Source organism: Sphingomonas montana (assembly GCF_001956315.1).
In the GTDB taxonomy this organism is placed as follows: Bacteria; Pseudomonadota; Alphaproteobacteria; order Sphingomonadales; family Sphingomonadaceae; genus Sphingomonas_R; species Sphingomonas_R montana.
In genome coordinates this window covers 110,091-157,522 of the sequence record NZ_MOLY01000036.1, presented here as the reverse complement: position 1 = coordinate 157,522, position 47,432 = coordinate 110,091, and the positions used below count along the sequence as shown (strand labels likewise).

Sequence of the window (47,432 nt, the reverse complement as noted above, 5' to 3'; positions counted from 1 at the left end):
CCACCGCCGCCGCCGCTATTGCCGCCGCCGAAACGATCGCCGCCGCCACCGTAGGAGTTGCCGCCGCCGCCGAAGCGATCACCGCCGCCACCGCCACCGTAGCCGCCACCACCGCCGCCGCCGCCGTAACCGCCGCCGCCGCCGTAGGAACTGCCGCCGCCGTAGCTGCTGCTATCGTCGCCGCCGAAGTTACCCTTGCCTTTGTCGCCGCGCTGCCCGCGCCGTCCTCGATCGAAACTCATGCCTAGTAAATCTTTCCCGGTCGCCCCTGCAGTGAATAGCATGCACGCCGGGCGAGGCGTACGCACTGTCCAGCACCAGCCAAGGCCGTGCCAAAGAAACGCCATAAAGTAATTCGGTGCCGACGGCGAGTCGTTTCGCCGGACTGGTCCCGCCTTGCGGCGGATCGACTTTCGCCTGTGGCCCGGTTGCCATGCGGGATGCCGTCGCGCGGGGATCGCAACGGGGCCGGCGCTTTGCGATTGAGCCCGCGTCCGCCACCGCCTATGCCCGCGGCATGACAGTTTATTTCCACGAGGAGGACCTGCCGGCCGGCGTCCTCGCCCCCGGCCCCGTAGCGGTCGATACCGAGACGATGGGGTTGCTGACCCCGCGCGACCGGCTTTGCCTGTTGCAGATTTCGGACGGCGGCGGCGACGAACATCTGGTCCGGTTCGCGCCCGACAGCGATTATGCCGCGCCCAATCTTCGCGCGGTACTGGCCGATCCGGACCGGCTGAAGCTGTATCACTTCGCGCGGTTCGACGTGGCCGCGATCCGCTATTATCTCGAGGTGACGGCGGCACCGGTGTATTGCACCAAGATCGCATCAAAGCTGATCCGCACCTACACCGACCGGCACGGATTGAAGGAGCTGGTGCGCGAACTGCTGGGGCAGGACATCAGCAAGCAGCAGCAGTCGTCCGACTGGGGCGCGCCGGAACTGAGCGACGCGCAGAAGGACTATGCCGCATCAGACGTGCGGTTCCTGCATGCGATGAAGGCTAAGCTGGACGTGCGGCTGGAACGCGAAGGGCGGATGGGCTTGGCCCAGGCGTGCTTCGACTTCCTGCCGACGCGGGCGGCGCTGGACATTGCCGGCTGGGCGGAGGTCGATATCTTCGCGCATGTCTGAGGCAGGGGTCCGCGCCCGCAGCCGGCGTCAGCAATGGGCCGCGCGCGGCGGCAGCCACGACCGGCTGATCGGGTTCCTGCGCGTCGCGTTGCCGATGGCGATCGGCGTGCTGTTCGTGCTGCTGGCGACCGCGCCGTTGCTGGGCGGACGCGACGTGAGTTTCGTGCTGGCCAAGGACCGGGTCGAGGTGGCGCGCGAACGGATGCGCGTGACGGAAGCGAACTATCGCGGTCAGGACGCCAAGGGCCAGCCGTTCCAATTGCGCGCGGCATCCGCGGTGCAGCAGACGTCGCGCGACCCGGTGGTGCGGATGGACGACCTGTCGGCGCGCATCGCCCTGGACGACGGACCCGCGACGATCGTGGCGCGCAAGGGGCGGTACGACATGGACAGCGAGAAGGTCGCGATCGACGGGCAGGTGCTGTTCAGCGGTGCGAACGGATACCGCATGCAGACGCGCGACGTGACCGTGGACCTGAAGACCCGCAAGATCGCATCGGGCGGCCCGGTGGACGGCAAGGCGGACCTGGGCACGTTCCAGGGCGGGCACCTGACCGGTGACCTGAACACGCGCGTCGTCAACCTGACGAACGGCGTGCGGTTGCAAATCCCGCGGCGCGGGACCAAGTGACCGCCATGAAAATCGCCCTCGCCGCCGTCCTTCTCGCGCTCGGTACGTCAGTCGGGACTGGTGCCGGGGCGCAGACTTCGTCGGGGCTGGCCGGGCTGGACACCAGCGGGCCGATCGACGTCGCATCCGATTCGGGGACCCTGGCCAGCCGTGACGGGCGCGCGGTGCTGAACGGCAATGTCCGCGTGGTGCAGGGCAATCTGAAACTGACGTCGGACCGCGCGACGATCACCTATCTGACGGTCAACGGCAATCCGCAGATCCAGCGGCTGGACGCGAGCGGCGGCGTGACCGTGACCGCCCCGACCGAGACGGCGCGCAGCCAGTTCGCGATCTACGACCTGAACAAGCGGATCATCACGATGCTGGGCGGCGTCGTGCTGACCCGCGCGGGCGGCAACCAGGTGCGCAGCCAGCGGCTGGTGTACGACCTGACCTCCGGCCGCGCCAATGTCGACGGCGGCGCGCAGGGTGGCCGCGTAAGCGGGCGGTTCACGGTGCCTGACCGGAAGTAGGCGCTGCCGATTGCCGCGGCTTCAGCCGATGCAGAATTGCCGGATCTGCATCACGGACTCGTTCACTGGGTTCGTGGCGGAGAGGTCTGCGCGCGCCGGGGCCAGCGCCATCCCCTCTTCCGTCGTACCCGGCGGACGAGCGCGAGCACGACCGTGCCGGCCATGATCCAGGGCAAGCCAGCGACCGTAGCGGTGATCAGCGCGGCGAGGCTCGCCGCCAGCGTGTCGCCGGCCGTGGCGAAACTGGCACGAACCGGGGAGTGCCGACCCGGCGAGTCGTCGAAGGCATAGCTGATTGTGACGCGCGACATCGCCACCCGCTGCGCGAGATGGGCTTGTTCGCCGCGGGCGGCATCAAGCTCTTCCTGAGTGGTGGCATAGGCACGCTCGGCCTGCACGAGCTCACCCACATTGCCCTTGCCGGATCGGACGATGGCAAGCAGCCGCGTCGCAAGCGCTTGCTTGGCGCGCACCCGCGCGTCGGTGTCGATGACCTGTCGCGTAACGTCCGCCGCCTCGACCTGGCGGTTGGCCGTCGTCGCACCCCCAGCGACCGCGAGCGCGTCGAGCCGCCGGTTGACCTCGCCGGCCAGCCGGGCGTCGACTAGTAGCACTGCCTCGTCGGTGACGATGTGATCGTCCGGACCCGGTGCGTTGAGGGTCGACTTGACGATCAAACAACGGATGGAACCCAGCCGGCGACAGAGCGCGAGCTGCTGCCCCTGTACCTCTGCCACGGTAGGCCGATCAAATGCGTAGGTCACGGTATAGCTGTAGGCGATGCGTGGTCCCGACATAACGGTCGGACTGTCGGGCGCACCCGGCGCAGGCTGCGCGACATCGAACACCTGCTGTGTATCCGCCCGCATGTTCTGGGGTGCTCGCCCACATGCGGCCAGCAAGGCCGCTGCCAGCAGAACTGCATTTCTATAGGCCATCTGCTTTTCCCCCGCCGGAGCGAGGATCGTCCACACTGTACCGGGTCGTCAAGATATGCGCGTGGAGCGTCGAGAGCCGGGGCGACTTCCGTCGAGGCAGGTTCATATGGGGCGGAGACATGCCCCGCGTCTTCATGAGGAGATCGTCTCCGGCAGGTTCGGCGGTTCAGGTCCCGACTGACCCGGCGCCGTCAATGCACATGGATTGTCGCCGCCGCGTCGCTCCGCTAGGCATCATGCCATGAGCGACACCGACACCCTGATCCTGGCGGATGCCAGCCGCGACGGCCGGGCGGTCGATCGGGGGCTGTCGATCGTGTCGATCGCCAAATCCTATGATCGGCGGCAGGTGTTGTCCGACGTGTCGCTGGACGTGGCGCGCGGCGAGGTGGTCGGGCTCCTCGGGCCGAACGGGGCGGGCAAGACGACCTGTTTCTATTCGGTCATGGGGCTGGTGAAGCCGGACGCGGGGCGGATCCTGCTGGACGGGGAGGATATCACCGGGTTGCCGATGTACCGCCGCGCGATCCTTGGGCTGGGCTATCTGCCGCAGGAGACGTCGATCTTCCGCGGACTGACGGTCGCGCAGAACATCATGGCGGTGCTGGAACTGGCTGAGCCGGACAAGGTGGCGCGCGCCGCCAAGCTGGAGACCCTGCTGGAGGAATTCCACATCGGGCGCCTCCGCGATTCGCCGGCGATGGCGCTGTCGGGCGGCGAGCGGCGGCGGTGCGAGATCGCGCGCGCGCTGGCGGCGGACCCGTCGATCATGCTGCTGGACGAACCGTTCGCCGGCATCGACCCGATTTCGATCGCCGACATCCGCGATCTGGTGAAGGACCTGAAGCGGCGCGACATCGGCGTGCTGATCACCGACCATAATGTCCGCGAGACGCTCGATATCGTCGATCGCGCCTGCATCATCTACGACGGCAAGGTGCTGTTCCAGGGAAGCCCGCAGGCGCTGGTGGCGGACGAGAATGTGCGCCGCCTGTATCTGGGCGAAAGCTTCGCGCTCTAACGGGATGGCGGGGGCCGTCTCGACACCGGTGTTTCGCGGGCAACGCCGGGCATGAGCCTGGCGCCGCGCCTGGACCTGCGCCAGTCGCAGTCGCTGGTGATGACGCCGCAGTTGCAGCAGGCGATCAAGCTGCTCGCGCTGTCGAACCTGGAGATCGAAGGCTTCATCGCCGAGGAGCTGGAGAAGAACCCGCTGCTGGAGGCCGGACGCGACGAGGGCGACGCGCCCGAGCCGGCGGCGGCGCCGGGGGCGGACGCGGACGACAGCGGGAGTGCGGAGCCGGCGACCGCGGACCAGCTGATCGCGGCGGGCGACGGCGCGGTCGATCAGCCGCTGGACGTCGATTACGATGCCGAAACCTTCATCCATGACGGGCCGACCGACGGCGGACGCGGACTGGACGGCGGGCTGGGGATGGACGGCCCGGGCGGCGGCAGTGGCGGGCTGGCGGCGGACGGCGCGGGTTTCGAAACGACGCTGGTCGCCGATGCCTCGTTGCAGGATCATCTGCTGGCCCAGGCGGGCATGACGCTGGCGGGGACGGACCTGCTTGTGGCGGGGCACCTGATCGACCTGATCGACGAGGCGGGATATCTGTCCGGGTCGGTCGCCGAGGTGGCCGAGCGGTTGGGGTTGCCGGCGGCGGCGGTGGAGCGCGTGCTGACGGTCGTGCAGGGGCTGGACCCGACCGGGGTGGGCGCGCGCGGGCTGGCGGAATGCCTGGCGTTGCAGGCGCGCGAGGCGGACCGGTACGACCCGTGCATGGCGGCGCTGATCGCCAATCTGGACCTGGTCGCGCGCGGGGCCATGCCGCAGTTGCGGCGGCTGTGCGCCGTCGACGACGAGGATCTGGTCGACATGATCCGCGAACTGCGAAGCTACGATCCGAAGCCGGGGCTGCGGTTCGGCGGCGGGCGGATCGAGGCGGTGTCGCCCGACATCTTCGTCGCGCGGCGGGGTGCTGGCTGGGCGATCGAGCTGAACGGCGCGACGTTGCCGCGCGTGCTGCTGAACCGCAGTTACTATGTCGAGCTGTCGGGGGGCGCGCAGGACAAGGCGTCGAAGGCCTGGCTGGCGGACTGCGTGGCGAGCGCCAACTGGCTGGTGAAGGCGCTCGACCAGCGCGCGCGGACCATCGTGAAGGTCGCGACCGAACTGGTGACGCAGCAGGAGGCGTTCTTCCGCCACGGCGTGACGCAGCTGCGTCCGCTGACGCTGAAGACGGTGGCGGATGCGATCGGGATGCACGAATCGACGGTCAGCCGGGTGACGTCGAACAAATATCTGAGCTGCGAACGCGGGCTGTTCGAACTGAAATATTTCTTCACCAGCGGCATCCAGTCGGCGGACGGTGGCGAGGCGGCGTCGGCGGAGGCGGTGAAGGACGCGATCGGCCGGCTGATCGCGGGCGAGGGCAAGGCGGTGCTGTCCGACGATGCGCTGGTGGACCTGCTGAAGGCCAAGGGCTTCGACATCGCGCGGCGGACGGTCGCGAAATATCGCGAGGCGATCGGGCTGGGGTCGAGCGTGCAGCGGCGGCGGCAGAAGGCGCTGGGCGGGTAAGCGTCGTCGTTTGCCGATGGTGGCGCAAGTCCGGCGGCGGCTCGACCTGTCTCGGCAGGCGCTACGCCGGAGCGGCGGACCACGGCGCACGCGGCTGGGCAGTGCCGCATACCATAGCGGCAACGCCGGTTCCGACCGCCAGTCGCGCGCGCTGGCTTCGCCAGGCGACCATGGATGATGCAGCTTGAACGGATCGGTAGCGCAGACCGCCCGTGCGGTCCGCCGTTCCAGGGCTGGGCGGCCAGCCGGCGGGTGACGCCGCACGCCGCCCGGATGCCGGTCGTGCCCCGTGGTTCGGGACTGCGGTCGGCTGCGTCCTGAGATCGACAAAATATGACGGCGCGATCGAATTGCCGGCTTATGGTGCCGTGGTGCAATAGGAACGCAAGCACGTCGCGCGATGGAAGTCGTGGCCGGCGGCGTCGATGGGTTGGTCATATTTCCATAATGTCCGGGGTTTCGTGATGAAGTATCGTCTGCTGCTCGCCTGCGCCGTCGCGCTCCCGTCTATTCCGTCCGGCACGGGGGCCATCGCCCAGACGACCAACAATGCGCCGAAGGCGGCGGCCGAAAAGCGGACCGGCCCGGCCAACCGGCCATGGCTTGATCGATCGCTGACGGCGGACGCGCGGACCGAGCTGATCCTGAAGGAGATGTCGCTGGCGGAGAAGCTGAAGCTGACCTTCGGCTATTTCCCGACCAAGGCGGACTGGCAGCGGACGGACACCAAGAACTGGGTGTTTCCGAAGGGCGGGCTGCCCGATTCGGCCGGATTCGTGCCGGGGAACGAGCGGCTCGGCATTCCCGGCCAGTGGCTGACCGATGCGGGCGTCGGCGTGGCGAGCCAGCGCACCGCGACGCCGCGGCTGCGCACGTCGCTCCCGTCCGGCATCGCGACCGCTGCGTCCTGGGATCCCGCGCTTGCCCAGGCCGGCGGTGCGATGATCGGGAACGAGGCGTTCCTGTCCGGTTTCAACGTGCTGCTGGCCGGCGGCATGAACCTGATGCGCGAACCGCGGAACGGCCGCAATTTCGAATATGGCGGCGAGGATCCGCTGCTTGCCGGCATCATCACGGGGCATGCGATCCGCGGTATCCAATCGCAGCACGTCATATCGACGATGAAGCATTTCGCGTTCAACGGGCAGGAAACGAACCGTTTCACGATGGATCACCGCATCGGCGAACAGGCCGCGCGCCAGTCCGACCTGCTGGCGTTCGAGATCGCGCACGAGGTGGGCCGGCCCGGTTCGGTCATGTGCGCCTATAACCGTGTCAACGGTTTCTACGCATGCGAGAATGACTGGCTGCTCAACCGCGTGCTGAAGCAGTCGTTCGGGTTCAAGGGCTATGTGATGACCGACTGGGGGGCGGGCCATTCGACGACCCAGGCCGCCAATGCCGGGCTCGACCAGGAATCGGGCTGGGCGTTCGACCGGTCGCCCTATTTCGCGGACGCCCTGCGCGAGGCGGTGAACAACGGCTATGTCAGCACGGCGCGGGCGACCGACATGGCGCGCCGTATTCTGCATCCGATGTTCGCGGTCGGCGCGTTCGATACGCGGGTGCAGGGGGATCGGTCGACCACCATCGACTATGCGGCCCATGCGCTGGTGACGCGGACGGCCGCGGAGCAGGGCATGGTGCTGTTGAAGAACCGGCCGGGCCTGCTGCCGCTGGCGGCGACGGCGCGGACGATCCTGATGATCGGCAGCCATGCCGACCAGGGCGTGCTGTCTGGCGGCGGATCGAGCCAGGTCTATCCGCACGGCGGGCCGGTCAACGGCATCACGGTTCCCGACGAATATCCGAACGCCTTTCCCGGACCGAAACTCTATCATCCCTCCGCTCCGCTGAAGGCGTTGCAGGCGCGCACGTCGGCGACCGTGCGGTATCTGGACGGCAAGGACGTGAAGGCCGCGGTGGCCGCCGCGCGCACGGCGGACGTCGTCATCCTGTTCGGCGAGCAGTGGACCGCCGAATCGATCGATGCCCCCGACCTCAGCCTGCCGGACCGGCAGGACGCGCTGATCGATGCGGTGGCGCAGGCCAACCGCAACACGGTGGTCGTGCTGGAGACGGGCGGGCCCGTCCTGATGCCCTGGCTGTCGAAGGTGGGAGCCGTGCTGGAGGCCTGGTATCCGGGCACGTCGGGCGGGGAGGCGATCGCGCGCGTCCTGACCGGCGAGGTCAATCCGTCCGGCCGCCTGCCGGTCACTTTTCCCGCGTCGGTCGCGCAACTGCCGCGGCCGGTGATCGAAGGGGACGTCAAACTGGACGCCGACGCGCATCCGATGGGGAATTACGACATCGAAGGGGCGGCGGTCGGCTATAAATGGTTCGAGAAGACCGGCGCCAAGCCGCTGTTTCCGTTCGGTTACGGCCTGTCCTACACGACGTTCACGATGCGCGGGCTGCGGGTCGCCAAGAACGGCGGCGCCGTCACCGCGACCTTCACGGTCCGCAATAGCGGGTTGCGCGACGGCAAGGCGACCGCGCAGCTCTATGTCGCGGGCAAGGGGTGGGAGGCGCCGCGCCGGCTCGGCGGCTTCCAAAAGGTGGATCTGAAGGCGGGTGCCGAACAGACGGTCACGGTGCCGATCGATATCCGGACCCTGTCGACGTTCGATACCGCGAGCCAGAAATGGGTGATGGCGTCGAAGGACTTTTCCATCTCGCTTTCCGACTCGGCGGCGACGTCGTTCGAGAAGGTCGACTTCTCGATGTGAACGGGCGGCGTCCATGGACGCTGCCCGGCGGAAGAATCCTCGATCCGTCCCCGGTCGTCCCGCCCACGTCGGACGACAATATCGGCGATCAGTAGCGGTAGCGGAGCTCCGCCTGGCCGCCGGGCGGCAGGGCGGGGGACCAGGTGACGATTCCGTCGATGCGCGCGAGCGTCCGGCCGACGGGATCGATCGTCTGTCCCGCAGCGCCGATCGGCACGTCGAGCGTCACCGCGAACGGGTTGGCGTTGCGCGCGGTCAGTACCGCCTCCCGCGACCCCATGGCCATCGGGGGTTGGGGCACCGGCCCGCGGGGTGCCACGGTCGCCTGGGTGAGCGTGACCTGGCTGCTGATGCCGGCGGCGAGGCGGACCGTCTCGCCAATGGTGCGGTCGGTGATCGTGCCCAAACCCAGGAGGAGCCGTCCGCCCGGCCGATCGGCGTAGAGCGCGGTGCTGCCGGCCGGCAGCGGCACGCCCAGGCCGCTTGGCCTGTCGTTGCTGAGCATCAGCACGATCGCGGTCGGCGCGCCGTCGAGCGTCTGGCCGGGAGAGACGGGCCGCCGGTAGCGGCGCTCGGCCCGCACCGCAGGCTGGACGAGCAGTGCCACCTGTTTCTGCCCCCGTCCGGTGACGGTGGTCGGCGCGGGCACGCGGTAGAGCTTGAGGTCGCCGAGATCCTCGGGCGGTGGCGGGGCTGGTTCCGGTGCCGGTGCTGGCGCTGGCGCGGCGAACCCCATGGAGCGCGCCGCCGTCACCACGATCTCGTCGGCCGGCTCGAAGCTCTCCTCGCGCAGGTTCGACGTGGTGGTGCCGAGCGGGTAGCAGACCAGCCGCAGCGCGCCCGCCGCAGCTGGGATCATGGGCGCCGCCTCGCGGTTGAGCCGGCCCGCGATGGCCTGCACCGCGGCGTTGCGAAACGTCTCCGGGTTGCCGTTGGCGAGCGTCAGCCAGGCGAAGAGATCGATCGCGCGCCCGTCGGCGGCCAGCGTCGCGACATAGCTTGCCCGCCAGTCGAACCCGGAGGCGAGATAGGAAAGCCGCACCGTCACCGTGCGCGCCGCCGGACTGTTCGTCGCCACGCTCAGCACCGGCTTTTCCGACAGGCCCGCCGGCACCGCGCCATAGGCCAGCCGTTCGGCCAGGCCCGAGCAGCGCAACGCCTCGATCCCCGCCGCCGTCCGCAGGATGATGCCCGGTGTGGGGCCGGCGACGATCGTCGCGGGCGTGCCGACCTGTCGTCCGGTCGCCTTGTCGGTGCGGGTCAGCGTCACGTCCCGTCCCAGCGTGCCGTCGACCAGCGATGCGGGTGACAGCAGGCGGGCGTCGCGGTTCTTTTCGATCGTGCCGCCCGGCAGGCCGCCGACGATGGCGCTGACCGGCACGATCCCGGCCGCCACGCCCTCGAACCGCAGCACCGCGGGGCCGCGGGGCAGCCGGACCCGGCGTGTTTCGGTCACCAGCGCGAAGCCGTCCAGATAGCGCAGGTCCATCGCACCCCGGCCGTCCGGCGCGCGGTACAGGGTCAGCGCGACATGGTCGGGCGCGGATGAGGTGACCGTCGCGGCCCGCACCTGCGCCGGCACCCGGAACCCCGGCAGCGTGGCCGCCAGCAGCGCGCCCGCAAGGAGCAGCGGGCGCGCCATCAATAGCGGGTGTCGAAGGTCGCGGTCACCGTCGCGCTGCCGTTGGCCAGCACCGGGACCTGCCATGCCAGCGTGCCGGCATCGCGGCGCTGACCCTTGGCGCTGTCCGCGACGACGCGCACGTCGGCCCAGTCGAGCCCGCCCTGCAACAGTTCCACGGTCACCGCCCGCGCGCGGGCGTTGGTCAGCATGTACCGCACCGCCGTGCGCCAGCGGCCGTCGCCCAGCCGCGTGCGCGAGACTGTCGTGGGTTGCACCTTCACATCGAACGCGTCGCCCGTGGGGAGCGCGATGGTCGACCCCTGCGGGGTATGTTCGATACGGTTTTCGCCGGTGAACTGCGGCTGGCCGCGCGCATCGCGGACATAGACCCGGACCACCCCGGCCGGCAGCGCGTCGCCCAGGCCGGCCGCGCCGGAATTGCTGAACCGCAGCACCGACTGCGCACTGCGCGGTTCGTCCGAACTGCCGAGCCAGGCATTTTCGAACCGGTAGCCGGCGCTGGCCGCGACACCCTTGGCATCGAGGAAGCTGACCTGCTTGGTCTGCTTGTCGGCGATCGTGGTACGTGCGGCGAGGGGGTAGAGGTAGAAGTCGCCAAGTTGTTCGCGCGTGGCGCTTTCGGTGCCGGGCTGCGTCGTCGTCATGCGGCGTGGCGGCCGCCGGATATAATCGCCATTGCCGTCGTCGTCGGTGCTGCCGACCTCGCCCGCGACCAGCAATGTCCGGGCGTTGCCGAACGTCGTGCCGCTGCTGTTCTTCAGCGTCACCCAGCCCTGCACGTCGACGGTCCCGCTCTTGTCGTCGAACAGCGCGACATAGTCCGCGCTCCAGCCCAGCCCGCGGCTGAGATAGGACAGCGTCGCCGGCCGTGATCCCGCCCGCGTGCTGGCGAGCATGACCGACAAGGTCGGGCGGGCCCGCAGCGCGTCCGGCACCCTGTCGAAGATTGCGCGGACCGGCAGCCCGTCGTCACGCAGCACCTCGACATGGCCGTTCACCTCGATCACCACGCCGCCGTTGACCGCCAGGACCTTCGCCCGGTCGCGGGTCTCAGCACCGGTGGCGGGGTTGGTCCGCACCAGGGTGATCGTCTCGCCGACCGCTTTCTCCATCAGGCTGGACGGGCTGAGCAGGTCATAGTCGAAATTCTGTTCGACGATCGCGGCATCGGGCACGGTCAGCGAAACCGTCTCGGGCCGGATCGCGGCGCTGACGTCGGGAAAATCCTGCCGCACCCGGCCGTTAGCCAATGTGAGCGGGCGGACGTCCTGCACCAGCGCGACGTCGTTGTTGTAGATGGTGATCGACACGTCGCCCTGCGCACTGCCGGCGGTGGGGGCGTCGGCCGGGGCGGGCAACGGCCGGGCGGCGGTCGCCGTCGATCCGAGCAACATCGCCAGCCAAAAGGCCCGCCGGATAGTCTTGCGCATGCCAACATCCCCCCGATCACCGCAACAATGACGCGGCCGGACCGGGGAGGCAACGGGGCATTGCGGTGTGTGTCTGGCGAACCTCGCGACGCCGGAACGATCCCGCCAGCGGGTTGATGCGCCGATGCCGTGCGGTCATGAGGTGCGGATGATCCCTGTTCCGCCCGGCCCGATCGTTCCCGACGCGATGTGTCCCCTGCCGGGGTTCGAACGGCATGTCGGCAAGTCGGTGACGCTCGAGCCGCTTTGCGTCCACCATGTCGCCGGGCTGTGGGAGGCGGCGCAGGGGGCGGATGCATCCTGGGCGTATCTGAAATACGGCCGGTTCCGGACGGAAGAGGCGCTCACCGCTCACGTCGAGCGCATCAGTGGGTTGGAACAGCAGCCCTTCTTTGCCGTCGTCCCGGCATCGAGTGGCAAGCCCGAGGGTTGGGCGTCCTTCTGCGACATTGCGCCGGACGATGCGGCGATCGAGATCGGGAGCATCTGGTTTTCACCCCGGTTGCAACGCACCCGTGCCGCGACGGAGGCCGTCTCCCTGATGATGCGGCATGCCTTCGCGATCGGCTATCATCGGGTCGTCTGGCGCTGCGACGCGCTGAACGCCGCGTCCGGGCGCGCCGCGCGCCGGTTCGGTTTCAGCCCTGAAGGGACGTGGCGTGGCGACGGCATCGTCAAGGGCCGTCGCCGCGATACGGCGTGGTTCTCGATCCTGGCACCGGAGTGGCCGGCACAGCGCCTGCGGTTCGAAACATGGCTGGACGACCGCAATTTCGATGCGGAAGGGGTGGCGTTGCAGCGCTTGTGGCCAGACGCCTGAACGGACGCCGCGCGGCCTTTCCCGTGGGATCAGCCGGGGAGATGCGCGGTGCTTGCGGTCGATCGCGCCCATGGGGCATGCGGGGCGGACGATGGCGAAGCGGAAGCGATATCTGACGGCGACCCTGCCGGACGGGACGGTCAAGACGATCGGGCCGACCGCCATGGCGTTTACGCATTACTGGCGGATCGTGGCCGTGCTGGAGGACGACCGGACCGACATATTCTGGGGGCATGCCAAGTCGCTGGCGGAGGCGCGCGGCAAGCGCACGGCCGCGGCCGATGCGGCGAAGGTGCGCGGGTGGCGCAGCTATGCGTTCGAGATCGTGGAGGTGGTCGCGACGCCGGCCTGAGGGTCAGGCGGCGTCGTCGAATTGCAGGCGGGCCAGACGGGCGTAGAGGCCACCACCGCCGAGCAGTTCGGCATGGGTGCCCTGTTCCACGATGCGGCCGCCGTCCATCACGACGATGCGGTCGGCCATGCGGATGGTGGCGAGGCGGTGCGCGATGACGAGCGTGGTGCGGTTGGTCATGAGTCGTTCGAGCGCCTGTTGGACATGGCGTTCCGATTCGGCGTCGAGTGCGGAGGTCGCCTCGTCGAGCAGCAGCAGCGGCGCGTCGCGCAGGACGGCGCGGGCGATGGCGAGCCGCTGGCGCTGGCCGCCGGACAGCCGCGCGCCGCCTTCGCCCAGATAGGTGTCGAGCCCGTCCGGCAGCGCGCGCAGGAATTCGGCGGCGTTGGCGGTTTCGGCGGCCGACCAGAGCGCGGCGTCGTCGGCATCCCAGTGGCCGTAGCGCAGATTGTCGCGCGCTGACGCGGCGAAGATGACGGTTTCCTGCGGGACCATCGCGATGCGGTCGCGGATCATGGCGGGGTCGGTGGCGGGGAGCGGCACGCCGTCGATCGACACGGTGCCCGCCGCGGGATCGTAGAAACGCTGCGCCAGTTGGAAAATGGTGGACTTGCCCGCGCCGGACGGGCCGACGAGCGCCACCATCTCGCCCGGGCGGATCGACAGGGTGAAGTCGTCGAGCGCCTTGACCTCGGGCCGGGTCGGGTAGCGGAACGACACGGCTTCGAACGACAGCCGGCCCTCGCTGGGGACGGGAAGCGGCACGGGGTTCGCCGGCGCGCGGATCTCGGGCACTTCGGACAGCAGTTCGGCGATGCGGCCCGCGGCACCCGCGCCGCGCAGCAGATCGCCATAGACCTCGGTCAGTGCGCCGAACGCGCCGGCGACGAGGCCGCCGGTGAAGACGAAGGCGGCGATCGTGCCGCTGGAGATGCGGCCGGCCGCGACATCGAGGGCGCCCTGCCACATGATCGTGACGATCGACCCGAAGATGACGAGGATGACGATGGCCGTCATGATCGCGCGCAGCCGGATGCGGCGGCGCGACACCTCGAACGCATCCTCCACAGCGGCGGCGAACCGGTCGCCCTCGCGCCGTTCCTGGCCGAAGGCCTGGACGATCTTCATCGCGCCCAGCGTTTCCGACACGATCGTGCCGACGGTGGCGATCCGGTCCTGCGTGGCGCGCGACAGGATGCGGACCCGCCTGCCCATGAACACGATCGGCAGGATGGCAAACGGAATGCCGAACAGCAGCATCGCGGTCAGCTTGGGCGCGAGTGTCAGCAGGTAGATGATGCCGCCGACCCCGACCACGACGTTGCGCAGCGCGATCGAGACGGTGGTGCCGACGACCTGTTCGATGATCGACGTGTCCGCCGTCAGCCGCGAGGCGATCTCCGAAGGACGATTTTCCTCGAAATAGCGCGGGGCGAGCGCCAGCAGGTTGCGCTGCGTCGCGGTGCGGACATCGGCCACGACGCGTTCGCCCAGCCACGACACGAAGTAGAAGCGCAGTGCGGTGGCAGCGGCCAGCACCGCGACGATCACCAGCAGATAGCGGAAATAGCGCCCGATATCGCCATTGCCGCTGGTGAAGCCGCGATCGATGACCAGCTTGAACCCGCTCGGAATCGCCAGCGTCGCGGCGGCAGCCACCGCGAGGGCGAGGATCGCCGCGGCCAGATGCCCCTTGTAGACCGTGGCGAACCGCCAGATCAGCAGCAGCGAACCGATCTTGCGGGCGGGGGCTTCGTCGGGCTTGTCCATGGCGCCGCGTAGCATGAAGCCGGCGGGGCGGTAAGCGGGACGTTGGGGCCGGCGATCGGTGCGGGCGTGCCAAAGGGCCGCATGTGGTGCGGCGCATCAAATCCGTGTATTCCGCGTTGATGCGCACAGTGTCCCCAAGGGACGGCGGCCAGAACGAGGATGCCCCATATGCTTTACAGCGCCTATGAAATGCAGCGGTCGATGCTGGCGGGGGCCAGCGCGCTGGCGACGCTGGGCGCGGAGTGGATGGCCAACCCCGTCAACCCGATGGCGCACACCAGGTTCGGCCCCATGGTGGCGTCCGGTTTCGACGTGTTCGCGCACGCATCGGCGACCTACGGCAAGCCGGCGTTCGGGCTGGACAAGACGGTGGTCGACGGGCGCGAGGTCGCGGTGACCGAGGAAATCGTGCTGCGCCTGCCGTTCGGGCAGCTGAAGCGGTTCCGGCGCGATGGCGTCGAGGGTGCGCCCAAGCTGCTGATCGTGGCGCCGATGTCGGGCCATTATGCGACGTTGCTGCGCGGGACGGTGGAGCGGATGCTGCCGGGGCATGACGTGCACATCACGGATTGGCGCGATGCCAAGCTGGTGCCGCTGAGCGACGGGACGTTCGATCTTGACGATTATGTCGATTATCTGGTGCGGTTCCTGGAGACGATGAGCGCCGACGGGTCGGGTCGCGCGCATGTGCTGGCGGTGTGTCAGCCGTCTGTGCCGGCCTATGCCGCAGCCGCGCTGATGTCCGCCGACCAGCATCCGGCACGGCCGGCGACGCTGACCATGATGGGCGGGCCGGTGGACACGCGCGAGGCGCCGACGAGCGTCAACACGGTCGCCACGCAGCGGCCGCACGCGTGGTTCGAACAGAATGTGATCGCCACGGTGCCTTATTATTACCCGGGCGGCGGGCGGCGCGTGTATCCTGGATTCCTGCAGCTGACCGGGTTCATGGCGATGAACCTGGGCAACCACCTGGTCAGCCATTTCGACATGTTCAAGCATCTGGTCGCGGGCGACGGCGACAGTGCGGATGCGAGCAAGGCGTTCTACGACGAATATCGTTCGGTCTGCGACATGAGCGCGGAATTTTACCTCCAGACGATCGACCTGGTGTTCCAGCAGCATGCCTTGCCGAAGGGCGAGTATTATCACCGCGGGCGGCGTGTGGATCCGGGCGCGATCACCGACATCGGCCTGCTGGCGATCGAGGGGGAGCGCGACGATATTTCCGGCATCGGCCAGACCAAGGCGGCGCTGACGCTGGCGACCGCGTTGCCGGAGGCGCACCGCAAATATCTGATGGCCGAAGGGGTCGGGCACTATGGCATCTTCAACGGGCGGCGGTGGCGCGATGCGATCGCGCCGGTGGTCGAGGACTGGATCGTCGCGCACGATGCGCGCTGATCGCATCGCCTTTGCCGTGCTGCTGGCCTGCAGCACGGCGGCGGGCGCGGTGCCGTCGAAGATTGTGCCGCCGGCCGGCCCGGCAGCCGCGGGCAATGCGCGGGTCGCGATCGCCGAGGCTTTTGCGCTGGGACAGAAGGGCGATTGCCGCGGGCTGCTGGCGCGGCTCGATCCGTTGGTGGTGGGGCTCGCGCCGGGGGCGGACCGGAACGCGGCCCAGTTGCTGCGGCTGAATTGCCTGGCACCGGCGGGGCGGGGCGACGAGCTGGTGGCGGTGCACCGTGAACTGGTGGCGGCGGACCCGGCCAACCCGATCGTGCGCGGGTTCGGCGTGTCGATCGCCGCGGGGACCGGCGACATGAAGGGCGCGGGGCAGCAGCTCGCCGTGCTGGCCGAACAGACGCCGGAGGCGCTGAACGGCATTTCCGGCCGGTTGTGGCGCGCGGTGGCGCAGAGCCTGTCGGAGGCGAAGGAGACGGCGTTGCGCGACCGGATCGCGATCGCGCTGGCCAGGGCGGACTGGCAGCCGGCGGACCTGCCGGGCTTGCGCGGCGATGTCGCGGAGGGCGCGATCGATGCGCTGGTCCGGCGTGGGGAGATCGTCGAGGCCGGCCAGTTGCTGCCGCGCGTGACGGCGCCGGAATCGCTGTTCGAAATGGCGATCATGCGCGACCATGCGCCGATCTGGCCGCAGGTGGAGGCGCAGATGGGGCCGCAGTCCGGCCGCGCGGTCGATGCGTTCGCGGCAGACCGGCTGGCCGCGTTCGCGGCGAGCCCGGACGATGCGACGACGCGGCTGGGCGCGGTCCGCGCGCTGGTGCTGCTCGGCCGGTTCGATCAGGCGTCGGAGACGGCGGCGGACGTGGCGATCGCCGACGGGATGGACGAGGATGCGGTGGCCATGGTGCGGCTGGATGCGCAGGCGCGCGCCGTGACGGGCGAGCGGGCCGCGGCGATCGCCCGGTTGCAGCCGTTCAGCGGCGTCGATTTCGCGCGGACGCCGGTTGCGGTGTCGGGCATCATCGCGCTGGCCGAGACGCTGGACGAGGCGGGGCGCGCGAACGAGGCACTTGCGGCGGCACGGCTCGGGCTGACGCGCGGCGGGGGCGCGTTGAGCCCATACGGGACGGCGTGGCTGAAGCGGACGGAGGCGTGCGCGCTGGCGGCGCTGGGACAGGGCACGGCGGCGCAGGCGGCGACGGCGGCCTTGCGGGCACGGGCGGACGACAATCCGGCGGCGGCGATCGAGGCATCGCTATGCGCCGGCCAGGACGATGCGGCGACAACGCTGGCGGTGGCGACGCTCGGCACGGCGGAGGGAGCCGCACTGATCGCCGATCAGTTCCAGCCGGACGACGCGCTGTGGATACCCGGCGGATCGCGGCTGCGCGCAATGTGGACGACGTTCCTGAAACGTCCGGCCGTGGCAGCAGCGTTCGAGAAGCGGGCGCGGATCCTGCCGGAGGCGTTGCGTCCGTCGCGCAACCCGCGGGCGATGCCGCGGTCGGCGGGGACAGACCGTTCGACGACCTGAGCCTGTGGTTCAGGCAGGGGCTTCAGAGACGGTTTTGATGGCCGATGTCATCCGGGCCTGATTTGGGATGACGAAGGGTCGACCTTGCGGGATTTTTGCTCCGGTGCGTCCGGAGCGGTTGTGCGGCCGGACCCTGAGGCCCGGCCGCATGCGGATCAGAGCGTCACTTCCGCGACATTGTCCTTGTAGCTCTGCTTGGGGTCCTTCCCGAACAGCCGTTCGATCGCGGCGCCGAAGGAGGAACCGCCGAGCCAGAGGCGGGCATGTTCGGTATCGAGGCGGAGCAGGGCGAGAGTGGGATCGTCCTTGCCGCCCTTGTACCAGGCCGCGACCTGGCTGTTCCAGAGGCGATCGACGGTCGCGCGGTCGGTATCGACGGACAGCGTGCCGTGGATGCTGGCGAACAGGTCGTGACCCTTGCCGGTATAGGTCGCGATTGCGCGATTCGATTCGGCGAGTGCCTTGGTCAGGCCGTTGTCCTTCGTGGCGAAGAACCAGATCGGACCGCTGTCGCCTTCGAACTGCGCGGTCATCGGCTGGGTATGGCCGTCGCGGACACCCTCGACGCCCAGCATGACGAACGGGCTGGCCTTCAGGTCTTTCCAGAAACGGGCTTCGATCTCTGCGTCATCGGCCATGGCGGCTCTCCTTGCTGGGTTTGGAGGGAGAACCATATTGGGTGGGGTCGGGTTCCCGTTTGTCTCTCGGGGGGTGGGTTTGGTCCGCGTGGCGAACGCGGTGCGCAGAGGGTGTGGGGTCTGTGCTTTTCCAACAACTGGCGCGTTTGGCGGAGCTGTTGCACGCACCCCCAACCCCCCTCCCTTGAAAGGGAGGGGGCTTTTCGCGCATCACCTAGTTCGCTTACAGCACCTCGAACAGGCCGGCGGCGCCCATGCCGCCGCCGACGCACATCGTGACGACGACGTGCTTGGCGCCGCGGCGCTTGCCTTCGATCAGGGCGTGGCCGACCATGCGTGCGCCGGACATGCCGTAGGGGTGGCCGATCGAGATCGCGCCGCCATCGACGTTGAGCAGTTCGTCGGGGATGCCGAGCACGTCCTGGCAATAGAGCACCTGGACCGCGAAGGCCTCGTTCAGTTCCCACAGGCCGATGTCACCCACGGTGAGGCCGAAGCGTTCGAGGAGCTTCGGCACGGCATAGACCGGGCCGATGCCCATTTCGTCGGGTTTCGTGCCGGCGACGGCCATGCCGACATAGCGGCCGAGCGGGGCCTTGCCGGCTTTCTCCGCCGCGGCGCGTTCCATCACGACGCAGGCCGAGGCACCGTCGGACAGTTGCGACGCGTTGCCGGCGGTGATGTTGGCGTCGGGGCCCATGACCGGGCCGAGCGTGTTCAGGCCCTCGATCGTGGTCTCCGGACGATTGCCCTCGTCCTTGGTGAGCGTCACTTCCTTCTGCGAGACCTGCTTGGTCGCCTTGTCGACGACGTTCATCGTTGCGGTGACGGGGATAATCTCCGCGTCGAAGCGGCCGGCGGCCTGCGCGGCGGCGGTGCGCTGCTGCGACTGAAGCGCGTAGGCGTCCTGCCGGGCGCGGGAGATGCCGTAGCGGCTGGCGACGATCTCCGCGGTCTGGAGCATCGGCATGTACACGTCGGGGTGCATCGCGATCAGCTCATGATCGGGGCCAAGCCGCATTTCGGGAGTCTGCACCATCGAGATCGATTCGACGCCGCCGGCGACGACGATCTCGGCCCGGTCGACGATGACCTGCGACGCGGCGATGGCGATCGCCTGGAGCCCGGAGGCGCATTGCCGGTCGACCGACATGCCGGCGACGGAGACGGGCAGGCCGGCGCGCAGCGCGGCGGTCCGGCCGATCGTGGCCTGGACACCCTGTTGCAGCGCGGCGCCGATCACGACGTCCTGGATCTGGTCGGGGGCAACGCCCGAGCGTTCGACCGCGGCGCGAATGGCGTGCGCGGCGAGCGTGGGGGAGGGGGTGGCGTTGAACGCGCCGCGATAGGCGCGGCCGATGGGGGTGCGGGCGGTGGCGACGATGACGGCTTCACGCATGGTGGGGATCCTCGTTCGGATGAGCGGTGCCCCGGCGTGGGCCGGGGTCGCCTATTGGCTTGATGTCCGGGTTCAGTGACCGCGGCGGCTCAGATGAAGAACTGCGCGATCCATTCGGCGATCAGCGCAGGCTTCTTCTGGTCTTCGATCTCGACGGTGACTTCCTGGGTCTGCTGCCACTGACCGGGGCGCTTTTCTTCCAGGCTGAGCAATTTGAACGTACCGCGGATGCGGACGCCGGCGGGGACTGGGGTCAGGAACCGGACTTTGTCGAAACCATAGTTGATGCCCATCTTTACACCCTCGATCCGGCCGTCGGGCAGCCGTTCGGCCAGCGCGGTGAGCATCGAAAGCGTGAGGAAGCCGTGCGCGATGGTGCCGCCGAACGGCGTCGTCTTCGCGCGTTCGGGGTCGACATGGATGAACTGATGATCGTCGGTCGCATCGGCGAAGGCCTGGATGCGGGGCTGGTCGATGGTGATCCAGTCGGACGTGCCGACGACTTCGCCGACCCTGGCTTGCAGATCCTGCACGGTGGGCATTCGGTCTCACTCCTATACAGTGCCGCCATCTTCCGGGCGACGATCCATGGGGCTATGGCTATGTCTCTAGGCGCAGCTTGACGTTTACGTCAACTGCGTCGATCCGTCGCAAGGTACACCGCGCCCATGTTTTCCGCGTCCCCCGCCGTCCTGTCGTCGCTCGCCGAGCTGCATCGTGCGCCCGAACCGGACGTGCTGAAGGCTTTGTTGCCGGCCGCCGCGCTGGACGGCCCCGGCCGCGAACGGGTGGTGGCGCACAGCATGGGCCTGCTGGGGGACCTGCGCACGGCGCAGCGCGAAGGGTGGGTGAACCAGTTCTTGCAGCAGTATCGGCTGAATTCTTCCGAAGGCATGGCGTTGCTGAGCCTGGCGGAGGCGTTCCTGCGCGTGCCGGACCCGGAAACCGCGGACCGGCTGATCGCCGACAAGCTGGGCGACGCGGACTGGCGCGCGCACACCGGGAAGTCGCATTCGTCGCTGGTCAATTCCGCGACCTGGGGACTGGTGATCGGCCGTGCGCTGGTGAACGACTCGAGCCAGGGCGGTGCGCTGCGCCGCCTGGTGTCGCGCGCGGGCGAGCCGTTCGTGCGGCAGGCGGTGGGTGCCGCGATGAAGATGATGGGCGAGATCTTCGTGATGGGACGCACCATCGACGAGGCGCTGAAGCGGATGCGGACCAAGGATAATCGCGGGTTCACCGCCAGTTTCGACATGCTGGGCGAGGCGGCACGGACCTACCCGGATGCAGAACGCTATTTCCGGTCCTACCAGGACGCGATCGCCGAGGTCGGGCGCGCGGCGAAGGAAGGCCATTCGATCTCGGTCAAGCTGTCCGCGCTGCATCCGCGGTACGAGGTGGGGCAGTGGGGTGCGTGCGTGCCTGCGCTGACCGAGAAGCTCGAGGCGCTGGCGGTGCAGGCCGCCGCCGCGGGCATCGGGCTGACCGTCGATGCCGAGGAGTCGGAGCGGCTGGAGATGAGCTTTGCTATCATCTCAGCCGTGGCAGGGTTGCCGGCGCTGAAGGGCTGGGACGGGTTCGGCATGGCGATCCAGGCCTATAGCAAGCGCGCGCGACCGGCGGTGGCGTGGGCGAACGAGCTGGGTGCGGCGACCGACCGGCGGATCGCGGTGCGGCTGGTGAAGGGCGCGTACTGGGACAGCGAGGTCAAGCGGACGCAGGAGGCCGGACTCAGCGACTATCCGCTGTTCACGCGCAAGGCGGCGACCGACGTGTCGTACATGGCCTGTTCGCGCGACATGCTGGACGCGACGAACATCTATCCGGCGTTCGCCAGCCACAATGCGCTGACGGTGGCGACGATCATGGAATGGGCGGGCAACGCGCGCGATTTCGAATTCCAGCGGCTGCACGGGATGGGCGAGGGGCTGTACGAGACGCTGGTGCGCGAACGCGGATACAAGACGCGGATCTATGCCCCGGTGGGCGGACATCGCGACCTGCTCGCCTATCTGGTTCGGCGGTTGCTGGAGAATGGGGCCAATTCCAGTTTCGTCCACCAGTTGGCGGACGAGGGGTTGAGCGATGCGGAATTGCTGGCCGATCCGGTCGAGAAGATCCGGGCCGTCGGCGCGACGCGGCATCCGTCGATCCCGCTGCCGATCGACCTGTTCGGGGTACGGCGGAACAGCGCGGGGCTGGATCTGCAGGACCGGACGGTGCTGGCGGAGGTGGCGGCGACAGTCGCGAAGGCACCCGCCCCCCGCACCGACGCGGCCCCGGCCGGGCGCGGGGTGACGGAGGTATCCGCGAAGGGGGCGGTCGATCGTGCGTCCAAGGGCTTTGCGGTCTGGTCGCGCACGCCGCTGGAACAGCGGGCAGCAACGCTGGAGCGGCTGGCGGATCTGCTGGAGGCGCATCGCGGCGACCTGATGGCGGTGGCGGTGCAGGAGGCGGGCAAGACGATCGGCGATGCGCTGGGCGAAGTGCGCGAGGCGGTCGATTTCTGCCGCTACTATGCGTTGCAGGCGCGCGGCGTGCTGGCGCCGCAGGAGTTGCCCGGGCCGACCGGCGAGCGCAACGTGCTGCGCCACGAGGGGCGCGGCGTGTGGGCGTGCATCGCGCCGTGGAACTTCCCGCTAGCGATCTTCCTGGGGCAGGTGGCAGCGGCGCTGGTCGCGGGCAATGCGGTGGTGGCCAAGCCCGCGCCGCAGACGCCGGCGATCGCGGGCTGGGCGGTGGCGCTGGCGCACGAAGCGGGTGTGCCGGCAGATGCGCTGGTGCTGTTGCCGGGCGGGCCGGAGGAGGGTGCCGCGCTGATCGCCGATGTGCGGGTGGCGGGCGTGGCGTTCACCGGGTCGACGGGCACGGCGCGGCGGATCGCGCGCGGGCTGCTGGCCGACGATGCACGTCCGCTGGTGCCGCTGATTGCCGAGACGGGCGGGATCAACGCGATGATCGTTGATTCGACGGCGTTGCCCGAACAGGTGGTGGCCGACGTGGTGGCGTCCGCGTTCCGGTCCGCCGGGCAACGCTGTTCCGCGCTGCGGCTGTTGCTGCTGCAGGAGGAGATTGCCGAGCGGACGCTGGAGATGCTGGCGGGCGCGATGGATACGCTGGTGATCGGCGATCCGGCGGACCCGGCGACCGACGTCGGCCCGGTGATCGACCGTGCGTCCTACGACCGGCTGATGGGCCGGCGCGCGGCGATGGCGGGGCGGACGGTCCACACCGTCACCGTCCCGGCGGACGGGCTGTATGTGCCGCCGACCGTCATCCGGATCGATGCGATCGAGGATCTGACCGAGGAGTGGTTCGGCCCGGTCATCCATGTCGCGACGTGGAAGGCGGGGATGCTGGCCGAGACGGTGGAGCGCGTGAACGCCGCGCGGTTCGGGCTGACGATGGGGCTGCACAGCCGGATCGCGCGCGGGGCGGAAACGGTCGAGGCGCTGGCGAAGGTCGGCAATCTGTACGTCAACCGATCGATGATCGGGGCCATCGTGGGGTCGCAGCCGTTCGGCGGCGAAGGGCTGTCGGGGACAGGCCCGAAAGCGGGCGGGCCGCATTACCTGCCGCGGTTCGCTGCGGAACGGGTGACGTCGACGGACACGACGTCGGCCGGGGGAAATGCGACGTTGCTGTCGCTGGACGATGTGGGCATCTGAGGGGCGTAATTCCGCGACCCAATCACTCCTCCTGCTCCCGTCCACGCCGAGCGAAGTCAGGGCACTTTTTCCGAGCGTAGCCCAGCGGCGATGTGGGCTTCTCGGCTACGCTCGAAGGGTCCCCCGACTTCGCTCGGGATGGACGGGTGGGGAAGATATTCGGTGCGGAAGCGTCTGCAGTCGCGTCAGAAAATGGCCTTCCCATCCGGCCCGCCGGTGAAGTTGACCTGCGTCGGGTAGGCGAATTCGATCCCCTCCGCCGCGAAGGTGTCGAGGATCGCCATGCAGACGAGATGGCGGGCGGCGTAGACGATGTCGTACACTTCCGACCGCACGTCGAACTGGAGTTCATAGTCGAGGCTGGACGCGCCGAAGCCGGTCATGCCCGTGCGGACCACGACGCATTTGTCGACGCTTTCCACTGCGGCGCGCAACATGTCGGGAATGGCGCGGCAACGGTCGAGCGGGGTCTGGTAGATGACGCCGATCGACAGCGTCATGCGGCGGCGGTCGAGCCGGGCGAGGTTGCGCAGTTCCTTGTCGAGCAGGTTCTTGTTCGAGACGATGATCTGTTCGCCGGTGATCGACCGGATCCGCGTGGATTTCAGGCCGATCCGTTCGACCGAGCCGGACGTGCTGTCCCAGCCGACAGCATCGCCGCGGCGGAACGGCTTGTCGAAGATGATGGCCAGTGCGGCGAACAGATCCGCGAAGATGCCCTGTGCCGCCAGGCCGATCGCGATGCCGCCGATGCCGAGCCCGGCGATCAGGCCGGTTACGTTGACCCCGAGATTGTCGAGGATCAGTACCGCGGCGATGGCGAACAGCGCGAAGGTGACGAGCAGCCGGATGATGCCAATCGCCGAACCGATCGCGCCCTTCTGCAAATCGCCCGCCGCGCGGTGTTCGACGAAGCCCAGGATGATCTCCCGCGCCCAGAGCGCCGCCTGGAGCGCCGCGGCGATGGTGAAGGCGGCGGTGATGACCGAAGTGATGCCGGCAGGCGTGTTCGCGCCGCCTTCGACCAGCCGGGCGGCGAGCGCCACCATGAACCACATCCGGGTCCGGGCGATGGCGCGGCCGACGATGGTGCGCCACTGGACGGTCCCGTCCTGACCCCGGCACAGCCGCGCACCGAGCGAACGGAGCCCGAGCAGCACCAGCACGATCAGCGCACCGATCGCCAGCGCGATCGCCGCCTGTAACCAGTTGCCGGCCAGCCACGCGGTCACTTCGCGCGTGAGGCGGTGCAGGTCTCCGGTAAAATCCTGCACGGCGGCGGTAGGGCGCGTCGCCGTCGCCGCTAGGGTGTTGCCCGCGCTCATGCGACCGCCGCCTTCGTGCAATGCCGCGCGCCGAGCGTTTCGAGGAAGGCGATCAGCCCCCGTTCGGCCGGCGTCGCATAGCGCGTGGCGCGCGGCAACCGGACCCGGCCGACCGGTTCGCCCGAACGCGCAAGATCGATCAGGGCGGGGTGGACGTAGGATTTGCGCGCAATGGCCGGCGTGTTGCCGAGCGCGTCGGCGACGGGTTGCAGCATCTGTTTCAGCGTGATGGCGGTATCGCCGGCCTGGACGAGGGTGCGGTAGGCGATGACGCTGGCGCCCCAGGTGCGGAAATTCTTGGCAGTGAAATCGCCGCCGGTCGCGTCCTTGATATAGGCGTTGATGTCGGCCGACCCGACCGGGTGTGCGCTGCCGTCCGGGCATTGATACTGGAACAGATGCTGGCCGGGCAAGTCCTGGCAGCGGCGGGCGATGCGCGACAGGCGCTGGTCCTCGATCGTCAGCCGCTGGAGCTTGCCCGACTTGCCGACATATTCCAGCTTCAGCTTCGCGCCGCGGACGGTGGCATGGTCGGCGCGCAGCGTGGTCGCGCCGAAACTGTTGTTCGCCTTCGCATAGGTCTCGTTGCCGACACGGACGCGGCCCAGATCGAGCAGCCGGACGATCGCGGCGACGACGGCATCCTTGTCCAGCGCGCGGTGGGTCAGGTCCGCCTCCACCCGCGCCCGCAACAGCGGGAGCGCCCGGCCGAAATCGCCGCAGGCGTCATATTTGGCGGCCTCTTGTGTTGCGCGGAAATCGCGGTGGTAGCGATATTGCTTGCGGCCCCTGTCGTCCCAGCCGACCGCCTGGATGTGGCCGTCCGGGCTGGGGCAGAACCAGCAGTCGACATAGGCGGGCGGCATGGCGGTGGCGTTCAGCCTGTCGATTTCGGCCCGGTCCTTCACGCGTTCGCCGTGCGGATCGAAATAGGCCCAGTGGCCGCGCAGCTTGCGCCGCGTGATGCCGGGCAGCGCGTCGTCGACATAGCTCAGCATGCGAAGGGAAGGTCCGGTGCGATCATGGCGCAACAACGGCACGCCCCCCGCGATCGTTCCGGCGCAGCGATCGGGTGGGGGGCGGCCGGCCAGGCGCACGGCCGGAACAGGCGGCGGCGGCACCCGTTCACACGGCAACCCGTTCCCCGGAGAGGATACACCATGCCCGCCATCGCCGACGCCAGGATACTGATCATCGCCACCGATGGATTCGAACAGGCCGAACTGTTCGGCCCGCGCGACCGCCTGATCGCGGCCGGGGCCACCGTGGTGCTGGCATCGCCAGCCGCCGACCCGATCCAGGGTATGGAGAAAGACGAGAAGGGCGAGACGATCACGCCCGACATGACGCTGGATGCGGTCGACACGGACGATTATGACGCACTCGTCATTCCGGGCGGCGTCGCCAACCCGGACGTGCTGCGGACGATCGATGCCGCCGTCGCGATCGTGCAGGCGTTCGACGATGTGGGCAAGCCGATCGCCGCGATCTGCCACGGGCCATGGTTGCTGGTAGAGGCGGACATCGTCGAGGACCGGACTGTGACGTGCTGGCCGTCGCTGCGGACCGACCTGGAAAATGCGGGCGCCACGACGGTGGACGAGCCGGTGGTCGTGGACGACAATCTGATCACCAGCCGCAATCCAGATGACGTGCCGGCGTTTACCGACGCGCTGATCGCGATGATCGAGGGTGGGGACGACGCCGACGACAGTTGAGGATCCGGAAATTACTGTTGGGTGTAGGGGCGCAGTTGCGGGGTAGGCACTGCCCCCTTCACCGTCATCCCGGCGGAGGCCGATCCTGACTTTCGTCAGGAGGACGCCGAGAGAGGCAAAACGGGCTTAGGCGGTTGCACTTTCGGATTCGTGGAAGGGCGCGTGAAACCTATCTTCGCCGGCGCGCGGGTACGGCGGAGGAAGGCGTCGAAGCCGATTTCCAGGCCGACGAGCATGTAGATGAACGGCTGGAACGCGATGCCGACGAACAGCGCGCCGACCAGGTAGATCAGGTGGGCATGCTGGAGCGCGGTGGCCAGCGGGGCGATCCATGCGTCGTGGTCGCCGGTGTCCCGCGCCCAGCGGCGGCGGACGACCTCCATCCGGACAATGCCCAGCGCGTGGAGCATCAGCCAGAGGATGAGGCCGGGCCAGCCCTGTTCGCCGAGCATCTCGAAATAGCTGCTGTGATAGGCGCGGCCGGCGTCGAACGCCTGCGTGGTCGATACCGTCTCGCCCCCCGCGCTGTCGGTGGTCTTGACCTCGTCGATGACCAGCCGGTTCTGGCGATACGCCTCGAACCCGCCGCCGAACGGGTGGTGGCCGACATAGTCGAGCGTCCATTTCCAAACCGCGATCCGGGTGGAGGCGCTGCTGTCCGCCTTGTAACCCTGGATCGTGTCCATCCGCTGCGTATAGCTGGCGGGCAGGAGCGGGACGGCGATGGCGACCGCGACCGCGATGCCCGCAATATACAGCATGCGGCGCCGGACGGAGCGCAGCATCAGGACGGCCAGCACGCCGATGCAGATGATGCCGGTGCGGGCCTGCGTGCCGACGGGGACGAGCAGGCAGGCGAAAACGAGCCCCGTGGCGTACAGGCTCACCAGCCGCCCGCGGGGATAGATCGTGCCGTGCCGGGCGAGCCACAGGACGATCGGGATGATCGCGACGGACACGGCGGAGATCGTGCTGCTTTCGTACAGGCCGCTATTATCGGCGATCATGAGGTTCAGCACGCCGTAGCCGCCGCCCGAAATGATCGTCTTGATGCCGCCGACCACGATGATCGAGGACGCCGACAGCACGAGGAACAGCGCCATGGATTCGATGCGCAGCCGGGTGCGCAGGGTGAGCGGCAGGAAGATCGCGAACGCCATCGCCTTCCACACCCAGCCCCATTTGGTGAGCGCCTCGACCGGAAAATCGGCGGTCAGCGTGGTCCAGAAACAGTAGAGCAGCAGGATGAGCATGATCGACTGGCGGACGCCGAACCGGGCGCCGCGCTTGTCGTCCGCCACCACCCAGCCGCCGACGGCCAGCAGGACGCAGATGAGCGAGACCGGCACCGCGTTGAGCAGATAATAGGCCAGCCGTTGCGGCGAGACGATATCGACATAGGCATAGGCCAGCACGAACAGGAACGGCCGGCGGAACCCCAGGACGATCAGCGCGAGAAGGAAGCCGACGAGCGCCAGATCACGCATCGGGGCCGGTCCGGTCGGGCTCGCGGTCCAGTTCCGGACGCCGGACGATCCGCCAGGCGGCGAGGAACAGCAGCCCATGGCTGAGCGCGAGGGAGAACAGGTCGATCATGGCCCGTTCCTCCGGTTGCCGCTTCGGTTGGTCGCCACACTATCGCCCACCGGTTGACGCGTCGTTAAGCGGGGGCATGGCAGAGACCACGGCATGCGCATACTTCACATCCTAGACCATAGCCTGCCGATGCACAGCGGGTACACGTTCCGGACGCGGGCGATCCTGAAGGCCCAGGTGGCGCGCGGGTGGGATGTGATGGCGGTGACCGGATCGCGCCACGTGGCGGACGGGCCGGCCGAGGAGGTGGTCGACGGGCTGCGGTTCCACCGCGCCGGCCCCGGATCGCGCGCGCCGTCGCCGATCGCGGAATGGCGCGACATCGCGGCGCTGGAACGCGCGGTCGATGCGCTGGCGGAGACGTGGCAGCCCGACATCCTGCACGCCCATTCGCCGGTGATGACCGCGATCGCGGCGGGCCGCGTGGCGCGGCGGCGGCGGTTGCCGATGCTGTACGAGATCCGCGCCTTCTGGGAGGATGCGGCGGTGGGCAACGGGACCGGTACCGAAGGATCGCTGCGCTATCGCGCCACCCGCTGGCTGGAGACGCGCGCGGCGGGCCGGGCGGATGCGGTGGCGGTGATCTGCGACGGGTTGCGGCGCGACCTGGTGGCGCGCGGGATCGCGGCGGACAAGATCATGGTGTCGCCCAACGGGGTGGACATGGGCCTGTTCGGATCGCCGCCACCCGCGGACCCGGCGCTGGCCGCCGAGCTGGGCCTGGAAGGCGCGGAGGTCATCGGGTTCGTCGGGTCGTTCTACGATTATGAGGGGCTGGACGACCTGATCGCGGCGATGCCCGCGCTGGTGGCGGCGCGGCCGGCGGCCATGCTGCTGATGGTCGGTGGCGGGCCGATGGAGCACGCGTTGCGTGCCCAGGCGGCCGCGTCGCCCGTGGCGGACCGGATCCGGTTCGTGGGCCGCGTGCCGCACGACCGGGTCGAGGCCTATTACGGGCTGATCGACATCCTGGCCTATCCGCGCAAGCGGATGCGGCTGACCGACCTGGTGACGCCGTTGAAGCCGCTGGAGGCAATGGCGCAGGGCCGCCTGGTCGCCGCGTCCGACGTGGGCGGGCACCGCGAACTGATCGTCGACGGGGTGACGGGGACGCTGTTCCCGCCGGACGATCCGGCGGCGCTGGCGGCGGCACTGGCCGGTCTGCTGGCGGATCGCAGCGGGTGGGATGCGCGCCGGGCAACGGCGCGGGCGTTCGTGGAACGGGATCGTAACTGGTCGGAGAATATTTCACGCTATGAACCCGTTTACCAACTGTTAGCGAGTCGCGGACGGAAATGAGGGCCTGGGAGATGAGCAGCATGACGACTCGGCCTGAGGCGCGCGCCGGGACGCGGACGACCGCCCGACGGATGATCGATGCGATCGAGCGGACGCCGCTGGCGCTGCCGATGGCGCTGGTGACCGCGGCGGCGGCCGCCTTTCTGGCCTACGCCGTGCCCGCCGCGCTGGTGGCGCGCGGCGTGGTGGCGAGCGGCATCGCACCGCTGATCGCGCGGGCGACACCGTTCGGTACGGGGCCGCGCGCGGTGCTGATGCTGGCGGCGGCGATCGTCGCGGGGGGTGCCGTGTGGTGGCTGTTCCACCGGCTGGAACAGCCGCAGCAGCCGGTGGCGGAGGATCCGGATATCGACCTTTTCGCCCCGGAAGAGGTCGTTGCGCCTGCGCCTGCGCCTGCCCCTGACCCCGCCTCCGCCCCGGCACCAGCCCCGCAGTTGCGGCGGGCGGACGCCCATCCGGACGCGCCGGCGCGGCGGCCGTTGTTCGCCGCATCCGATCTAGGCGCGCCGTTGGACGATGTGGACGGTGGTTTTGCGGACCGGCCGTTCGGGCGACCGCCGCTGTTCGCGACCACCCCGGTGGAGGCGGACGGGGCGGACGTCCTGTTGCTGGACGAGCGCTATGTCAGCGTGGAGGCGACCCCGGTGGTCGCGCTGCGCGACGCGGTCGACCCCGACCGGACGGAATCGATCGCAGAGTTGATGGCGCGGTTGGAACGCGGGCTGGAACGGCGGGGCGGCAATGCGGCGGGCGGTGCGCGGGCGGACGTGCCGGACGGTCATTTTCGGCAGGCGCTGGATGAATTGCGGCGGATGACAACGGGGCGCTGAGCCGCTCGTCTCAAGCCTCGATCAGCGTCAGCGCCTCGACCGCCAGCGCCGAACCGTCCGCCGCGGCGGTGATGTCGGCAAGCAGGTGGCCGCGCAGCGTGAAATCGGCGTCCGAAACCGTTGCGGCGAAAGCCGCCGCACCAGGACGGTCCGGACAGTCGAACCGCAGCCGATGGGACGTTCCGACGAAGGTGGCGCTGGCCCACGGTGTACGGCCCTGTTCCAACAGCGTCGTGCCGGCGGGCAACCGCGCCAGCAGCGCGGCGGCGAGCAGGCGACCGGGTTCCGGCCCACGCAGCGGAGCCATCATCACCGGTCGCGATCCTGCGTCGCCAGATAGGCCACGACGCGATCGATGGTACGCTGGCGCGGTTCACGCCCGCGGCGCAGGTCCATCACGAAGCGCGGATCGCCCACCGCTTCCCGCCCGAACCGCGTCGGCGGCAGACCGGTGCGGCGCAGATGCCGTTCGATCGTCGATAACAGATGCATGCCGCGCGCTCCTTGTTCTTCGTTCCTTGTGTTCGCTGTTTGTTCTCAATCTATTCCTACTTGTCTAGGAAAAATCCTAGCCGTATGAGGATGGATGGATGATGAAGACCCGCGGGCCGCGATCGAACGGCTGTGTCGCGAGCGGGGCGAGGATTTTGCGGGCCTGTCGCGCCTGCTGGGGCGCAATCCGGCCTATGTGCAGCAGTTCGTGCGGCGCGGCACTCCGCGGAAGCTGGACGAGGGCGACCGGGCGACGCTGGCGCGCTATTTCGGCGTGTCGGAGCGCTGCTTCGGCGGGCCGGCGCCCGTCGGGCGGACCCCGCCGGTGGCGCTGCGGACCGTGCCGATGCTCGACGTGGGCGCTTCGGCCGGGCCGGGTGCAGAGCCCGGGGGCGAGGCGGCGGCAGGCGGCATCGCGTTCGACGAGCGGACGCTGCGCGGGCTGGCGGGGGGCGACCCGGCCGCGTTGTCGATGATCCGGGTGGCGGGCGATTCGATGCTGCCGACGCTGGCGGACGGCGACCGCATCATGGTCGATCGCGGTGCTGCGGACCGGCCGCTGCGCGACGGGATCCATGTGGTGCGCATCGACGACGCGCTGGTGGTGAAACGGATCACGGTGACCGGCGATGGTGGACGGATCGTCATCACCAGCGACAATCCGGCGGTCCCCGATCCGGGGGAGCGGGCGCGGGGGGACGTCGCGGTGATCGGGCGGGTCGTGTGGGTGGGCCGGCGGATCCTGTGACGGTCCGCGGATGACTTCGGGTTCGTCCATATCCTCGAACCGGATGAATTAGGGCGGAAATCGCCCCGAAGCCGTAACGCTCCAGGTCGCCCGGGGGCGGGATCAGCGGCGCCGTTGCGCCAGCCAGAGAAGCAGGGCGATCAGCAGCCCGGCACCGAAGCCGGTGAGCAGGCCGGCGGTTGGTTCGCCGATCGCAAGCCCGACCAGCGCGCCGCCGGTTGCGCCGAGCGCGAGAAACACGCCGCCGGCGGAGCGGGGCGGACGGTCTGGGGATATCATGCCACCACCCATGCCACCGTGCGGGGCACGATGCCAGACCGTGAAGACATCGGATCGTACCACTCCACCGAACCATGCCGCGGTTTGGTGGCAACGGCCGAAGCGTCGGGGACAGTCAGTAGCGGGCATGCGCCGGGTGGAGCGGCACCGCGTAGATCGCGCTGGCGGGGCGGGGCCGGCGTCGCTAGGCAGAGGGCATCATGGTTCCGGTCCGCCCGCGGCGAAAGCACGCCTGTTTCGCGATGGCTGCGCTGCTGGCGCAACCCGTGACGCTGGCCGCGCAGGGGGTTTCGCCGACGACCATAGTTCCGCCGGCCCCTGCCCCCAATGCGCCCCGGCCGGACGGGATCGACATGCTCGATCCCAATTCACCGCTTGCGCCGATGACGGATCTCGGGGTGGCCTGGCCGGACCTGAGCGTGGCGGATGCGGGCAGCGGCGGCAGCGCCGCGGCGGCCGGGACGGTGGATGCGGCGGCGGAGCAGCGGTACCGGATCGTGCTGGAAGGGCTGAACGGAGTCGGCGACGCGCGGTTGCGGCCGCGGTTCGACGCGGCATCCTCGCTGGCGCAGGGCGCCGGATCGCCCGCCAACGTCGCACAGATCGAGCGGCGCGCGCGCGAGGACGAAGGCGTGCTGACCGAATTGCTGCGGTCCTACGGATATTATGATGCCGGGGTGGAGGCGCGGGTCGAGGCGGACGCCGCCAGCCGGCGCGTGGTCGTGACGCTGGTCGCCGATCCGGGGGCGCTGTACCGGTTCGCCGACGTGACGCTGCCGGGGATCGCCGCGGCGGGCGGCAAGGCCCCGGATCTGGCGGGCGCGTACGGCGTGGCCGAACAGCAGCCGGTCGACGCGGAAAAGGTGATCGAGGCCGGCGACGCGCTGCGGACTGCGCTCGGGCGGCAGGGGTTCGCGTTCGGGACGGTGGCGGAACCGGAGGTCGTGATCGACCATGACACGCGCACCGCGACGCTGGCGATTGCGGTGAACCCCGGCGTGGCGCAGCGGTTCGGCATGATCCGGGTCGAGGGATCGCCGCTGTTCAGCGTGCGCCATCTGGGACGGATCGCGCGGTTCCGGCCGGGCACGCCCTATGATGCCGCGCTGCTGGAGGATTACCGCCGCGCGCTGATCCAGACCGGGCTGGTATCCACGTTGAAGGCCCTGCCCGTTGCGGCAGCGGACGGGGCGACGGTGGACATCGTCACCAGGCTGGAACCCGCGCCGCCGCGGACGATCGCGGGATCGGCGGGATATGGCACGGGCGAGGGGATTTCGACCGAGCTGAGCTGGACGCACCGCAACCTGATCGCGCCGGAGGGCGCGGTGACGGTGCGCGGCGTGCTGGGGACGCGCGAACAGCAGGCGGGCGTGTCGTTGCGGCGCAATAATTTCAAGGCGCGCGACCGGGTGCTGACCGCGCAGGTGACCGCCGCCCACATCAACCGCAACGCCTATGACGCGCGCACCTTCGTCCTGTCTGGCGGGCTGGAACGGCAGAGCAACATCATCTGGCAGAAGGTGTGGACGTGGAGCGGCGGCGCGGAACTGCTGGCGTCCGACGAACGCGACACCATCGTGGCGACGGGGCAGGGGCGGCGGCGGACGTTCCTGATCGCCGCATTGCCGGGGACATTGGGCTATGACGGGTCGGACGACCTGCTGAACCCGACCCGCGGGTTCCGTCTGTCGGGGCGGCTGTCGCCCGAACTGTCGTTGCAGTCGGGTACGTTCGGCTATGCCCGCACGCAGCTGGACGGCAGCGCCTATGTCCCGGTGACGCCGACCGTGACGATCGCGGGGCGGACGCGGCTGGGCACGATCCTGGGCGCGCAGCGCGACCGGATCGCACCGTCGCGGCGCTTCTATGCCGGCGGCGGCGCATCGATCCGCGGCTATGGCTATCAGGCGGTGGGGCCGGTCGATATCGACGGCGATCCGATCGGCGGGCGGAGCCTGACCGAATTTTCGATCGAGGCGCGCGTGCGGGTGGGCGATTTCGGGTTCGTGCCTTTCCTGGATGCGGGCAATCTCTACACCTCGCCGCTGCCGCGCTTGACGGGCCTCCGGTACGGCGCGGGGATCGGCGCGCGCTACTACACCAATTTCGGGCCGATCCGGGTCGATCTCGGCACGCCGCTCAACCGTCGGCGCGGGGACAAGCGGATCGCGGTTTATGTCTCGCTGGGGCAGGCGTTTTGAGCGACGCGGCGATCGTCACCGCACCTCGCCGTCGGATCCGGCCGCTGCGCTGGCTGGGCGGGCTGTTGCTGGCGATCGTCGCGCTGGCGGTGGTGGCGGTGTGGGCGATCGATACGGGGCCGGGGCACAGATTCCTGACCGACCGGATTGCGGCGTTGCCGATCAAGTCCGGCCTGCGCGTCCGGATCGGGCGGATCGACGGATCGATCTGGAACCGCGCGACGATCCGCGACCTGCGGCTGTACGACCTCAAAGGCCAGTTCCTTGAGGCACCGGAGGTGCGGCTGGACTGGAACCCGGCGGCGTGGATGCGCAACGTGCTGGACGTCAACATCCTGTCCGCGCCGCTGGTGACGCTCGACCGGGTGCCGGTGCTGCGGCCGGGTGCGGAGCCGGCCGTGCTGCCGTCGTTCGATCTGCGCGTCGGGCGGCTGCGGATCGACCGGCTGGCGCTGGGGGCGGGCATCACCGGCGGGCGGGTGCAGGCGGCGCGGATGACGGGATCGGCCGATATCCGCGAAAGGCGCGCGGTGGTGGCGCTGGACGGCGCGGTGACGGGTGCAGGGCGGGGCGGCGGCGACCGGATCCGCATACGGCTGGACGCGCGGCCGGATGCGGACCGGTTCGACGTCGATGTCGCGCTGGATGCGCCGGCCGGGTCGGTGACCGGGCGGCTGCTGGGGACGCCGCGCCCCGTGACGCTGCGCATCGACGGCGACGGGCGCTGGACCGACTGGCGTGGGCAGGCGGTGGCGACGCTGTCCGGCCAGCCGATCGGGCGGCTGGCCCTGCGCGCCGCGGCCGGACGCTATGCGCTGAGCGGACGGATGACGCCGGCGCGGTTCCTGGCCGGCAAGCTGCAGCGGCTGTCCGCGCCGTCGGTGGCGGTGACGGGCGAGGCGACGCTGCGGGACCGCCGGCTGGCGGGCGTGCTGCGGCTGCGCAGCCGCGCGCTGATGCTGGATGCGAAGGGCACGGTGGATCTGGCGCGCAGCCGGTTCGCGGGGCTGACGGTGCGTGCCGACCTGTTGCAGCCGCCAGCGCTGTTCCCGAACATGACGGGGCAGAAGATCAGCCTGAAACTGACGCTGGACGGGCCGTTCCGGACCGCCGCCTTCGCCTATCTGGCGACCGCACCGCGCCTGGCGTTCGACGCGACCGGGTTCGAGGATGTGCGCGCGGCGGGGCGGGGCGTGTTGTCGCGTGCGCCGATCGTCGTGCCGATCCGGCTGACCGCGCGGCGGGTGACCGGCGTGGGCGACGTGGCGGGCGGGATATTGGCGAACCTGTCGGTGGCAGGACGGTTGCAGGCGACGGCGCGCGACCTGAGCGGGACCGGGCTGGCGTTCGATTCGGACAAGCTGCGCGGCAAGCTGGCGCTGCATGTCGACCTGACCACCGGGCGCTACGACGTCACGATATCCGGGCAGTTGCAGCGCTATCTGATCCCCGGCCTGGGCATCGTCGATGTGACGAGCGACCTGAGCGTGGTGCCGGACCCGAGCGGGCGCGGCACGCGGGTGGAGGGGCGCGGGCGGGCCTGGGTGCGGCGGCTGGACAATGCGTTCCTGGGCGGCCTGGCCGGCGGACTGCCGCGCATCGACACGCGGCTGGTGCGCGACCGGGACGGCGTGCTGCGGTTCAGCGACCTGGTGCTGACCGCGCCGGCGATCATGATCCGTGGCACGGGGATGCGGCGGCGCGACGGGACGTTCCAGTTTGCGGGGCGCGGGCGGCAGGCGCGGTACGGCGCGTTCGACATCGCGCTGGACGGCAATATCTCGCGTCCGCGGGTCGAACTGCTGCTGGCGGCACCGGCCGACGGGTTGGGGCTGGTGGCGGTGCGGGCGACGCTGCTGCCGGACGCGGGGGGCTATGCATTCCAGGCGGCGGGGGGATCGACGCTGGGGCCGTTTGCAGCAAGCGGGCGGATCGACCTGCCGTCCGGTGCGCCGGCGGTGGTGCGGGTCGCCGCGCTGAACGTGTCGGGCACGACCGCGACCGGCGCGCTGCGGTCCGACCCGGGCGGGTTTACCGGTATGTTGACGACCGCGGGCGGCGGGATCGACGGACGGCTGCTGTTCGCGCCGGCGGGGGACGTGCAGCGGATCGAGACGCATCTGGGCTTTGTCGGCGCGCGGCTGGCCGCGGCTGTGCCGGTGGAAATGCGACGCGGCAAGCTGGACGCGGTGCTGCTGCTCGATCCGGCGGGGACTTCGACGGAAGCGACCCTGACGGCGGCGGGGGTGCGGCGCGGCGACGTGTCGATCGCGCGGATCGCGGGGAATGCCACCCTGCGCGGGGGGCGTGGAACAGTGCGCGTCTCGCTGGCCGGATCGCGCGGCCGGGCGTTCGAATTCCAGACCGTGGCGCAGGTGGCGCCCGACCGGATCGTGCTGGTCGGATCCGGCGCGCTGGACCGCAAGCCGATCCGGTTGAGCGGCCCCGCCGTGCTGACCCGCGAAGGCGATGGCTGGCGGGTCGCGCCGACCGCGCTGACGTTCGACGGCGGCACGGCGACGGTCGGCGGGCGGTTCGGCGCGGGGGACGCCGCGATCGACGCGACGCTGGCGCGGATGCCAATGTCGCTGCTCGACCTCGCCTTTCCGCGGCTGGGCGTGAGCGGGCTGGCGAGCGGGCAGTTGAGCTATCGCCTGCCGGGTGGCGGGCAGGTGCCGACGGGGCGGGCGGACCTGCGTATCCGTGGGCTGACACGGTCGGGACTGGTGCTGTCGTCGCGGCCGATCGACGTGGGGCTGGCCATGGTGCTGGACGGGCGCGGGCTGGCGGCGCGATCGGTGGTGGCGAGCGGTGGCGCGATCATCGGCCGGGCGCAGGGGCGGATCGGGCCGCTGGGCGGCGGCACGGGTGTCGGGTTGGCAGAACGGCTGCGGATCGCGCCGATCTTCGCGCAGCTGCGCTATACCGGTCCGGCCGACACGCTGTGGCGGCTGACGGGCGTGGAGACGATCGACCTGTCCGGCCCGGTGGCGGTGGGGGCCGATATCGGCGGGCGGGTGGCGAGCCCGGTGATCCGCGGGTCGATCCGCACCAGCGGCGCGCGGCTGGAAAGCGCCGTCACGGGTACGGTCATCCAGGGAATCGTCGCGGCCGGGCGGTTCGACGGATCGCGGCTGGTGCTGGACAGTTTTCGCGGGGCCACGCCGCGTGGGGGCAGCGTGACCGGACGGGCGGCGTTCGACCTGGCGGCGGCGCGCGGGTTCGGCATGGATATCGCGCTGGAGGCCGACAAGGCGGTGCTGCTCGCGCGCGACGACATCGGTGCGACGGTGACGGGGCCGCTGCGGATCGAGTCCGACGGGGTGGGCGGCACGATATCGGGCACTGTCCGGCTGGACCAGTCGCGGTATCGGCTGGGTCGGGCGGCGGCGGCGTCGATCCCGCGGCTGAACGTACGGGAGATTAACCGGCCGGACGACGTGGCCGACCTGCCCGCGCCGACGGCACCTTGGCGGCTGGACCTGAACGCCGATGCGCGCAGCCGGATGATGGTGAGCGGGTTGGGGCTGGACAGCGAATGGCGCGCGCAACTGGGTATCAAGGGAACGGTCGACAGCCCGCAGATCACCGGGCGCGCGGACCTGCTGCGCGGCAATTACGAATTTGCCGGGCGGCGGTTCGACATCGATCGCGGGTCGATCCGTTTCCAGGGCGAAAGCCCGGTCGATCCGGTGCTGGATATCGTCGCCAACGCCAACATCCAGGGGCTGAGCGCGACGATCCGCGTATCGGGAACAGGCCTGCGCCCGCAGGTCGACTTTGCGAGCGTACCGGCGTTGCCGGAGGACGAGCTGCTGTCCCGGCTGCTGTTCGGATCGTCGATCACCAACCTGTCCGCCCCGGAGGCTTTGCAGCTGGCGGCGGCGGTGGCGTCGTTGCGCGCGGACGGTGGGGGGGGAATGAATCTCAACCCGATCAACGCGATCCGCCGCGCGGCCGGGCTGGACCGGCTGCGCATCCTGCCGGCGGACGTCGCCACCGGGCAGGGCACGTCGGTGGCGGCGGGGAAATATATCGGGCGGCGGACCTATCTGGAGGTCATCACCGATGGTCAGGGCTACAGCGCGACGCGGCTGGAATATCGCATTACGCGCTGGCTCTCGCTGCTGTCGACGATCTCGACCGTGGGACGGCAGAGCGCCAATGTGCGGGTGTCGAAGGATTATTGAGGGGAGCGAGTGCGTTGCGCTCATGTTCCGTCATCCTGGACTTGATCCGGGATCCAAAGCTACGAAGCGCAGCGCTTGCGTCCCTGGATCCCGGATCAAGTCCGGGATGACGTCGGGTTTTGACGAGCGTAACGAGTGCAGCAGGCGATAGCTTCTCAGCTTCGCTCGATGACCCCTCTACCGCGCTCGGGATGGGCGGAGCGTACTGCCCTCCCCTCCCTACCGTCATTCTGACGGAGGTCAGGATCCATTATCACTAGGGTCGTAGGGACTCTCCAGCGGAGTGATAATGGATCCCAGCCTTCGCTGGGATGACGGTGGAGGGGGCGGTACTCAACTCAACCGCTGGGCCTGACGTGACCTAGACGCCTATCAATCCGATGCGCAAACGACCGCCCTCAGGCCAATGCAGCGATGGCGCGTTCGACTTCGGTCAGGCCTTCGGGGCTGGCGACGGCGAGGTCGATCGGGCGGCCGCCGAGAAGCGGGTCTTCGGTGTTCAGGAAGGCGACGACCTTCGCCGAATCACGCAGCGCCTCGAACGCGAGGCGCGTGGCGCGGCCCTGGCGCTCGGCGGCTTCGGGCGTGAGCCGGGGACCGTCGAAGCGTTTGCGGAACGGGCGGTTCAAAGCGGCGAACCGACGCGGGCGGCCTTTTCGGTCGCCAGCGTGTCGCGCATTTCTTCGCCCTGCGCGATGCGGCCGGCCATGGTCAGCCAGGCAGCTTCCGAACGGCGGCAGCGGTCGCGGACATTGTCGAGCGTCGCGGCTTCGGCATCGCGGGCGCTCTCGGCGGCACGGGCCATATAATATTCGCTGGTTACCGACATGGCGGAAGCTCCTCTGGGTACGGCAGGGACGGTATCAGCCCAATATTTCAGCCACGATGTGGCGCAGCTCGGTCCGCGACAATGTCGGTCGCAATACGGGCAGGGCGCGTTCCGGTCGCAGATGGTGGCGATGCCGGGGCATGAAAGTCGGTCGGTCTTGAAAATCGGGGTTCATGGCATCCTTCGACGCGGCGCAGATCGCCCGTCGGTATCGTCTGGTGGTATCGGTAAAGGTTTAGCGGCGTGCGCCGCGACGCGGACCGGGGCCGACGCCCGGCGTCCGTTCGCGAAAGACGAGACGACCTATTGCGAGGTCATATGGCGTCATTTCGACCTGAACGCGGTCGCCGACCACGGTGCGGATGCGGAATTTCCGCATCTTACCGGCCGTGTAGGCAATGATCCGATGATCATTGTCCAACACGACACGGAAGCGCCCATCCGGCAGGATCTCGTCGATCAGGCCATCGAGGGTCGTGAGTTCCTCTTTGGCCATGACCGGATCAGGCCGACTGGAGGTTGACTGCGGACTGCTTGCCGCGACGATCCGTTTCCAGTTCGTAGCTGACGCGTTGATCCTTGTTGAGGGTCGGCATGCCCGCGCGCTCGACGGCGGTGATGTGGACGAAGCTGTCGCCCGAACCGTCTTCGGCGGCGATGAAGCCATAGCCCTTGTCGGAATTGAAGAATTTGACTGTGCCGATCGGCATGAGATGTTTCCTTTCAAAGAAACGAGGAAGCCCCGGACACTGTGTCCGGAGAGCCAGGAAGCAAGAAAAGGAAAGGTCCGCCCGCAGGCATCAAATTCCGTCGCAGGCGACGTGTGCAGACTTCATATAGTCGGAGTGTCGCGAAAAATCAATCGACGGTGGCCGCGCCGCCAGAGCCGCCAGCAGTTCATCGGCGATACGATCATAGAAGAGGCAGACACGGCGCAGATCGTCGGGCGATACCCCGATTCGCGATCCGACGGGCATCGGCACGCTTGGGACCCCCGCGGGCAGGGGTGGTGCGTCCGGTGCCGCCCAGCCCTGGGTCGGGACGGAACCCGCCCTGCCGGCGCGCACGACGCCGCCGGTATGGAACAGGCAATTGCGCGATCGGCCGATGGCGCGCAACGCGGCGTCGTCGGGACTGGTCAACGCCATCACGGCGCGGAGCGTGGCCAGCTTGCGGGCGGTGTTGCCCAGCCGGTGCAGCGCCGCCCGGTCGCTATCGGAGGCGACGCGCAGCGCGACCGCATCGATCAGCAGGCTGAGGAACCGGTCTATTTCGCGCAGGCCGTTGGCGATGACCTTCGCGCGGCCCCGGCCAGCAGCCTCGCAGTCCCCTGCATCGGTCGCGACGAAGTGCAGGCCAGCCCCCAGGAAACGGGTTCCGCGACGCAGCGTGGCGACGGCGAGCGTGAGATCGTCGGGCGGGAGGGGACGGTTGGAACGGAACGACACCGTGCGCCCTTGGCCGATCCGGCGCGATCGGTCCATCCATGTGTCCGGACCCGCGCGGAACCCGGCAAGATCGGCATAGGTTGGAGGCGCATGGCATTGAGCAGGAGAGCCGTGATGGCGACCGATACCCCCGGCGCGGAAAAAGCCGACAGACATGACGCAGGCAAGCGGAAGGACGCGAAAGGCGGTGCGCCGAAGGGGCCGTCGTCCAAGGCGAAGGGCAAGCACGCCGAACCCGGCAAGGCGGGCAAGTCCGCAGCCGGCAAGCGCGGGCAGAAGAATGCGGGCGTGACCGCGATCGACCGCGTCAAGGCGGCGGCGGGTGCTGTGGTAAATGCCGCGACGACGCCGCGTGGCGCCGCGATCGGTGCGGCAGCGGCCACGGTCGGGTTGATCGCGGGCCTCGTCGCGATGATCGGGCCGCGGCGGATTGGGAAGGCGACGTCCGATGCGACGACCGCCGTCACGGACCGGCTGCCGCATATCGGCGGGTCCGAACCCGCGGAAAGGTCGGCCGAAACGATCGGTGCCATCATGGCGAAGGCGGCGGCGAACGGCGACGGCGCGGTCTGAGCGGCCAGCCCACCGTCCCGTCCTGGGACGGTGGGCTGTTCAGTCGTTTTCGCCCGTGACGAAGTGGTTAGCAATTCGTTAAGCCGCCATCATGATCGATGGCGCATCCACTTTGTCCCCCGGTTCGCTGGCACGGCCGGCGCCCGATGCGCCACCGGCGATGTCCAGTCTGCGGTTTTTCCTGACCGCCTATGCCGGGGGTTTCGTCTTCTTCCTGGCGATCCTGCTCTAGAGCAGGACTTTATCAAGTAGGTCGGTCCGTCTGGTCCGAGACTGTCGGGAGTTCCGCGCGGGGTCCTCGACAGGCTCGAACCAAAGGGGAATGGTGTCTGAAAACTCCTCTTGATGCGGCCGCGCTCCACGCTCTCGAGCTGGAGGGTCGTGGGAGCGGAAAGAACACCAACGGTTCGCCAGCCTCAGTCGCCAGGCGTGGTTGTCGATGCTTCGGCCGCATGCAGGTCGCAGGCGCGGTGCAGGCGGGATGCCAGCCAGGCGGCACCGATGCTCATGACGGCGACCAGCAGCAAAGTGCCGGCGATCGACACGCCGAAATGGACGAGGCCGGCCAGCAGCAGGGTCGAGAAGACCATGGCGCCGGCGTTGACGATATTGTTGGCGGCTACCGTTCGGGCGGTCTGCGACTTGTGTACGGTGGTGGTCAGGAAGGCATAGAGCGGCACGACGAACATGCCGCCGGCGACCGCGACGCCGAACAGGTCGATCAGCACCCGGTCGGCATGGGGCAGCATGACGAAGGCACGCAGTTCAAGCAACGTGCCGTCGGACGGCGGCCAATGCGCGACCGTCCAGTACAGGTCGCAGACGAACAGGCCCATCAGGATCGCGGCGGCCGGGGCGAACCGGGCGGACACCGCGCCCTTCAGCAGCCGGTTGATGATGATCGACCCGACCGCAACGCCGATCGAGAAGATCGACAGGAACAGCGTGGCAACCGACTGGTTCGCGGACAGCGCGTTCTTGACCAGCGGCGGGAACTGCGCGGCCAGAATCGCGCCTTGGGCCCAGAAGAAGCTGATCGCCGCGATCGCCAGGAAAAGCCGGCGGATGTGCATCGTATCGCGGACCAGCCGGATCGACGCGCGCACGACGTGGAAATCGATGCTGCTGTCCGGATTTTCCGACGGGGCGGGCGGCACCTGCTGCCCGGCGATCCGCCCGATGACCGCGACGACCAGGACCATCACGGCCGCGATGTGCGCCGGCACGATGCCGCCCACGATGGTGCCCAGCAGGATCGCGCCATAGGTGCCGGCCTCGACCAGCCCGGTGCCGCCCAGCACCTCGTCCGGTTCCAGATGCTGCGGCAGGATGGCGTATTTGATCGGGCCGAAGAAGGTGGAGTGGACGCCCATCGCGAACAGCGCGGCCAGCATCAACGGGATGTTGGCGAGCAGCAGCCCGGCCGCGCCGAACAGCATGATCGCGATTTCGGCCGATTTCACGAGCCGCACGATCCGGGCCTTGTCCCGCCCGTCGGCCAGTTGCCCCGACAGCGCGGACAGCAGGAAGAAGGGCAGGATGAACAACCCGCCGGCCACCGCGGAAAAGGATGCCTCCGCCGCCGGATCGCGCAGGACCTGGAAGGTGACGAGCATGATCATCGCGGTGCGGAACAGATTGTCGTTGAACGCGCCCAGAAACTGGGTGACGAACAGCGGCAGGAACCGGCGTTCGGCGAGGAGCCGGAAGGAAGGTGTCATGCGGATGTTAGGAATCGCGTCGTTCCGGGGAGCCCGCGACATAGCGCATCCGGGGTGCGTCTGCCAAACCGGGCGTATGGCGTGACGGATGACGGTACGGCCGCGGTGACGCTGCTGACCGCGCGGCTGCGGCTGCGGCCATATCGGACGGCCGATCTGGCGGCGCGGGCGGCGCTGGGCGCGATGCCGGCGGTGTACCGGTTCACCGGTGGAGTCCCGGCGACGGCGGAGGAAAGCTGGCACCGGCTGTTGCGCTATATCGGTCACTGGAGCGCGTTCGGATACGGGTTCTTCGCGGTCGAGGCGCGCGCGACCGGGCGGTTCGTGGGCGAGGCGGGGGCGATGGATTTCCGGCGCGGGATCGGCGGCGGTTATGGCGACGTGCCGGAGGCCGGCTGGATGTTCGTGCCCGAGGTGCACGGCACCGGCATTGCGGGCGAGGCGATGCGCGCGGTGCTGGACTGGCTGGATCCGCGCCAGGGAAGGGATGGGACCGTGTGCATGATCGACCCGGACAATGTCGCGTCGCAGCGGCTGGCGGCACGGATCGGCTATGTCGCGCACGGCGTCGCAACTTATCATGGGCGGCCGTTGACGACCTATGTCCGCCCGGCCGGTGCAACTTTCGCAACTGCGCCCGGTTGAGCCGCCATGGGCAAGCAGAACGACAAGCATCGCGAACGGGCCAGGCAGGCGACCGCAGGGCGGACGGCGGTGGAAAAGGCCGATGCGCAGGTCACGGCGATGGTCGCCCCGTTGCGCGATACGCTGACCGTGCGGATGACGTCTGCGGCGTCCGAGATACTCGACCAGCCGCCGCTTGTTGCCCTGTCCGCGGCCGTCGCTGTGGCGGGGCTGGCCACGCGCAATGCGCGGCTGGCGCGTGCCGGGCTGCGGATGCTGGCGTCGCACGCGCTGGCCACGCTGGCCAAGGGGGCGATCAAGAACCGGGTCGACCGGTCACGCCCGCGCAAATTATTGAAGGACGGCGACTATGCGATGGAGCCAGGCGAGAGCGAGGACGGCGACATGCGGTCTTTCCCGTCCGGCCATACCGCGGGCGGCGTCGCGGTGGTCCGTGCGCTGGCCCGGGAATATCCCGGATCGCGCGGCCCGGCGGGTGCGGCGTTGGCGGCCGCCACCGCAGCGCTGATCCCGAAGCAGGCGCATTATCCGAGCGACATCGCGGCCGGTACGGTGATCGGATGGGCGGCGGAGGCGGCGGTGAACCTTGTGTGGATGCGGCTGGAACCGCATCTCCCCAAGGGGCTCGCGACGCGCTAGAGCAGGATCGATGCTGAGCCTTCCGAACATCCTGACCCTGTCGCGAATCTTCGCGATGCCGCTGCTGGTGTTCCTGCTGTGGCTGCCGAACCGGTTCGATTACGCGCTGGCGTTCGGGCTGTACTGTCTGATGGGCATCACCGATTATTTCGACGGATATCTGGCGCGTGCGCAGGGCACCGTGTCCAAGCTGGGCGTATTCCTGGATCCGATCGCGGACAAGATCATGGTGGCCGCGGTCATCGTGATGCTGATCTTCACGCGCGATATCGAGGGCTGGCACGTGATCGCCGCGCTGGTGATCCTGCTGCGCGAGATCGCAGTGTCGGGCCTGCGCGAATTCCTGGCCGAACTGCGCGTATCGGTGCCGGTGTCGAAACTGGCCAAGTGGAAGACGACGTTCCAGCTGGTGTCGCTGGGCGGGATCATCCTGGCCGGCGCGCTGCCGCAGCAGGCCTGGATCCTGACGGTCGGATTGTTCAGCTTGTGGGCGGCCGCGGTGCTGACGTTGCTGACGGGGTGGGATTATCTGCGCGTCGGCCTGAAGCATATGGACTGAGCGCCATGGCGATCGAAATGCTGTATTTCGCCTGGGTGCGCGAGAAGGTGGGTGTCGGGGCCGAGCGGATCGACCCGCCTGCGACCGTCCGGACGGTGGCCGATCTGATCGCGTGGCTTGCGGCGCGGTCGCCCGGTCATGCCGCGGCGTTTGCGGAACCCGACCGGATCCGTGCAGCGATCGACGACCGGTTCGTGGGCGTTACCGCGGTGATCGGCGATGCGCGCGAGATCGCGCTGTTCCCACCCGTAACGGGCGGTTGAGTGTGGTTGCGGTCGCACCTGTCATCGACGTCCGCGTGCAGGCGGAGGACTTCGACGTCGGGGCCGAAATGGCCGGGCTGGAACGGCTGGGCGGCGGCGCCGTCGGCAGCTTTACCGGGATCGTGCGCGGCGGGGCGGGCCTGACGGCGCTGGTGCTGGAACATCATCCGGCCATGACGCACAAGGCGCTGACGCGGATGGCGGAGGATGCGTGCGGGCGCTGGCCCCTGCTGGGCGTGACGCTGATCCACCGGTACGGGGCGCTGGTGCCGGGCGCGCGGATCGTGTTCGTCGGTACGGCGTCGGCGCACCGCGCGGCCGCGCTCGACGCGACGATGTTCCTGATCGACTGGTTGAAGACGCGCGCGCCGTTCTGGAAACAGGAACGGTTCGCGGATGGACGGACGGCATGGGTGGAGGCACGTTCGGCGGACGATACGGCGGCAAAACGCTGGGACGCCGACAAAGGGGATGTGATGGATGGATGATCTGGAAGACCTGTTGCGCCGCGTCGGCATGCAGGACCGTGCGGCGTTCGCCATCCTGTATCAGCGGACGTCCGCGAAACTGAACGGCATCGTGCGCCGTATCTTGCCCGAGATGACGCTGGCCGATGATGTCCTTCAGGACGTTTATGTCCGCATCTGGCGTAGTGCCGCCGGATACGAAGCCTCGCGCGGGCGGCCGGTGACCTGGCTGGCGGCGATCGCCCGCAATCTGGCGATCGACGTGCGGCGGCGGGAGGCCTCGCGCGGGCTTGGCCGGCAGGTGGAATATGAGCCCGAGCTGGGCGGGGCCGCGCCGGGCATCGATGCGGAGGCCGCGCTGGCGCTGCGCCGCTGCCTGGACGTGCTCGACCCGACGCAGCGCGACATGATCGTCGCCGCCTATTGCGAGGGGATGAGCCGCGAGGAACTGGCCGATCGCCATGCGCGGCCGGTGGGAACGGTCAAATCCTGGCTGCACCGCGGCCTGGCAGCCCTGAAGGCATGTTTGAGCGATGACTGAACCGATGGACATGACCGCCGCGGAATATGTGCTGGGGACGCTGGACCCGGCCGAACGGGCGGCGTTCGAAGCGGTGTTGCGCGACGACCCGCAAGCCGTTGCCGCAGTGGCGACATGGCAGCGGCGGCTGGCAGTGCTGGACGCGGTCGCCCCCGATATGATGCCGTCGGCCGAACTGTGGCACCGGATCGAGGCGGCGACCCGGCCGCAGCCGGCGAACGACAACCGCGTGGCGCGCGGCTGGCGATCGATGGCGGTGGCCGCCGCGCTGATCGCGACGGTCAGTTCCGGGCTGGCGGTGGTGGGCTGGCAGCGGCCGGACGCGAAACCGATGGATGCCGTGGCGACGCTGACGCCCGAGGGTGCGACGCCTGCCGTGCTGGTCGGATGGCACGACGACAGCGGCCGGTACGAAGTGCGGCCGGTGTCGATGGAGGCCGACCGCGTCCATGCCCATCAGCTGTGGCTGATCGTCGAGGGGGCCGGGCCGCGGTCGATGGGGCTGATCGGCAACGAGGCACGCTGGATCGACGGCCGTTCGCTCCGTCCGGGCCAGGCGGCGACGATCGCCGTGTCGGTCGAACCGATCGGCGGATCGCCGACCGGCGCGCCGACCGGACCGGTTATCTATTCGGGCAAGCTGGTGCGGTTGCCGCAGAACGCGTGACACCTGCGAGGGAGCCGGTGCGCGCGGCAGCGTGAGAAGGGGCGTTCGACGGTTGCCGATCTGGCAAGTGGGTGCGGGTAACGGGAAGTCGGTGGCGACCGGGTCCGACCATCACCGTCGTCGCCCTGAACCTGATCCGGTATCTCCAGGCAGCGCGCCTGCGTCCCCGGGGACGACAGCATCAAATGCACCTATCGGCTTCAGCCCCATTCGGTCTGGATCGACTTGCCGTCACCGCGATCCAAAGGAATACGGTCGGTCCGCGGATGGGGTAGGTGACCCAACGAAAAATCCCCTCGCCCGGTGGGCAAGGGGATTCGTCGTTTTCGCAGTGATGCGGCGGGTTACGGCATCAGCACGGTATCGACGACGTGGATCACGCCGTTGGACTGCATCACGTCACCCTGCGTGACGTGGGACATGCCGCCCTTCGCGTCGGTCAGCATGATGCGCTTGCCCGCCATCGTGGCGGTCAGCGGGCCGCCGGCGACCGTGGTCAGCGTCGCCTTGCCGCCGCCGGCCTTGATCGCGCTGGCGATGTCCTTGGCCGTCATGCGTCCGGCGACGACATGGTAGGTCAGGATCGACGTCAGCGTCGCCTTGCTTTCCGGACGGACCAGCGTCTCGACGGTGCCGGCCGGCAGCTTGGCGAAGGCGGCGTTGGTCGGTGCGAAGACCGTGAACGGGCCGGGGCCGGACAGCGTGTCGACCAGGCCGGCGGCCTTCACCGCCGCGACAAGCGTTGTGTGGTCCTTCGAGTTGACGGCGTTTTCGATGATGTTCTTGGTCGGGTACATCGGCGCGCCGCCGACTGTCGGGACCTTCGCGGCCATCGCCATCGGCGCGGTGGCGAGGGTGAGCGCGGTGGCGAGCAGGGCACGGGAAAAAAGCTTGGACATCGGGCATCTCCTGGGGGTGTCGCCCATCAGCCGGCGACTGCCCCCAGATACGCTCGACCCCGCAACGGGGTTGCGACGAACCGAAGGCATGATGATTTAATCATGCAGTCCGTCGATCGCCGCGGCCCGGACGAGCGCATCGGCCATGAGCTGGAATTCCTTTTCCCGCGGCGATCCCCGCCGCCACGCCAGCGCGATCTGGCGCGCGGGATGATCGGCATCGAGCGGGACCGCCACGACCGCGGTATCGCGCAGGATACCCGCGCGGATCGCCATGGCGGGCAGCAGTGTGACGCCCAGCCCGTTGT

The 47,432-nt window shown here is 69.2% G+C and carries 48 protein-coding genes and 1 pseudogene (1 of these 49 only partly in view); 27 read left to right on the top strand and 22 right to left on the bottom strand.

Annotated features, from left to right (window positions below; all coding sequences use genetic code 11):
• Positions 1-242, bottom strand: a pseudogene (locus BKY59_RS17110) (cold-shock protein); the annotation flags it as partial.
• Between the two features lie 275 nt (positions 243-517).
• Here BKY59_RS17110 and BKY59_RS10475 point away from each other — a divergent pair.
• Genes BKY59_RS10475 through BKY59_RS10465 form a run of 3 tightly spaced genes read left to right on the top strand, consistent with a single transcriptional unit; the run spans position 518 to position 2,281 of the window.
• Positions 518-1,135: a ribonuclease D gene (locus BKY59_RS10475; protein WP_076071304.1), complete on the top strand. Its 618-nt coding sequence runs from the start codon at positions 518-520 to the stop codon at positions 1,133-1,135.
• A complete protein-coding gene (gene lptC, locus BKY59_RS10470; RefSeq protein ID WP_076071266.1) occupies positions 1,128-1,766 on the top strand; it encodes an LPS export ABC transporter periplasmic protein LptC in 639 nt (212 codons plus the stop codon). The genes BKY59_RS10475 and lptC overlap by 8 nt, the downstream gene beginning before the upstream one ends.
• A gap of 5 nt (positions 1,767-1,771) precedes the next feature.
• Positions 1,772-2,281: an LptA/OstA family protein gene (locus tag BKY59_RS10465; protein ID WP_083672048.1), complete on the top strand. Its 510-nt coding sequence runs from the start codon at positions 1,772-1,774 to the stop codon at positions 2,279-2,281.
• A gap of 62 nt (positions 2,282-2,343) precedes the next feature.
• Here the strand turns inward: BKY59_RS10465 and BKY59_RS10460 are convergent, their stop codons facing one another.
• Positions 2,344-3,255, bottom strand: a complete 912-nt coding sequence (locus BKY59_RS10460) for a DUF4349 domain-containing protein (protein WP_129586344.1) — start codon at positions 3,253-3,255, stop codon at positions 2,344-2,346.
• 205 nt (positions 3,256-3,460) lie between these two features.
• Between BKY59_RS10460 and lptB the strand changes: the two genes are divergently transcribed.
• The 4 genes from lptB (at position 3,461) to BKY59_RS10445 (ending at position 8,532) form a co-directional block, all read left to right on the top strand.
• Positions 3,461-4,240 carry an LPS export ABC transporter ATP-binding protein gene (gene lptB, locus BKY59_RS10455; protein WP_076071263.1) on the top strand — a complete coding sequence of 260 codons (780 nt, stop codon included), beginning with the start codon at positions 3,461-3,463 and terminating at the stop codon, positions 4,238-4,240.
• 51 nt (positions 4,241-4,291) lie between these two features.
• Complete coding sequence (rpoN, locus tag BKY59_RS10450) at positions 4,292-5,803, top strand: RNA polymerase factor sigma-54 (protein WP_076071261.1); 1,512 nt, start codon at positions 4,292-4,294, stop codon at positions 5,801-5,803.
• 174 nt (positions 5,804-5,977) lie between these two features.
• A complete protein-coding gene (locus tag BKY59_RS17725) occupies positions 5,978-6,124 on the top strand; it encodes a hypothetical protein (protein WP_165374833.1) in 147 nt (48 codons plus the stop codon).
• 143 nt (positions 6,125-6,267) lie between these two features.
• Positions 6,268-8,532 (top strand): beta-glucosidase, encoded by a 2,265-nt coding sequence (locus BKY59_RS10445; protein WP_076071301.1) that lies wholly within the window; start codon positions 6,268-6,270, stop codon positions 8,530-8,532.
• An 88-nt stretch (positions 8,533-8,620) separates the two neighbouring features.
• Here the strand turns inward: BKY59_RS10445 and BKY59_RS10440 are convergent, their stop codons facing one another.
• Both BKY59_RS10440 and BKY59_RS10435 read right to left on the bottom strand, forming a co-directional pair.
• Positions 8,621-10,174, bottom strand: coding sequence for a DUF4139 domain-containing protein (locus BKY59_RS10440; protein ID WP_076071259.1), 1,554 nt, complete (start codon positions 10,172-10,174; stop codon positions 8,621-8,623).
• Positions 10,174-11,607, bottom strand: coding sequence for a DUF4139 domain-containing protein (locus BKY59_RS10435; protein ID WP_076071258.1), 1,434 nt, complete (start codon positions 11,605-11,607; stop codon positions 10,174-10,176). Before BKY59_RS10435 ends, BKY59_RS10440 begins: the two co-directional genes overlap by 1 nt.
• Before the next feature lie 148 nt (positions 11,608-11,755).
• Between BKY59_RS10435 and BKY59_RS10430 the strand changes: the two genes are divergently transcribed.
• Together BKY59_RS10430 and BKY59_RS10425 are read left to right on the top strand one after the other, a co-directional pair.
• Complete coding sequence (locus BKY59_RS10430; protein WP_076071300.1) at positions 11,756-12,427, top strand: GNAT family N-acetyltransferase; 672 nt, start codon at positions 11,756-11,758, stop codon at positions 12,425-12,427.
• Between the two features lie 91 nt (positions 12,428-12,518).
• Positions 12,519-12,779 (top strand): hypothetical protein, encoded by a 261-nt coding sequence (locus tag BKY59_RS10425; RefSeq protein WP_076071298.1) that lies wholly within the window; start codon positions 12,519-12,521, stop codon positions 12,777-12,779.
• Between the two features lie 3 nt (positions 12,780-12,782).
• Here BKY59_RS10425 and BKY59_RS10420 read toward each other — a convergent pair whose 3' ends face one another.
• Complete coding sequence (locus BKY59_RS10420) at positions 12,783-14,549, bottom strand: ABC transporter transmembrane domain-containing protein (RefSeq protein WP_076071256.1); 1,767 nt, start codon at positions 14,547-14,549, stop codon at positions 12,783-12,785.
• A gap of 168 nt (positions 14,550-14,717) precedes the next feature.
• On the opposite strand from BKY59_RS10420, the gene BKY59_RS10415 reads away from it, so the two are divergent.
• Positions 14,718-15,953, top strand: coding sequence for a polyhydroxyalkanoate depolymerase (locus tag BKY59_RS10415; protein WP_076071254.1), 1,236 nt, complete (start codon positions 14,718-14,720; stop codon positions 15,951-15,953).
• Positions 15,943-17,487 carry a hypothetical protein gene (locus BKY59_RS10410; protein WP_076071252.1) on the top strand — a complete coding sequence of 515 codons (1,545 nt, stop codon included), beginning with the start codon at positions 15,943-15,945 and terminating at the stop codon, positions 17,485-17,487. Before BKY59_RS10415 ends, BKY59_RS10410 begins: the two co-directional genes overlap by 11 nt.
• Before the next feature lie 155 nt (positions 17,488-17,642).
• Here BKY59_RS10410 and BKY59_RS10405 read toward each other — a convergent pair whose 3' ends face one another.
• From BKY59_RS10405 to BKY59_RS10395, 3 genes are all read right to left on the bottom strand, one after another.
• Positions 17,643-18,125 (bottom strand): pyridoxamine 5'-phosphate oxidase family protein, encoded by a 483-nt coding sequence (locus BKY59_RS10405; protein ID WP_076071251.1) that lies wholly within the window; start codon positions 18,123-18,125, stop codon positions 17,643-17,645.
• 223 nt (positions 18,126-18,348) lie between these two features.
• On the bottom strand, positions 18,349-19,524 hold the full coding sequence (locus tag BKY59_RS10400) for an acetyl-CoA C-acyltransferase (protein ID WP_076071249.1): 1,176 nt from the start codon (positions 19,522-19,524) through the stop codon (positions 18,349-18,351).
• A gap of 89 nt (positions 19,525-19,613) precedes the next feature.
• Positions 19,614-20,066 (bottom strand): MaoC family dehydratase, encoded by a 453-nt coding sequence (locus BKY59_RS10395; RefSeq protein WP_076071247.1) that lies wholly within the window; start codon positions 20,064-20,066, stop codon positions 19,614-19,616.
• A gap of 126 nt (positions 20,067-20,192) precedes the next feature.
• Between BKY59_RS10395 and putA the strand changes: the two genes are divergently transcribed.
• Entirely contained in the window at positions 20,193-23,192 is a 3,000-nt protein-coding gene (gene putA, locus BKY59_RS10390; RefSeq protein ID WP_076071245.1) for a bifunctional proline dehydrogenase/L-glutamate gamma-semialdehyde dehydrogenase PutA, read from the top strand.
• Positions 23,193-23,377: 185 nt separating this feature from the next.
• Here putA and BKY59_RS10385 read toward each other — a convergent pair whose 3' ends face one another.
• Both BKY59_RS10385 and BKY59_RS10380 read right to left on the bottom strand, forming a co-directional pair.
• Positions 23,378-24,517, bottom strand: coding sequence for a mechanosensitive ion channel family protein (locus tag BKY59_RS10385; protein WP_076071243.1), 1,140 nt, complete (start codon positions 24,515-24,517; stop codon positions 23,378-23,380).
• On the bottom strand, positions 24,514-25,515 hold the full coding sequence (locus BKY59_RS10380) for a DNA topoisomerase IB (RefSeq protein ID WP_076071242.1): 1,002 nt from the start codon (positions 25,513-25,515) through the stop codon (positions 24,514-24,516). The genes BKY59_RS10385 and BKY59_RS10380 overlap by 4 nt, the downstream gene beginning before the upstream one ends.
• Positions 25,516-25,677: 162 nt before the next feature.
• On the opposite strand from BKY59_RS10380, the gene BKY59_RS10375 reads away from it, so the two are divergent.
• A complete protein-coding gene (locus tag BKY59_RS10375) occupies positions 25,678-26,235 on the top strand; it encodes a type 1 glutamine amidotransferase domain-containing protein (protein WP_076071240.1) in 558 nt (185 codons plus the stop codon).
• A gap of 95 nt (positions 26,236-26,330) precedes the next feature.
• On the opposite strand, the gene BKY59_RS10370 is transcribed toward BKY59_RS10375, so the two are convergent.
• The gene (locus BKY59_RS10370) at positions 26,331-27,722 is read right to left on the bottom strand and encodes a putative O-glycosylation ligase, exosortase A system-associated (RefSeq protein WP_076071238.1); all 1,392 of its coding nucleotides are present in this window, start codon (positions 27,720-27,722) and stop codon (positions 26,331-26,333) included.
• Positions 27,723-27,924: 202 nt separating this feature from the next.
• On the opposite strand from BKY59_RS10370, the gene BKY59_RS10365 reads away from it, so the two are divergent.
• Together BKY59_RS10365 and BKY59_RS10360 are read left to right on the top strand one after the other, a co-directional pair.
• Positions 27,925-29,130, top strand: coding sequence for a TIGR04063 family PEP-CTERM/XrtA system glycosyltransferase (locus BKY59_RS10365; protein WP_076071236.1), 1,206 nt, complete (start codon positions 27,925-27,927; stop codon positions 29,128-29,130).
• 20 nt (positions 29,131-29,150) lie between these two features.
• Positions 29,151-29,960 (top strand): hypothetical protein, encoded by an 810-nt coding sequence (locus tag BKY59_RS10360; protein ID WP_129586343.1) that lies wholly within the window; start codon positions 29,151-29,153, stop codon positions 29,958-29,960.
• 10 nt (positions 29,961-29,970) lie between these two features.
• Here the strand turns inward: BKY59_RS10360 and BKY59_RS10355 are convergent, their stop codons facing one another.
• Both BKY59_RS10355 and BKY59_RS10350 read right to left on the bottom strand, forming a co-directional pair.
• Positions 29,971-30,273 (bottom strand): hypothetical protein, encoded by a 303-nt coding sequence (locus tag BKY59_RS10355; protein WP_420822091.1) that lies wholly within the window; start codon positions 30,271-30,273, stop codon positions 29,971-29,973.
• The gene (locus BKY59_RS10350) at positions 30,270-30,452 is read right to left on the bottom strand and encodes a hypothetical protein (protein ID WP_076071232.1); all 183 of its coding nucleotides are present in this window, start codon (positions 30,450-30,452) and stop codon (positions 30,270-30,272) included. The genes BKY59_RS10355 and BKY59_RS10350 overlap by 4 nt, the downstream gene beginning before the upstream one ends.
• A gap of 94 nt (positions 30,453-30,546) precedes the next feature.
• On the opposite strand from BKY59_RS10350, the gene BKY59_RS10345 reads away from it, so the two are divergent.
• Complete coding sequence (locus BKY59_RS10345; protein WP_076071230.1) at positions 30,547-31,200, top strand: S24 family peptidase; 654 nt, start codon at positions 30,547-30,549, stop codon at positions 31,198-31,200.
• A gap of 102 nt (positions 31,201-31,302) precedes the next feature.
• Here BKY59_RS10345 and BKY59_RS17720 read toward each other — a convergent pair whose 3' ends face one another.
• Positions 31,303-31,479, bottom strand: coding sequence for a hypothetical protein (locus BKY59_RS17720; RefSeq protein ID WP_165374832.1), 177 nt, complete (start codon positions 31,477-31,479; stop codon positions 31,303-31,305).
• A 200-nt stretch (positions 31,480-31,679) separates the two neighbouring features.
• On the opposite strand from BKY59_RS17720, the gene BKY59_RS10335 reads away from it, so the two are divergent.
• A complete protein-coding gene (locus BKY59_RS10335; RefSeq protein ID WP_076071227.1) occupies positions 31,680-33,683 on the top strand; it encodes an autotransporter assembly complex protein TamA in 2,004 nt (667 codons plus the stop codon).
• Positions 33,680-37,873 (top strand): translocation/assembly module TamB domain-containing protein, encoded by a 4,194-nt coding sequence (locus tag BKY59_RS10330; protein ID WP_240500061.1) that lies wholly within the window; start codon positions 33,680-33,682, stop codon positions 37,871-37,873. The genes BKY59_RS10335 and BKY59_RS10330 overlap by 4 nt, the downstream gene beginning before the upstream one ends.
• Before the next feature lie 398 nt (positions 37,874-38,271).
• Here BKY59_RS10330 and BKY59_RS10325 read toward each other — a convergent pair whose 3' ends face one another.
• The 5 genes from BKY59_RS10325 to BKY59_RS10305 all read right to left on the bottom strand — a co-directional run bounded on the left by BKY59_RS10325 (position 38,272) and on the right by BKY59_RS10305 (position 40,186).
• Complete coding sequence (locus tag BKY59_RS10325) at positions 38,272-38,502, bottom strand: antitoxin Xre/MbcA/ParS toxin-binding domain-containing protein (protein WP_076071225.1); 231 nt, start codon at positions 38,500-38,502, stop codon at positions 38,272-38,274.
• Positions 38,499-38,702: a hypothetical protein gene (locus BKY59_RS10320; RefSeq protein WP_076071224.1), complete on the bottom strand. Its 204-nt coding sequence runs from the start codon at positions 38,700-38,702 to the stop codon at positions 38,499-38,501. Before BKY59_RS10320 ends, BKY59_RS10325 begins: the two co-directional genes overlap by 4 nt.
• Positions 38,703-38,937: 235 nt before the next feature.
• Positions 38,938-39,198 carry a translation initiation factor IF-1 gene (gene infA / locus BKY59_RS10315; protein ID WP_076071222.1) on the bottom strand — a complete coding sequence of 87 codons (261 nt, stop codon included), beginning with the start codon at positions 39,196-39,198 and terminating at the stop codon, positions 38,938-38,940.
• Positions 39,199-39,205: 7 nt separating this feature from the next.
• Entirely contained in the window at positions 39,206-39,412 is a 207-nt protein-coding gene (locus BKY59_RS10310) for a cold-shock protein (RefSeq protein ID WP_076071220.1), read from the bottom strand.
• Between the two features lie 90 nt (positions 39,413-39,502).
• A complete protein-coding gene (locus BKY59_RS10305) occupies positions 39,503-40,186 on the bottom strand; it encodes a hypothetical protein (RefSeq protein ID WP_076071219.1) in 684 nt (227 codons plus the stop codon).
• A gap of 78 nt (positions 40,187-40,264) precedes the next feature.
• On the opposite strand from BKY59_RS10305, the gene BKY59_RS10300 reads away from it, so the two are divergent.
• Positions 40,265-40,723, top strand: a complete 459-nt coding sequence (locus BKY59_RS10300) for a hypothetical protein (protein ID WP_076071217.1) — start codon at positions 40,265-40,267, stop codon at positions 40,721-40,723.
• Positions 40,724-40,814: 91 nt separating this feature from the next.
• Complete coding sequence (locus BKY59_RS17715) at positions 40,815-40,955, top strand: hypothetical protein (protein ID WP_165374831.1); 141 nt, start codon at positions 40,815-40,817, stop codon at positions 40,953-40,955.
• A gap of 184 nt (positions 40,956-41,139) precedes the next feature.
• Here the strand turns inward: BKY59_RS17715 and BKY59_RS10295 are convergent, their stop codons facing one another.
• Positions 41,140-42,444 carry an MFS transporter gene (locus BKY59_RS10295; RefSeq protein ID WP_076071215.1) on the bottom strand — a complete coding sequence of 435 codons (1,305 nt, stop codon included), beginning with the start codon at positions 42,442-42,444 and terminating at the stop codon, positions 41,140-41,142.
• Positions 42,445-42,525: 81 nt separating this feature from the next.
• Between BKY59_RS10295 and BKY59_RS10290 the strand changes: the two genes are divergently transcribed.
• From BKY59_RS10290 to BKY59_RS10260, 7 genes are read left to right on the top strand one after another with little or no spacing between them, the layout of a single operon-like run.
• A complete protein-coding gene (locus BKY59_RS10290) occupies positions 42,526-43,089 on the top strand; it encodes a GNAT family N-acetyltransferase (protein ID WP_076071214.1) in 564 nt (187 codons plus the stop codon).
• A gap of 6 nt (positions 43,090-43,095) precedes the next feature.
• Positions 43,096-43,728: a phosphatase PAP2 family protein gene (locus tag BKY59_RS10285; RefSeq protein ID WP_076071212.1), complete on the top strand. Its 633-nt coding sequence runs from the start codon at positions 43,096-43,098 to the stop codon at positions 43,726-43,728.
• A 10-nt stretch (positions 43,729-43,738) separates the two neighbouring features.
• Positions 43,739-44,287, top strand: coding sequence for a CDP-diacylglycerol--glycerol-3-phosphate 3-phosphatidyltransferase (gene pgsA / locus BKY59_RS10280; protein ID WP_076071211.1), 549 nt, complete (start codon positions 43,739-43,741; stop codon positions 44,285-44,287).
• Between the two features lie 5 nt (positions 44,288-44,292).
• Positions 44,293-44,550, top strand: coding sequence for a molybdopterin converting factor subunit 1 (gene moaD / locus BKY59_RS10275; protein ID WP_076071209.1), 258 nt, complete (start codon positions 44,293-44,295; stop codon positions 44,548-44,550).
• Complete coding sequence (locus BKY59_RS10270) at positions 44,547-45,038, top strand: molybdenum cofactor biosynthesis protein MoaE (RefSeq protein WP_276205503.1); 492 nt, start codon at positions 44,547-44,549, stop codon at positions 45,036-45,038. Before moaD ends, BKY59_RS10270 begins: the two co-directional genes overlap by 4 nt.
• Positions 45,031-45,558 carry a sigma-70 family RNA polymerase sigma factor gene (locus BKY59_RS10265; protein WP_076071208.1) on the top strand — a complete coding sequence of 176 codons (528 nt, stop codon included), beginning with the start codon at positions 45,031-45,033 and terminating at the stop codon, positions 45,556-45,558. Before BKY59_RS10270 ends, BKY59_RS10265 begins: the two co-directional genes overlap by 8 nt.
• Positions 45,551-46,225 carry an anti-sigma factor gene (locus BKY59_RS10260; RefSeq protein ID WP_076071206.1) on the top strand — a complete coding sequence of 225 codons (675 nt, stop codon included), beginning with the start codon at positions 45,551-45,553 and terminating at the stop codon, positions 46,223-46,225. The genes BKY59_RS10265 and BKY59_RS10260 overlap by 8 nt, the downstream gene beginning before the upstream one ends.
• A gap of 344 nt (positions 46,226-46,569) precedes the next feature.
• Here BKY59_RS10260 and BKY59_RS10255 read toward each other — a convergent pair whose 3' ends face one another.
• Entirely contained in the window at positions 46,570-47,124 is a 555-nt protein-coding gene (locus BKY59_RS10255) for a fasciclin domain-containing protein (RefSeq protein WP_083672043.1), read from the bottom strand.
• Positions 47,125-47,220: 96 nt separating this feature from the next.
• On the bottom strand, positions 47,221-47,432 hold the final stretch of the coding sequence (locus BKY59_RS10250) for a hydrogen peroxide-inducible genes activator (protein ID WP_076071205.1). It continues 709 nt past the right edge of the window; the window shows 212 of its 921 coding nt (coding positions 710-921); its start codon lies off the right edge, out of view; the stop codon is at positions 47,221-47,223.

Excerpts from the sequence above, each read along its gene's own strand:
- BKY59_RS10350 (WP_076071232.1), bottom strand. The coding sequence starts at position 30,452 with ATGCATCTGTTATCGACGATCGAACGGCATCTGCGCCGCACCGGTCTG.
- BKY59_RS10465 (WP_083672048.1), top strand. The coding sequence starts at position 1,772 with ATGAAAATCGCCCTCGCCGCCGTCCTTCTCGCGCTCGGTACGTCAGTC.
- BKY59_RS10445 (WP_076071301.1), top strand. The coding sequence starts at position 6,268 with ATGAAGTATCGTCTGCTGCTCGCCTGCGCCGTCGCGCTCCCGTCTATT.
- lptB (WP_076071263.1), top strand. The coding sequence starts at position 3,461 with ATGAGCGACACCGACACCCTGATCCTGGCGGATGCCAGCCGCGACGGC.
- BKY59_RS10435 (WP_076071258.1), bottom strand. The coding sequence starts at position 11,607 with ATGCGCAAGACTATCCGGCGGGCCTTTTGGCTGGCGATGTTGCTCGGA.
- BKY59_RS10420 (WP_076071256.1), bottom strand. The coding sequence starts at position 14,549 with ATGGACAAGCCCGACGAAGCCCCCGCCCGCAAGATCGGTTCGCTGCTG.
- BKY59_RS10380 (WP_076071242.1), bottom strand. The coding sequence starts at position 25,515 with ATGCTGAGCTATGTCGACGACGCGCTGCCCGGCATCACGCGGCGCAAG.
- BKY59_RS10345 (WP_076071230.1), top strand. The coding sequence starts at position 30,547 with ATGGATGATGAAGACCCGCGGGCCGCGATCGAACGGCTGTGTCGCGAG.
- BKY59_RS10475 (WP_076071304.1), top strand. The coding sequence starts at position 518 with ATGACAGTTTATTTCCACGAGGAGGACCTGCCGGCCGGCGTCCTCGCC.
- BKY59_RS10260 (WP_076071206.1), top strand. The coding sequence starts at position 45,551 with ATGACTGAACCGATGGACATGACCGCCGCGGAATATGTGCTGGGGACG.
- BKY59_RS10320 (WP_076071224.1), bottom strand. The coding sequence starts at position 38,702 with ATGTCGGTAACCAGCGAATATTATATGGCCCGTGCCGCCGAGAGCGCC.
- BKY59_RS10285 (WP_076071212.1), top strand. The coding sequence starts at position 43,096 with ATGGGCAAGCAGAACGACAAGCATCGCGAACGGGCCAGGCAGGCGACC.
- lptC (WP_076071266.1), top strand. The coding sequence starts at position 1,128 with ATGTCTGAGGCAGGGGTCCGCGCCCGCAGCCGGCGTCAGCAATGGGCC.
- BKY59_RS10405 (WP_076071251.1), bottom strand. The coding sequence starts at position 18,125 with ATGGCCGATGACGCAGAGATCGAAGCCCGTTTCTGGAAAGACCTGAAG.
- pgsA (WP_076071211.1), top strand. The coding sequence starts at position 43,739 with ATGCTGAGCCTTCCGAACATCCTGACCCTGTCGCGAATCTTCGCGATG.
- BKY59_RS17715 (WP_165374831.1), top strand. The coding sequence starts at position 40,815 with ATGATCGATGGCGCATCCACTTTGTCCCCCGGTTCGCTGGCACGGCCG.
- BKY59_RS10295 (WP_076071215.1), bottom strand. The coding sequence starts at position 42,444 with ATGACACCTTCCTTCCGGCTCCTCGCCGAACGCCGGTTCCTGCCGCTG.
- BKY59_RS17720 (WP_165374832.1), bottom strand. The coding sequence starts at position 31,479 with ATGATATCCCCAGACCGTCCGCCCCGCTCCGCCGGCGGCGTGTTTCTC.
- BKY59_RS10430 (WP_076071300.1), top strand. The coding sequence starts at position 11,756 with ATGATCCCTGTTCCGCCCGGCCCGATCGTTCCCGACGCGATGTGTCCC.
- BKY59_RS10410 (WP_076071252.1), top strand. The coding sequence starts at position 15,943 with ATGCGCGCTGATCGCATCGCCTTTGCCGTGCTGCTGGCCTGCAGCACG.
- BKY59_RS10395 (WP_076071247.1), bottom strand. The coding sequence starts at position 20,066 with ATGCCCACCGTGCAGGATCTGCAAGCCAGGGTCGGCGAAGTCGTCGGC.
- BKY59_RS10335 (WP_076071227.1), top strand. The coding sequence starts at position 31,680 with ATGGTTCCGGTCCGCCCGCGGCGAAAGCACGCCTGTTTCGCGATGGCT.
- BKY59_RS10425 (WP_076071298.1), top strand. The coding sequence starts at position 12,519 with ATGGCGAAGCGGAAGCGATATCTGACGGCGACCCTGCCGGACGGGACG.
- BKY59_RS10310 (WP_076071220.1), bottom strand. The coding sequence starts at position 39,412 with ATGCCGATCGGCACAGTCAAATTCTTCAATTCCGACAAGGGCTATGGC.
- BKY59_RS10360 (WP_129586343.1), top strand. The coding sequence starts at position 29,151 with ATGACGACTCGGCCTGAGGCGCGCGCCGGGACGCGGACGACCGCCCGA.
- BKY59_RS10365 (WP_076071236.1), top strand. The coding sequence starts at position 27,925 with ATGCGCATACTTCACATCCTAGACCATAGCCTGCCGATGCACAGCGGG.
- infA (WP_076071222.1), bottom strand. The coding sequence starts at position 39,198 with ATGGCCAAAGAGGAACTCACGACCCTCGATGGCCTGATCGACGAGATC.
- BKY59_RS10415 (WP_076071254.1), top strand. The coding sequence starts at position 14,718 with ATGCTTTACAGCGCCTATGAAATGCAGCGGTCGATGCTGGCGGGGGCC.
- BKY59_RS10385 (WP_076071243.1), bottom strand. The coding sequence starts at position 24,517 with ATGAGCGCGGGCAACACCCTAGCGGCGACGGCGACGCGCCCTACCGCC.
- BKY59_RS10265 (WP_076071208.1), top strand. The coding sequence starts at position 45,031 with ATGGATGATCTGGAAGACCTGTTGCGCCGCGTCGGCATGCAGGACCGT.
- BKY59_RS10305 (WP_076071219.1), bottom strand. The coding sequence starts at position 40,186 with ATGGACCGATCGCGCCGGATCGGCCAAGGGCGCACGGTGTCGTTCCGT.
- BKY59_RS10370 (WP_076071238.1), bottom strand. The coding sequence starts at position 27,722 with ATGCGTGATCTGGCGCTCGTCGGCTTCCTTCTCGCGCTGATCGTCCTG.
- BKY59_RS17725 (WP_165374833.1), top strand. The coding sequence starts at position 5,978 with ATGATGCAGCTTGAACGGATCGGTAGCGCAGACCGCCCGTGCGGTCCG.
- BKY59_RS10400 (WP_076071249.1), bottom strand. The coding sequence starts at position 19,524 with ATGCGTGAAGCCGTCATCGTCGCCACCGCCCGCACCCCCATCGGCCGC.
- BKY59_RS10375 (WP_076071240.1), top strand. The coding sequence starts at position 25,678 with ATGCCCGCCATCGCCGACGCCAGGATACTGATCATCGCCACCGATGGA.
- putA (WP_076071245.1), top strand. The coding sequence starts at position 20,193 with ATGTTTTCCGCGTCCCCCGCCGTCCTGTCGTCGCTCGCCGAGCTGCAT.
- moaD (WP_076071209.1), top strand. The coding sequence starts at position 44,293 with ATGGCGATCGAAATGCTGTATTTCGCCTGGGTGCGCGAGAAGGTGGGT.
- BKY59_RS10300 (WP_076071217.1), top strand. The coding sequence starts at position 40,265 with ATGGCGACCGATACCCCCGGCGCGGAAAAAGCCGACAGACATGACGCA.
- BKY59_RS10255 (WP_083672043.1), bottom strand. The coding sequence starts at position 47,124 with ATGTCCAAGCTTTTTTCCCGTGCCCTGCTCGCCACCGCGCTCACCCTC.
- rpoN (WP_076071261.1), top strand. The coding sequence starts at position 4,292 with ATGAGCCTGGCGCCGCGCCTGGACCTGCGCCAGTCGCAGTCGCTGGTG.
- BKY59_RS10440 (WP_076071259.1), bottom strand. The coding sequence starts at position 10,174 with ATGGCGCGCCCGCTGCTCCTTGCGGGCGCGCTGCTGGCGGCCACGCTG.